This window comes from Flammeovirga aprica JL-4, from assembly GCF_012844305.1.
GTDB lineage: Bacteria > Bacteroidota > Bacteroidia > Cytophagales > Flammeovirgaceae > Flammeovirga > Flammeovirga aprica.
Genome location: NZ_JABANE010000034.1, coordinates 1 through 57,671, shown reverse-complemented (window position 1 = coordinate 57,671; position 57,671 = coordinate 1). Strand labels below are relative to the sequence as shown.

Genomic DNA, 57,671 nt, shown 5'->3' with positions numbered 1-57,671 from the left:
TGTCGTTTGTAATTTGCAGATAGTAAGTGGTTGTACTTTGCGGTGATGCATTTGGTGTGGCAATACTCGCATCAGACAATCCTTCAGAAGGGAACCAATTGTAAGTCCAATCTGCATTGGATTCGTTTTCTCCAATTTGAACAATATCGGAAGTACAAATCACTTTATCCTCTCCGGCTTTGGCAATTGGTAATTCTAATACTTCAATTTCCGTTGTATCATAACTTACACATCCTTGCCAAGAAGTTACTCTTGCCACAATAGTATGGCTTTCATCAGCAGTAAAAGTATAAGAAGTTCCATCCTCTGCAAATGTATTGTGATTGATATCCAACCATTCCACTTTACTCCAATCTCCTTCTACTTTGATAGTACCCTCTTGGTCAAAACAGATTTCATAAGTTTCTGGAATTTGGAAATCTGGCAACTCAAGCATTTCTACTGTTACTGTATCTTTCCAAACACAACCCACTTCGTTAGTACGTTCTACGTAGATTGTATCTGTTTCATATACACTGTGAGTGTACTCATTACCTTCTTTAATTTCACCTAATAAATGAGATGACCATTTGACGATGTCTGATGAAATTCCAACTTCAAAAGTTGTAGATTCTAAGTAACAAATCTGCTGGGTCTCTCCTAGCTCAAATGTCGGCAATTCTAGTACTTTTACTTCCACTGTATCTCTGTAAATACAGCCATTTGTATTTCCTATTTCTACCCAAATTGTCTCATCATTAAAAACTTCTTGAGTAAAAGAAGTATTATCATCGTTGTCTAGTTTTCCTTCAAACGTTGAATACCAATGGATATAATCTACTGACTCAATTTCTTTGTCAACTTCTATAACTACTTCAGTATTGTAGCAAATGGCCTGATCTACTCCTAAAGAAAACTCAGGAAGCGCTAGCTGTTTTACTTCAACTGTGTCATACCACACACATCTTTCAACATTGAAAGCCTCTACTACATACGTAATCGTTTCTGTCATTTGAGTAGTGATAAACCTTTGATTTTCTACAAATGGACTATTTTCTCCTAACACATACCAATTCACAGAATCTAAAGATGAATCAACCGTTAATTGGTAATTCGATAAATGACAAATCTCTTTTGTTCCTTGTGTTTCGAACACTGGAAGGTCATAAACACCCATCACTAAGGTATCATAAGCGATACAACCATTTTCATTTGTCACTTCCGTAAAAATCGAGTCTTTTACTGTGGCTGTATAAGTGATTGAATTTACGTTAGTGGCAATTTCTCCTCTTTCTTTTGAGAACCATTTTACATTGGACCAAGAGTCATTACCAATAGATAATTCAGCACTTGTGTTGTAACAAATTACTTGATCTTCTCCCATTGTAAAATCAGGTAAAGCAAATGGATTGATGATCAATGAGTCGTAGTCAGTACAGTTATTCTCATTCGTTACTGTCAGCCAAATTGTATCTTGGACTGCAAAAGTATACGCAATAGTTTTATCTGTACCAAGATCTCCATATTGTCCTGAAGTCCATTGGTAAGTTTTCCAATCTCCTCCATCAATTGTTTCCACATCTCCAATACATGCTCTTAATTCTTCGCCAATATTTGGAGTTGGAAGTGGCGCCATTTCAACATAAATAGAATCAACGTTCTGACATCCTTCAGTATTTGTTGCAATTGCCCAAACTGAATCCGTCTCCGTTACTGTCCAATTCAACAAACGAGAAGTTTCCGTTAATTTTCCTTGATTTTTGGAATACCACTCCACTTGTGTATACCCTCCTCCAACATCTAAATCAATAGAAGAACTGTAACATATCAATGTATCATTTCCTAAATCGAACTCAGGGCGCGGATATACTTTTACAACTACCGTATCAATTCCAACACAGCCATTACCATCTGATACGGTGTGTACCACAGTGTCTTGCTCTGTAATTAAAATACTATAGGTATTCTCAGTGCTTACTACTGTTTCATCTGATAACCTTTTCCATTCAACATTCGCCCATGATTGAGTAGCTTCTAATGTTAATGTCTCATATTCACAAATAAATACTTCTTCTGAAAGACCTGGATCAGGCTCATCCCAAATGGTGACTTTAAGAGTATCTGTGTTCACACATCCATTATTGTCAATCACTTTTACCCAAACCGTATCATCAACCGCAAAATCCCATTCAACTTGAGTTACATCTATTGCAGTATGACCAGTGGTTTGCAAAGCACCCCATTCAATCGAAGCCCAATCATTTGTTGTTAGATTGATAGTCAAGAAACCATCTATACACGTGTTCAAGTCATCTCCAATAGATACGGTTGGCAATTCTCTAACTCTAGATTGAATTGTTTTTGAAAGTTCACAACCGTCAGCATTTGTTGCTGTGAATTTGATTTCAATATCTTCCATAGCTGTATAAGCCAATACTTTTTCTTCACCCATTAAGGTATCCGCATTGACATCCCACCATTTGTATGTGGTATGTTCGCCAGCTTCAATGGCAGTTACTTCTTGGAAACATGTGAAATACTCGTCTTCTAATGTAATGACAGGAAGTTCAAGCATTTCAATTTCTAAGGTATCATAAGACCAGCAACCATTTTCATTTTCAACTGCAAGGTATAAATCATCTGTTTGTGCTACCGTCCATTCCAGTGTCATTTCCGAACCGATGATTGTACCATCACTTTTTCTTTTCCATTGAATAGTTTTCCAATCATCAGTAGTAAAAGTAATGGTCTCATCTTTACAAACTTGTAAGTCTTCTCCTAAATCAATCGTAGGCAGGTCCCATGCTTTTAATGTAATAATATCTGTTCCAACACAGCCATTCGCATCCGTTACTGTTACTTGCACTCTTTCTTCAACACTAGAAATGTAGGTATAAGTATCACTCTCCACAGGATCTGAACCATCATCTAAATTTTGCCAAACAACCTTTGCCCATGAATCAGAAAGTGAAATTGTATTTTCTTCTCCTTTACAGATAAAAACTTCCGTTGGTGCTTGAGGATCAACTTCTGCATAAGGTGTTATTGTAATGTCTTGAGTAGATGTACAGCCGTCTTCGTTTTCAACAGTTAATGTGACTACTTCCTCTTTTTCAAGTAAAAGAGTGAAAGAAGTATCTGTTGTTTCCAATGGAATGCCATCTTTAGAAGTCCAAATTACCTTTGCGTAAGGTTGATCTAATGTATAAGTATATTTTTCATTGATACAACTATTGGCTGTTTCAGGCATTGTAATTTCTGGAAGTGCAAGTGTATTGATTTGAACAGTATCTTTCATCACACAACCGTATGTTAGTTTTGATACTTCTACCACTATTGAAAGTGCTTCCTCTACTTTATAATTTAAAGTAAACCCAGACCCTAACACCTCTCCAGTACTCATATTTTTCCAAGTGACCACTTCATTTCCTGTCCCTGCAGAAAATGTCACCGTTTCCTCTAAACAAATCTCAAGATCTTCACCCAAATCAGGTTTATCACAAATGGTAAATGAACCTTCAGTAGAGAAACCACTACCCTTGTAATCTGATCCAATAGATTGAATTGAATAATAATATTTCCCTTCCGCTAAGGAATCAATCGTCAACTGTTCAAAGAATGTTTTGCCGTAAGAAAATAGCTTTCTAGTTCCATCTGGTTCAGCATCTGCACTTACTACATCTCCCGCACCTGATGAAGTTCCAATCTTAAGGTCATACGCAATAGCATCGGCAACATCATTCCAAAAAATCTTCACTGTATTGACTTGTACAACTGGCGTCAGTGGTGTCGGTACTTGGGGAGCAGTAACAGCACTTGTGAAATCATTTTGATATAAAAATATTTCAGTACCAAAAGCAGTTGTACCTGACAGTAAAATATCTAGCTTTTCATTGTTGTTCCAATCAAGAACGGTAAGGTCACCTGAAGTAATTTCTTTAAATGAAATAGTAGAATTGGTAAAAGAGGTTCCGGCATTATTATAATACAACTGCGTAATACGGCTGTAAGATCGATCATAACCGTTTAAGAAAACATCAATGTAGCCGTCTCTGTTAAAATCACCTACTTCTAATCCTCCTGTTGCAATATTATCTAAGCCCCAGTTTACTTGTTGCCAAATACCAGAGTTGTTAATGTAAGTATAAGTGGATGGTTGATTTGATGCATTCAAACCTGTCATCACTAAATCAGAATAGCCATCATTATTAAAATCAGCAACTTTTAATTTTGTCTGGTTTAATGCAGGGAAAGATATTGCTTGTGCTTCGTATTCCCCTTTACCTAAGTTATGGTAAAGCTTTGTTTCTCTATTTCCATAAGGGTTATCGCCAGAAAACAAGATATCTACTCTACCATCATTATTGGCATCAAAAGCGATAGTTTCTGCGTTTTGATACCCTAGAATATCCACATCAAGTTCAACAAAGCTACTGCTTCTATAAACGAAATATCTTGTCTGGATTTCTCCACTACTATTCTTCCCCGAAATCAATAAACCATTTTCTCCTTCAGCTCTAAAATCACCTGAAATAATAGAGGCATTTTCTAACTGAGGAATACCTGAATTTATATTAGTCCATGAACCATTACCATTATTGATATAAACATCAATTCGTGCAGAATTCGTATTAATGTCTTTACCTGCAACAAACAAGTCCATTCTACCATCTTTGTTAAGATCTCCGATAGAGATTTTTGGAGATGAAACAGGTTCTAACCCATTACTCCAGTCCAACCATTCACCCCCGCTAATGTACTTGGCTCCAATAACCCAAGTTGATGAGGAATTGATACCAGCGTAAATGACATCATTTTTCTCTTGGTTCCCATTTAAATCAGCACTGATATAAGTACTGTTATTTAAAGCCTCTAACCCCTCTACCGTTACTTCTGAAAAGTTCTGGGCATTTACTTGAAATGTAATAAGCAACAGCAGAAGATTGCTGATTAAAAGTTTGCTATTCATGTTAATTCTATTCTAGTTTCCGATCATTACTTTTAAAACTTTCACCCCTTTCAGAGTGTGCAATTTCAACAAGTACATACCGGTTGGAAGTTTTTCGTTTGAATATTTAATTTCATAATGATCACTGTTTTTCAAAGACTGATCCCAAAGTTTCAATCCGTTCATTTGATGCAGTGATACATAGGCATTCATTTGTTCTGACAAACCAATATAAATGCTGAAGGTTCCTTTAGAAGGGTTTGGAGTAACTTCAAATATTCTAATTTCCTCTTTTTCATTAGAAACATTATCACCAATAATTCCAAAACGACCTCCTGCAAAAACGCCTACATTTACAGTCTGTACTTTTTCCGCCACACAACCTGCTAGTACAGAACGTTGACGGATTGTATATTCACCAGCTTGGGTAAACCTGATTTCATAGGTATAATCTGTTGAGTCTACCACTTCAATTTGTGGTTCAATAGTCCATGAAATATCATCAGGAACAGGCTGAGTAAGATCTACGATAACATAAGTATCAAATTTCTCTTGAGCTGAGTGATCAATCAAGAATTGAGGAATTAAAAGGTCATCACGGTGTACAACCTCAAAATCATATGTAGTTTCACAGCCCTCTGTTGTTGTAAGATGTAATGTATAATTACCCGCTTCAGTGATAATTAAAGTTCTATTGAAATCATCTAAACCTCTATCTGAAGTCCATCTTACATCTTTCCATTGACTACCCGCATCGATAGTGTAGAATGCTCCTTCGCAAATTTCAATAAAGTCAGTAAGATTATGGATGTCGACAACAATTGGATCTGGATCCACGATTTCCTGTGAAAGTGTGATAGAACAGCCATTTTTATCTGTAACTACTACTGTATAACTACCGCTTGCCAAGTTTTCAATACTTTCAGTTGTCATTCCATTGTTCCACTCATATGTGTATGGTGCAGTTCCACCTGAAATACTTAATGCAATCGAAGCATCACCGCCTTCAACACAAGTTGGGTTTATAACTTGAGCTATTTCGCCTTCTAAAGCTGAAGGTGTTGTTACGGTATATGTTTTCGATTCCTCACATCCTTTATCAATATCACTGATGTACACAGTATATTTTCCGGCACTCAATCCATCTACAAAATTACCGATTCGTCCATTATCCCAGACATAAGATAAGTTGTTGGTACCACCTGAAGCATGAACAGTAATTGAGCCATCTTCACTTCCGAAACAAGAAGTTTCTACAATTTTCACACTATCTACTTGTATAGAAGCTGGATCATTTAATCTGAAAGAAATAAAGTTAGATCTACATGCATTTTTATCTGTCAATTGAAGGTCATATAAACCTTGACCATAACCTTCCACTTTGAAAGTTGAATCAGTAAGTGACTCAATAAATACGGCATTCGTTGAACTTAGAATGTAATCTTTTGTACCGCCTGTTGCTTTCAAGACTACACTTCCATCAAATGCACCAACACAAGATGGATCTGTCAGTTCGATAATCTCTCCAACAATTGGATCAGGTGCATTAATTTGTACTTCTACTCTTTCGAATGTACATCCGTTTCGGTCAGTAACATCTACAAAGTATGTTCCTTTTGATACATTCTGAAGTGATGTTCCTCTTTGATTATTGTTCCACTTGATGGTATAAGGAAGTGTACCTCCTTGCACAAAAATTTCAGCACTACCATCAGATAACTCATCACAAGAAGCATCTGTTTTTGAAATCACAGTAACTTGAAGTGGATCCGGTTGTTCTACCAAAGAAATAACTGTATCCTTAACGCAAGCATTTCTATCAGTGATGATCACTCTATAATCTCCTACAGTTATATTATTCAACTTATTCGTGAAATTATTGAAACCTTCCCATTCAATTTGATATGGAGCTTCACCCCCTTGAATTCTGATTTCAATACTACCATCTGCGTTTCCATTACACTTTGGAGATACTAAATCAATCTTAGCAATACTCAACGTATCTAATTCTTCAATTGTGAATGTTCCATCTGCACTACAATTCAAACTTGAGTTATTATCAGTCACCTTCAGTGAATAAGTACCCACTCCTACATTTTCAAGTAGAGAAGCATTTCCGACTGTTTGCCCTGCTTGATTTGTCCACAGATAAGTGAAATCTCCGCTACCACCTATTGTGTTCACTGAAATTCTACCATCTGTTCCATCTAAACATTTCGGTTGATTTGTATAATCTAATTCAAGTTTCAAAGGATCTGGATCTTCTAACTTAATGGATGTGTTTACCGTACAACCTGTATTAGAAATCACTTCTAAAATATATTCTCCAGAACTCAACCCTTCAAACAAAATTTTGTAACCTGAAGTACTCACCACATTGTCTAAGCTGTCTTTTAGAATTAATGTGTTGATAAATGATGCATCTTTATTGATTCCAGCAATTTCAAATGTACCATCACTAGCTCCAAAACATGTAGGGTTTGATTTCTCAAGGATCAACTTGATTGGATCATCAGCTTCCAATGTGACAATATTTGTTTCAAATGTACATCCTCTTTGATCCTTCACAATCACAACATGATTACCAGAAGCAAGTGCTGTATTTGTATCCTTGCCTTCTACGAAACCAGTGTTATCCCAGTTAAACTCATAAGGCGCTAATCCTCCACTTACAATTACTTGCATCTCACCATCATTCACTTCTTTACAAGTTGAATTTTGGATTGGTAATAATACTGCCTTAAGTGTTTCTCTATCTTGAATATTTATTCTTAGGGTGTTACTAGAACATCCGTATTGATCATAAGCGGTTACATGATACACACCACTAAAGAGATCTGAAATTGATTCGCTCTTCTCATCAAACTCAAAATTCCCTTTTTTCCATTCATAAGAATAACTATTTCCTCCACCAGAAGCGATGACTTCAATACTACCTGTTCCTAAACCACAGTTGGATGAATCTGTTGCAACTAATGCCAAAATAACTGCACTTCTTTCTCCAATAGAGATTTGAATAGTAGTATCACATTGAGTATCGTTATGTGTAATTAAGGCTTCATAATCACCTGCTAATACATTTTCAAGAAGTTTTCCTTTTTGAGAAGTACCTAACCACTCAATCAAATAATCGTCTTCAGCATAACTTGTCAGTTCATAACTTCCTATCTCTTTGCCACATGATGCTGGTGTTACATTACCCGCTACTTTTCCAAATACATGCCCCACTTTCTCATCTTCAATCTTAATGGTGATGTATGACTCACAGCTTGCATCTCTTAGTTCAAAATTGTATTCTTCATCTACTTTCAAACCTCCTAAACGGAAAGTTCCTGTAGTTGTATTTTGATCTAAAACAGTAATTCCTTCATAAGGCACAAAACTAAACGGACTTTTCCCTGAAGTCGCTTTTATTACCACCTCACCAGTAGGTTGATTACAATAAGGTAATTCTCTCAATGCAATATCTTCTTCAAAAGCGGCCGCATTAATGGCATTCAATTGAACAGTCAGTTCCTCTTGACATCCTCTTTGATCCGTAAAAATCACTTTATGAACACCTTTACCTAAATCACTTCTTGTTGCTGATGTTAGGTTATCCTCAACCCATAAAATGGTGAAATCATTAATATTAAGAGGATTATCAGCTAAATCTTTGACCAAAAGATTTACCTCTCCATCTTCAGCATCACAGTTTGGAGATGCTACAACCTCATAATCTGCATAATAATCTTTTGTCTCTTGATCAATGTTAAACTCAATGACTTCAGATTCACAACTCGTAGTAAGGTCTGTCACTTTAATAGAATGCTGACCAGCTTCTAAATTAGAAATTGTAAATGTCAAAGTATTCACATTCTGATAGAATTCACCATCCAAAATTACTTCTACATTATTTGAGATATTTTGAAGTTCAATGTCAACAGATCCTGTATTTAATGAGCAATAATCCTTATCTGCAGGTGTTGCATTTAATACAATATCATTTGCATCAAAAGTTAAGTTTCCTGTTACTTCATCACTACAATCACCATCTACTAAAATAAATGAATAATCTCCTCCCCACGATAAGTTCTCAATATTAAACGTTCCTTCCGCATCAAATTCTATCTCTCTTTCATCTGAAAAACCATCACTAACACTAAGTGTATAAGGTGCTACTCCTCCAGTAATATTTACAATTGCTTTTGCTGTATTACTTCCAGAACAACGAACTGCCAAAGTATTATCTGCTTGAACATTTAACAGTAATTCATCAGGAATATTGATAGAGAAATAAGTAAACTCACTTGTTTGAAGACAAGATACATCAGCACCTTTTGTGGCCTTAACATAATAATCTCCAGCTTCAAGACTTTCAAATGCACCCAATGTATTAGAAGTCGACTCTACGTAGTTGCCTCCCTCTAACTTGTATAAAATATAGTTTATATCTCCCTGTACCAGGTTACCATCTAATCGTGCACTAACAGCTATACTTCCTAAATCATTCCAGCAAGTAATTTGATTTTCTAAATCAATCGTCTTCAGCACAAAATTACCCAATGTATAACTGTCAGAATAGTAAGTATCACAATCGTTATGATAACGCAAGCCAATCCTATAAGTACCAGCACCTAAATTTGAAAATGTTTCAACGGCATTGTTTGATCCATCGACCTTATCTTCGTCATTCCAGCTTCCTCCAACTTCTTTTTGTAATATAAAAGTCATTGGTACTGTTGTAGAGGCTATTCCTGATTTAAGTGAATATAATCCACATCCTTGCTCAGAAGGAATGATATTCTCAATAAATGAGGCTGTAATTTCAGGTAATGAAGTGATTGGAATTGTTGGTCCAAAATCTTTCCAGCCACAACTGCCTCCCTCATTATATTGGAAGCTATAACTACCATTTTCAAGACCATTAAAGGCCAGAAGGTTATCCATACCTGCTGATACAGTTTTAACATCAGTAGCATCAAATTCAGTTCTATTTCTTACCCATCTTACCTGGAAAGTATTGGCCAAAACATTTTTCACATTCAATAAAATTTCCCCATCAGCACTTGCTTCACAAGATGTCTTTTTTGAACTAAGGGATAATGAAGAGTAAAGATGCTTTTGCTGTAAGAATTGAGTACCATATAAATCATCCGAATTACTATTAGGCTCATCTATTCCTAATTCTGAATATTTCTCATTTTCAAAATTGATATATCTCTCAACATGAGTACAACCCAATGCATCTTCAATATATATTTTGTAGTACTTACCACCTAATAGGTTATTGATTGAGAAATCGACAGAAGATGTATTCTCTAACCCAGTGCTTGTTCCTACAGAAATGGCATCAAGGTATTCTTCATCATGATAAACAACCCCTTCAGATCCATCATCTTGTTGCCAAATTCTCAAGGTATATGGTGCATAACCTCCTTCAACAGACAAATCAAATGATCCATTATTGATCCCTTTACAAGAAGGTATATTCACATCAGAAAGCGTTAATTCAACTGGTACTGGCTCTTTCACTTCAACAACTGCATCGGTAATTGTACCTGTACTCGTAGTCTGACTATTTTTATTTATATAGGTCAAACTTATAGTATCAATTGGACGATAAAATTGGCATTTGTCAAAAATCACCTTCACTTCATAGTTGCCTTGGGGTAAATTATTAAAGACAAACTCATCAGAAGCATTTTTAGTAGTTTCTTGTAAAGGTGTATCACTTCCTTGAACAAATAATCCTACCTGATAACTTTCGCCAGTTCCACCAATTAAATGTGAAACCACGAGACTTCCGTCTTCTCCTTCTTTACATGAAGTCCAATTGGAAACAATATCGGCCTCTATTGGAGGATAATCCGATAAGAAATAAGGGAAAGTTGTAGGTTTATCAACTGTATTATCATTTTCTACAGCAGTTACAATATTTTGAATTTCTGTTTGATTATTATTTCGAATAGTTGCATCATAGATTGAGTTACTATACTCAGGAGTCAAAGTGATGTCACTACAAGGACAATTATATCTATCTTCAACTTTTATTTGTAAAGTTGAACTTATATGATTCCCATCATCAGCCAATCTAAATTGACTTACTGTATCTGAATAGATAGGGTAAGTAGTATGCTGAGTGAAAACATTATAATATCTTTTGTCAGCATTCTGAAGGAAAATTCCACCATTTACGGACAGGTTTAGAATACCATTCGTTGTTTCATCTCCCGTCACAGGAGTACCAGTAATACAAGTTGGTAACTCTGGGGCATTGAACTTAATTGCTAATGCTTCAGGTGCTTGTAAATCATAGGCTACAGACTTATCATCATGTTCCACATCCGATGCATCGACATCCTTTGAGAAGGCCTCATAAGTAATTGTTATTTCACCAGCTGGAAGAGCATTATGAATCTTTGTTTCTGAAATGTATTTTCCTTCAGTGGCATTGTATGAAGCAGAATAAGTAGTAGAAATCGAGTTTCCTTTACCATCTTCATAGGATAATTTATAAAAGATATTATTATCTACTGGAACATAATAAGGAATACCTCCACTAATCTCTACTTGAACTTCACCGGTATATGCTTTTGCACCAAAGTTACATTGAACATGCAATTGTTCTGTATTCTCAGAATCATCTATAGTAACAAACGAAGTGTTATCTGATGCATTAAAATCAAGTGCTTTTACAGTAATTGCTAAAGGTGGTGGTTCATTTAGAGTCACAACTTCAGAGACAACGACATCACCTGTTGTATTGTCAGTATCAGGAAAAGAAGTACTAAAATCTGTCACCGTTGCTATACTACTTCCAAATGTGTAGTATTTGTCCTTCACAACAATTTTATAATCACCTGCACTTAAGTCTGTAAAAGAGTGGCTTCCTCTAAAATCATCGACATTTTTGGACGCAATTAATTGATAGGAATTACCAGAATAATCATACTTATAGATTAATGCAGAATAATCTGGTATACCGTCACTGACATTGATTGTGATAACACCATCCGATTGATTATTACCAGAAACTTGATATTCAGTAAGTCCCCCTTTATTTTCAGCAGAAGTTGTAATAGTTAATGCATCAGGTGCTTCAACTGTATATTGGGTATTGGTATTACTAGGGATTACAGTACAAATACTTTGATCACTAAATGTTCCAACTTTATAAGTCCCTGCCTCTAATGTCTCAAACTGATAAGCATTCCCTGAAATTGTTGTAGAGGATTTCACTTCATTATCTGAATCATTTATCAAGTTAAAAGAATAATTACCTACACCTCCTGCAATATTAACATAGAACGTACCGTCTGTACCTCCATTTCTTGAGACGTGATAATATTGATCCGCATCCGCATCATCCTTATACCAGAAAAGATCAGAAGCGCTCTGATTTGTGGTAGATGGCTCTTTTTCGAAGGTGATGCTGATTGATTCTGGTTCAGTAACACTTATCTCAGATGCATTAACTTTATAACCTTTGTAAACAGAATTATCATATAATATAGGATCTTCAAGAACCCATAAATTATAGTCATCAGCACCAATACCATCTATGGATAAAAGTAACTCATCACTATCCAGTGGATTAGAAGAAATCGTAAAAGGGTATTCTATTGATGCGTCTACTACAATAGTACCGCCATTATCTTTAAGTCCATAATTACTTAATGAAGGTGAAGCTGTGGTACTTGGAAGTAGAGCAAATCTCATCTCATCGATATCAACTCCAGTTTCATCTCTTCTGCCCTTATTATCAATAGTAAAGCTTAGTTTAATATCTTCATCATTATTACATCTCAAATGAAATGCTTCCGAGTTTCTAGAAACATCAGAAGAACCATTCCAAATGGAATAATCAGTAGCTTTTAACGCAATTGCTTCTTGATTTTGTATAGCAGGTTGTACCCTTATTTCTAAATATCCAACACCTGAAGGTGGTGAATTTAATATGGAGTTATTTATGTTGTTACCTGTTGCGTTATACCAAAATGCTTTAGCGTTATCCGCATTATCTAAAATGTATACACTGTAACTCTTTTCAAGCTTTAGATTCGTTAATGAATAATTGCCACTATTATGAGTAAAACCAAACTGTTCAAATGTACTTCCTCCTGTGTTATATACCCCGATAACCTCATAAGACCCACTTCCACCTGCTGGTGTTATGGACAATGTACTTTTATGAGCAATAGCACCTTCAGTACCTTCAGGATAATGGTACAATCTGTCATTGGGGTTTGTTAAAGATAAAGTACCAGATAAAGGAAATTGAATAGGTATAATAGAAATTCCGGCCTGGCTTCCCACTCTTTTTAACGCACTATTATTAGTTTCTACTTCAAGTGTATAATCACCAGGTGCTACATTAGTGATTAAACCATTACTGTTAAATGTTGTCCAATCAGAAGTTGAGTTCAATCTGTAATTAAAGTTACCTGTGAAACCCGTTCTAATAGTTCCGTCATTTGCATTATAGAAAGTTTCATCTGTTTTACCTAAATATAAAACTCTCATCTGATCAGGAGTAATTACAACAGTATTTACATCTTCTTCTGTTTGCGTGTCATCATCTATCTCATCCCCATTCAAGTCATCTTCAGACCCTCCAGGTAAAGTAAATAAAGCATTATCTCTTGAAGTAAATACAAGTGCATCATCTGATGCATCATAAACATTGAGGATATAATTATAATTTCCTAAAGTCTCAATTGTATGTTCTCCTTGAATATTTGCTTCTCCACCTGTTGTGATTTGACTTGAAGATACTTCTTCATTCGGATCAGGATTTTCTAATGAAATGATGTACTTATATTCTTTATTGGTTTTAAAGAAACTGGCTTTTGTAGTTACATCATAACTATTGTATAGGTTCAATAGATCTTCCTCACTTGTTATGGAAGCTTCTACTGAAGGAGGTGAAACCACAATAGATGGAGGATCAGGATTGATCAAAATAAAAGTAAAAGGAGATGAATATAAAGGAGCTCCACTTGCATTTAATCCTTCACTTTCGATTGTTTCTGTTTTCTCAACATATTCATCGAAACCATCAGGTAGAGTATAAGTAAACGTCTTTGGTACAGAAGTAATATCTTCATTAACTTCAGAAAAATAACCACCTACTACATTAAAGACTATATCTTTTGAGCCTCCAAATTGAGACGCTTGAAAAACTTTATTTCCTCCCTGATCCTCTATAGTGGTAGTGGTTGAATACTCAACACTAAATGGTTGAAATTCAAAAGCTGGGAAAGTTACACTTTGGGGAGTAGAACAACTATTTCCTCTGATGTACTTGCCCATTGTAGTAAACTGACTACCTTCAAAAATTTGAAGATAAACAGTATTACCATCTGTAGTTTGATTAGAATAATAGATGTTTATATAGTGGTGAGTTGCGTCGTCAGAATGGGTAAAACTATAATTAGTTCCATCAATGGTTGATGAACTAGGGTTGGATTGAATAAAGTTCAGGTTAAAAGCAACATCTCCTGCATTTTCTTCATCTTCAGTAAACGTTAAGTTTTTGGGCAAATCAGTATAAGCTACAATATTTATTGAGTCTTCAAATTTTCCTTTTTGAATCTTTAAACTGACCATAGAACCCTTTGTTCTTGATACAATACCTGCTCCATCAATAAATTCATCAGTAATAAAAGAAGGGTACATTTTAAAAACAGCGGAAGGTTGACTTATAAAATTTCCCTTTTGAACTGTAAGTTGTAGTTCTTTACCAAAATAACCATCTAATAAGTCTTTTGTAAATACATATGTTTCACTTCCAGAACCAAGACTAATTCCCGTTGAATGAAATTGATTATCTGTTCCCTTATACTTTAAAGTCCAAACATAATTATTTGTTCCAGAGACAATTTGACCTAATATTTGAGGTGCAGCGAACTTAACATTATCACTTTCACAATAGTCAGTAGATCCTGTTGTGTTATTTACAGCAGTAATCGACATTGGTATTTCAACAGCTACTTTATCTAAGCTATAACCACTGTTTATTACTAATAATAGAAAAATACTATTTAATAAAAATTTTTTCATTTTTGGTCAGTCTTAGGTGTTAGTATTTAATTGATTTCGATTCACTAAATTTGGAAGAAGAACCATCCTCATAATTTACTTTTATCCTATATTGATATTTTTTATCATCATCAACAGCTATATCTTCCCAACCTTCACTACCTTTTGGTACTCTGGCATAAAAACGAATAGTTTCTTCATCTACGGCTCTGTAAATATCAATATTATAGTCACCTGAAATAGGGTCTGTCCAAGCCAATTCAATCCCTTTTGCTCCTCTGTTTAATGAGAATTTCCCAACTCCTTTTCTGACTTTAGTATCAAATTTTCTAATGGCAACTGGCTTTGTAGGGATAGACTCTAAATTAGCATCATCAATTGCTATCATCAGATAGTGATATGTTTCCAAATCAACTACCGTTGAATCTGTAAAAAACTGTTTACCTTCTACAATTCCATATTCTTTTATGAGTTCCCATCTTTCAACAGCACTACTTCCCTTTCTGTAGATCAAATAATTTACTACATCAGTACTACCACTTGGGTACCATTCTAAATACGGTCCTCTCTCAGTACTTTTTGTGTAAGCAATTACTGGAGGAGACGGAGGTATTATATCAGGTCTCTTCAACTGCAGTGGAGCTGATAGTTCAGAAGGGTTTCCTCTTTTATCTACAGAAAGTACTTTATAATATACATCCTTCGCTAAAGTTTTGATACTTATAGAATCTTTAAAAGTAGTAGAAGGAATTTCTCTTGTTGTGACCTGAATATAGGTTCCATTTTTTTTATTAGCTCTATAAACTCTGTAACCAAACAAATCTCTCTCAGGACTTGGCGTCCAAGCGATTGTTACTCTACCCAATGAATCTACTTCTCCTAGAAGATTTTCAGGAATTGAAGGTGGGATACTGTCTGTAAGTTGTATGAATTCTTTGTACGACCAATTGATTTTCCCCACTTTATCCTTTGCTCCAAGTTTATAGTAGTTTGAAATTTCAGGTCCTATATCAAGATATTCTCCTGTCTGAACAGGAATACCTTCCTTAATGATTTTAAAGCCTTTATCATCTTCTGTTTCTGATCTTGCTATTAGAAGTGATTTAGCTCCTAAAGCTTTCCCCTCTTCGATTTCCCATTTCAACATCACACTACCCGATTTAAGGTCTTCATAAACCTTAAATTCAGGAACAAATTCCATAACAGGATAAGCTTCTACTCTAATTGGATTTACATAAGGCCCCCACTCTCCAAAAGCATCTTTACCTTTAATTCTATAATAATATGTACCTTCTTGGTCACCAATGCTATCCATGTATACCATATTTGGAGATGGTTCATTTAAGGATGGCTGAATAAATGGTGTTTTAGTTATGTCATAATAATTAACACCATCCTGAGACTTTTGTACCCAATAACTATTATAGGTATTACTCAAAGTTAACCAATCCCAAGTAAGTGTTACTTTACCCTCTTTATACTGAGCTGCAAATCTCTCTGGTTGAGGTAATGGAAAAGCTTCTTTTACTTGTACTAATACCTTTCCTGATTGGATTTGCTCCACACTATCAGGAACTAATGAATGTATTCTATAAAGATACCTTTCTCCTTTTTTAACGGTATTATCTTCGAAATACACACCTGACAAATAAGCTGCATTTCGAGATTGATCAGCAGAAAATAGTGCATAGGAATACCTCGCTTCTCTTTCCTTTACTACATGAATTAGTTGTGCTAATCCATCCTTAGAGTAAGCATCTGCATCAAGCTTAAATTGATTTCCAAATAATGCTTGAGCGGCTATTGCTATATACTGATCTGTGGTATCTGTATTAAAAACCCTTGTCCATTCATCATTGGGCTGGGGTAAGATTTTATCTTCTAGAATTACTCTTTCAACTTCATTTAAATGTGCACCATTTCTATAAGTGGTAATTCTTTCTAATTTATAACCGTACTTATTTAAGAGCTGCCAAGAAATTGAATTATCCGGGGCCCACCTTAAAAGCACTTTATCACTTGAAGTTTTTTCAATTAATTTAATTGAAGGTATTGATTCACTTGATTGTGAATATCCATACACATGAATATGTAGCAATAAAACTATATATATTAATTTTCTCATTATTTAATAATATTTGAAAGTGTATGTATGTATTCTGAATTACTTTTAGTCTTACCTGGTAATTTATATCTGAAGATTACATGATAATTACCTGAGTATATATATGGAGCACCTACGTCTTCACGAATTGCTTTAACCTTTTCATTATCATATGAAAGCACTCCATCTACTAAGAGATTTTCTATATTCGTTCTGATATCTATGAAGTCTTTATTTATACTTAGGTCAACATGGTAAATGAGTTCATGTGAATCATAGATTCCAAGTTGTCCAGAAGCAATTTCATCTTCATTTAACAATGGAGCAGAATTACTCCAAAGTACATTTTCATTCGACTGAGCATGTCTGATAAAAATACTCTTACTTGGTTTTAACCAGCCATATTTATCAGATGGTGTTCTCCATTCTATTTCAGCTCCACTTGCAAGTGGATAATCATCATAGATTAATGGATTAATTGCTCTTACATAGAAATCATCATTAAAATCAGCTTCTGTAGTTATTAGTCTTTCTATTTGATCTTTACCCATCATTTCGTATTGATCAAATGTCTCACCATTGTGATTTGGAATTGGCACGTAAATATATCGTCTATTACTTGGATAGTATAAACCAGTAAGTCCTGAACCAATATTTATACTTCCCATTTTTTCCACAAAAGTCTTAAAGTGGCTTGTTCTAAAATTAGAAGCATAAACTACTTTCTCCTCATTATTCTCTATAGTACCTGAGGCCGACCTTGTTTTAATATTAATGGTAGAACCTCCTTTTTGATCCCCTTGTAAATTTTGAGATGCTGTTGATTCAGTTACATTAGAATCGACATTTAACGCTGATTTAGGTAGATGAACGATTTCAAATGTATACACATTATTCAAAGTCATATCCGATGGGATATCTAATGATACTGTTGTATTATTATCATTATAAGATACATCTCCATAAACTGGATGACCTTGATAATTCGTAAATCTTGCCTTAACATCCCACTTATCAGGATTTTCCACCTCAAATAAGTAATCCCATCCTTTAATATTCAGTTTAATATAACCTTGATTCGATTCCTGAGGGAAGAAGTTCATTTGTCGATCAATAGGATAACTGTATACTACTTTATCCAAGTCTATAAACTTAGGTCGATCTCCTGAAATGAATGCTACAGATCTACTTAAATCTTCAGAATACCTCACTTTTACCCAACCAGCACTAGATCTTTCTTGGAATGTGAGCTTAATTCCCAATTCATATTTCGCTCTTTGTTCCAGCATAGCATGAGGTCTTAATACTAATGTCGTATTATCGTCATTCCATTCTTCGTCAAAAGTTACCTGACTATTACCGCCTTTCAAGAATACATTATCTACTCGAATTCTATATCTTTTCTTCTCGTTTGTATTCGGGTCCATTAATACCATTTCCTCATTAACAGGCACATTGAATACAAACTGAGGAGCGGCGAATACATCTACATCTTCTGATTTATTTTGAGGTGTAATAGAGGCTACCACTTCAACTCCAGCTAGTGGGCTTGCTCCTTGTATCTTACATTCTTCACCTATACTAAATTCAAATCGACATTCTCCACTTGCAGCACCACCTAAAATACTGTAGTAACCACCTACGGCACCATAACAATACATTGGGTTAGGTCCTTTGAACTGAAGTAATGCGGCTACGCCTAAATCTAGAATGGCAAATTTACCTTTCACAAACCATAAATCAACTTTAACGCCAATAGCCGCCTTTACATAAGCATATACTTGACCTTGAGCATACCATCCTTTGATACCTATTTGTCTACCTGTATTAGCACAAACTGCGTTGGCACCATAATTTGCTAGCATAAGGTCAAATCCAAAACCGGCTGCGATGTCTGCATAGAAAATCAAGAATGTCTTTTCTCCAGTATCAATTTTTAATGAAGCACCAAAAGCTACGCCTCTACCACCTGATAATGCACTTTCGTTTCTTCCTCCTGACTCAGGTTCTGGTGTTAAACCTAATATTTTTTTCACTTCATCTGGTGCTTCAAATCCAGAAGGAAGATTATCTCCTAACATGAAATAAGAAGTTGCCTCAACTGCTCCTAAAAGTTTTAAGTAAATCGGATTTTTATTTGTACCAATGTGAATATACCAGCTATCAGGTTCAAAGTGAGCAATTGCTCTACCTCCACCTTCTAGCACACCTGCTTGAATACTTACGTTTAGCTCACCATGATATACTTGGTTCTGGAAATCCAGACTCACTACAATACCCGCAAAAATTGGGGCATCACTTGCATTAATGTAAGCACATTGTGAATCGACTTCTCCATGATCTGGAGGTTCTGGTGTGGCTGTTGCATCTCCCTCTTTACCTCCTGTAGCGGAATTAGCTTCATCCATTACTTCAGCCATTTTCTGGAGTTGAGCCATGTCCAATCCTCCAATTTTTGGTGGTGTCATTAAATTGGCACAACCGATGAACATTGCTTTTTGAACGCCACCAGTTTTATAGAAGTTCATCTCAAACTGCGCCTCAACAAAAGCGGTTTCTTTCCTTACAATTGCCATTATAATGATGGCTTTAAAACCAAAGCCGGCATTTTTATCGGGTACATACACTCCACCTGTTGCGGAAGGAGTTGCATTTCTTAGCGAGGCATCTGCTTTAGAATAACCTACTTTTGTCATACCATAGTAAATACCCCCACCGAAACCGTGGAAGGTCAATGGTCCTACAGGAATTCCTGCATCAAGAACTGCCAATGCATCAACATACCAATATCCTTTACCTTCTTTCTTACCGAAAATCACTGAAGCTTCAACGGCTACTCCACCACCACTCATTGGACCTAATTTCGCCTCTAAAATTCCTTTAAAAACATCTCCGTAAATTGGATCGTCTTTTAGAATCTCAATTGTACCTTTTATATCGTAGACATTTTCTTTTCTTGCCTCAATAGTTACTTTCGTGATGTCAGTTCTGACGTATTTCCAAGAACCATTACCATTATCACCTATAATTTTCAGTCCTGCTTCTCCACCAAATCCTTCAGACCCTTCATGAAGTGACAGTCCGACAGCTAAATCAAGCCGGAGTTCTGTCCCCTTCGTATTCATCCCTATTTCATCAATACTTATTTCCCGTCCAAACACTTTCTGAGTGAGTAAATCTGAACTTAGCCCAAAGGCCGTGGCGGAAACATAAGGGGTTTCGGTTTGTATCATTAAGCCCTGAAAATCAATATCCACCAATTCCAGCTTGGCGTCTTTGGTGGCGACATTCATTGCCCCATCAAGATCTACACCTGCATAAAATTCTCCGTCTTCAATCTGTATTGTGATATCCGTCCTTGTCAGCAACAAAGTACTATTTTCTCCAAAAGGCTTAAACTTCAATGAATCTGTTGTAGCGGCTGAAAATAAAAAATCACCGCTCATTTGAACTTGAGCTTGATAACTTAGTACTCCAACGGTATCAGAAGTTGGTATCTGGAACTGCCCCACTAAATCAGCTTTCTGGAACTGCCCCATCAAAATATCTACTTCAATTTTTTCTAATGACAATGCCCAACCCGCACCAAGCTGTCCTTTTTCGAGGGATAGTAAATAATGAGCCTGGAAATTTCCGGTTAAGCCATTCTTATCTATAATTAAACCATTGACCCTAAACGAGGTTCGGTTTTTATTAGCCCCCGCAAGTGCCTTATCATCTGCCTTTTGTTGTTCTTCTGTCTTTTCGGTTGTGCTATTTTTATCGTTTTCAGCTTGCTCTTTTCTTACTTTATCAAAGTCACTCGGCATCATAACGACAGCCGATTTAATATAAAATCCTTTCCATAGATTCTGATTCCCTTCAATAAAATCTGTAGATTCATAACCTTCAGGAAATACCACACTACCATTGGTTATTTCTGATTGATCGTAAACTACATTCTCTGCTTTAAATACAAATCCTCTATCATTCTTTTCCCCCATTCTAAACATAGGGAGATTGACTTCTAAATATAAATCATCCCAGGATTCTATTTGAGTGGCTACTTTAGCACGGATTTGTCCATTTGGTATGACATCTCCCTCTTCTGTCGCTGGTCTGATTAATTCTCTGTTGAATACAACATCAAACTCAACGCCCATACCTTGATATCCATCGCAACCAAAATTCACATAAGTCTGTCCTCCATTATTAACTCCTTTAAAATCAAGGGTTATATCTTTTGATAGTTTTACTGGGTAATCTTTTAATAATGCTAATTTACCTTGACCTCCAATTCCTCGTTCTTGACTAAATGGGATATCAAAAGCACCAAACATCAATGTGTCTGAAGAGTTAGGAAAAGCAACGCCCATTCCTACATCTATTTTGGTTCCTTCAGGTGTTAATTTCACCTTGTAAATAACAATTTCGAAAGAAGTACCTCCCACATTCTTACTTATACCTACAGGCAATGAGATAAGGTCTTCCTCGGACAATAGAGATACAAAAAGCTTGTTTTCTCTGATTTTGTTCAAGGCTCCTCTAATTTCACCAATTTTTTCACTTACGGGTACACCATCTACCATTTCAGGTGCATCCTCTAATCTCTTCACATCTATTTTTTCCTTTTTGATAGGCACAGATGGAATTTCTACATCAAAATCTCTAAAACGTTGAAATTTCGATGCTCTATGAACTGATTCACTCTTCGCTGGAGGTGCCTCATTACGATCTACCGACCAGCAATCGATATGAATAAAAAACAGTAAGACAAGAAGTATATTTAGTATTTTGCTCATCATCATTTAGTCCGTTTTATTTAGCTAGTCAATTTTGTTTATCTCTTTTTTTAAAACCTTTAAACCTATAACTGTAACCGAGAGTAACAGTCAATTCCGTAATCGGAGGTTTATCATTCCGGACATCCTCCCGGTTCAGTAAAACAGAACTAAGGTTTAATGAATGTACTTCATTGAAGGTTGTGGAAGCGCCAAGCCTCCAGCTATACACCATACTTTGTACTTCATCGTTTGCTCTGCTTTGGTTGAATGAGATACTGCTTCTTAATTTTAATTTCTTCTCAAAAAGTCCCTTAGAGCAACTAATTGTTGGCCCTATGGTTGATGTGTTTCCTGCTTCTGAATTGGTTTGATTTAAACTTGCATTGGCACTTAATCCTATTCTAAAATTAGAAGGTCTATTGGACCAGTTCCATGAAAGAGCACCATTCCAAAATGTGCTATTAGGACTTACAGAAGTAGTATCAGATTGTTCGTTAGAAGTTTGCTGATAATTAAGATTTAGCGATATATTTTGACCTACAGTTTTCGATTGAGAGACAACCCAATTTAAACCAAGGTTACCTGCATCTGTTAACTGAGTATAATTTAAAGTATCTAAAGGCATCAATGGGTCTGAGTCATTGATAATTTCAAACTGATTTCGAATCACAGTAAATGATCTAAAGTTAGAGTAACTTGCATTAGCATTAACTCTTTTACTGATAACCCAAGCGATATTCGTAGCCAAATTAAAGTTAGACATATCACTAGCATTATCTCCGTTCAAATTATCTCTTTGCATACCTACATTTGCAGAAACTGAAACTTTCGATTGAAACAATTGTCCTGAAATATTCACACTTCCCGTTTCTAAATCATTGTTAGCATAATAACTACCCAAGGTTCGATACTCAGGGCCAATTCTCTCATAAGATGCTCCAAGATTCCATCCTAAAAGGTTGTAGGTAAATCCACCATTAAAGGCCCAATATGCTGAGGTTGAAGTTCTTTCTGTAAACAACCAATCCATACCATTCACTCTATCCCCTTTAGCTTCAGAAAATGTATTTGAAGAAAGGAAGGACATCCCTACTTCTGCTTGCACAGTTAAGTTTTCTAATAGAGTTTGACCTGCATATATACTTGTCGCAATATTTTCTTGAGGAAGTAAGCCTTCTGGAATTGAATCAGCACTATAACTTGATGGATCATCTTTGGCTCTAAATAAAGTAAAACCAATATTACCTCCTTTATGTCTATATTCTGATTTCAAAGCAAAACCCATTCTCCTAAATGAGGCTTCTGAATGTGGAGCATCAGGATCATAAATTGAGGCTTTCTTTAAACGCCCATACATCACTCCGAAATCCCATCGATCTGAAGGGCTTCCTGAAAGTTCAACTCCAAAAAACGTATGACCGCCAAGGGTATATGGAGAATAACTCACATTACCGTAACCAATCTGTGAATTCAACCATTTATAAGATGGCGTTAAAGAGAATTGGTTAAAAGGTTGTGTATAATTGAAGTTTTGATTTGAATAGGATAATGACAAAGGTATTGACATTCCATAGACATCAAAATTCAGATTACCTGAAAGAACATAGCGATACGGATCTCTTCTATCTTCCATACCCCATGCTGAATAAGCTGTTTGATTTAGCGATAGTCCTCCAGTTACTTTAATTGGTGCATCTTTTCCTATTTGATCTAGTTTTTGACCTATTGAATAGTTTGTCGATAGAATTAAAGTCAGAAAGATTGTACAGCTTGCTTTTAAAATTTGATAAGTTTCTCTAAGCAATTTTTACAACATTTAAGTGTTAGTCGTCAGACAAAGTTAATATTTTCTCAAAAAAAAACACTATTTCTTAAAAATAGTTGCGCAAAAAAAAGCCAGTTCTTTTCTGAACTGGCCTTAACACTATGCAATATGCTAGTTTTTACTCTTCCTCTACATAGTTATATGTAGGTATTGAAGGAGTAGTTGATTCCTCTTTCTTAAGTAGCTCCGCTTTCTTTTTCTCTTCTTCAAGCTGATAACGAATATTACTTTTTTGTTCTGCTAATTCAGCATCAAGTTTTTTCTTCTCTTCACAAGTTCCTGCAAACCAGTGCCCCACTCCTGCTTTATAAGCATTGTATGGGTTTTTGTAATCTTTACCATCACAGCCACAAACTGGATCCTCTGAGAAATTATAAGTTACTTTTCTGTCATCTCCTTCAGGAATTGTACAAGTAAACTTCCTTAATGTCTTAATGTCATTTTGAGCAAGGGGAAGTGATGTTTTCATAGTACGTGTACATTTTGTAGGATAATACACCGTTTTGTCAAACTGATATGGGTGAGCGTACACTAAGTACTCGTCTCCTTCAAAATACACAAAATCACATGAAGAATATTCTGCTCTCAAATAAACCTTTCTTGAAGGATATAACGAACCTTTCCAATACTCTGAAACAATCATTCCGACTCTATCATACCCCTCTTCCATCGATTGTATTTCGAATACTTTTCCTATAAATACAGCTTCAGATTCCTTATAAGCCTGCTCAATTGAAATACTTTCTCGCATACAGTCACAAGGGATAAACTTATCATCCACCCACATTCCCTGTTCAGTATCGCCATTAATGTAAAGCATAATTCCTTTACCATTTCTTTTGCCCTTCGACCAGCTTCCTATGTATTGAGAACCGTTGGCATAATAATGAATGCCTTCGCCGTGGACTTCATTCTGAATCCATGTCCCTTCATGTCTTTCGCCTCCTTTGGTCACCAACACGCCTCTTCCGTGCATTTTACCATCTAGAAAACCACCTTGATATACATCACCGTTGGCCCATTGGTAAATACCCATTCCATAAGGCACCCCTTTTTCAAAGTTCCCCTCATAGCTATTACCATTAGCAAAAATCAACTTTCCGCTACCTTCCATCAAATCATTTCTCCACTTTCCTTGGTAAACTGTCCCGTCTTCCCAAGTATACGTGCCGTGTCCGTGTCGCTTGCCATCACCATTAAACTGCCCCACGTAATTATCTTTATCCGGGTTTTCGCTGATTTGAGCTTCAACATAGGAAAAGTGCAACGTAAACAATATTGATAATAGTAAAGGGAAAATCGACTTTCTATTTGTATAAGTTAAATCTAAAGAGGTTCTTTGTTTATTAAAGATTGTCATAATTTAGTATTGATCGATATTTAATGACGATTGAAATAATAAATTTCATTCTGCTAAAATGCTAAAAAAATAATATGTTCAGATATTTCTTCTCCTTTATTATTACATTATTTATCACTTTTTCACTTCAAGCTCAAATTGTATGCTCAAATGCCAGCAAATTAGCATTGAGTAAAAAGATTGAAGAACTCAACAAATCAAAAGTGGATACTTTCAGTGTAGCACTTAGAGAAGGAAATATTGCCCGTACTTTTTTAGACACTCCTTATTTAGAGAAGACACTTGAAGTAGGAGAAAAGGAGGAATTAGTAGTTAATTTTGTTGGTTTTGACTGCACTACATTCGTGGAGAGTGTTACAGCAATGAATTTACTTTTTAATAATGACGCTTCGCTCCGAAACTTAAACCACTATGCTTCTATTCTGGAACGTTTGAGGTATAGAGGAGGTCAGCTATCAGGATACGGTAGTCGTTTACATTACTTCACGGAGTGGGTTATTGACAATGAAGAAAAAGGTATTTTGAAAGATATTACTGAAGAAATTGGCGGTGAAACTTATGAAAAGGAAATCAATTTTATGAGTACTCATATTTCTTCTTATAAAAGACTAATCAATAATGATAAAGCTGTCGACACTATAAAAACGGCAGAATCCAAGATAAATCAACAACAATTATCTCAAGTTTATATTAAAAATATTGCATCAGTTGAAAGCAAAATTAAAGAGGGTGATATCATTGCGTTAGTAACCAAAATTGGCGGTTTAGATGTCTCTCATGTGGGCATTGCAGTTAAAAAACTGAATAGAATTCACTTGCTTCACGCCTCTCAATCTTCTGGTAAAGTGGTTATTACAAACAAACCTTTAGCAGAGTGGTTAAGAAACAGCAAAATTAACACTGGTATTACTGTAGCAAGACTAAATTAACGGTTCTTGGCATCCATTAATCTATTTTTATTAATAATTATTGATCAAAATCACTTCAATTAATAATCCTTGCCGATAGGAAACTAAAAAACTATCGCTCATATTTGCATTCGTAAACAAAGGGAATTTGGTGAAAATCCAAGACAGTCCCCGCTACTGTAATTCTTGCCTATTGATTTAGGTTGATGTCGGGCCACTTTCATTTTTTTGATGGGAAGGCACATTGTAAAAGAAGAGTCAGGATACCTTTTTTACATTATATCTTCGGGTGCAAAGTAAATTTACAATGAGTCAGTTATCCAACATAATAGTTGTTTTTATCGTTTTCTTGTTCGCATTAGGTTGTAATTCTACCAGCCAAGAAAACACTAATTCAAGCCAGGAAAAACAACAAACAGCTTCAGCAGTAAGCAGTACTGTACATTACGCCAAAACTTTCAAATTAGAATATAAAGAAGGTTATAAACTCCTTCACCTTATTGATCCTTTCTCAGGGTATCAAAATACAACCACATTTGCCTTACTTCCTCACGGAGCAAAGAAACCTGAAGGTTTCAAAAAAAATCAAATTATAAGAATTCCCGTCAAAAAAGTAATCACCACTACTACTGCTCAAACCTCAATGATGGAAGAGCTTGGGAGTATTGATTGCATCAAAGGTTATGTTGCTAAAGACTATATGTACAGCCAACCTATCCTTGACAAAATGGACAATGGTGAAATCATTGCTGTGGGTTATGATATTGCAAGTAACACCGAGAAAATCATTGCATCTACGGCTGACCTAGTAGTTGTTAGTGGAAGCAGTACCACAAATTCATCCTCCTTCCCTATTTTAAATAAGGTAAATATACCGGTTATTGCTAATACAGACTGGCAAGAAAATCATTTACTAGGAAGAGCGGAGTGGATTAAAGTTTTCGGAGCACTGTTGGATAAAGAGAAAGAAGCAAACACTATCTTCGAAGAAGTAGAAAGAAAATATAAAGAATACATTGAACTTGCTAAAAAGGCAGATTCAAAGCCTTCAGTCATTTCAGGCTTACCTTATAAAGGAATGTGGTCAGTTCCAGGTGGAAAGTCTTATTTAGCCATCGCTTTTGATCAGGCTACTGCTGATTACCCATGGAGTGAAACTACTCAAACCGGAAGTATCCAACTTGATTTAGAAGCGGTCTATGCCAAAGGCGGTCATGCTGATTACTGGTTCAATGTAGGTCAATTGACCACATTGGAAGCTTTGAAAAACAATGATTCGAGGTATACAAAATTCAATGCATTCAAGGAAGGCAATGTTTACAACAGCAACAAAAGATTAAGGAACGGCATGGCGAATGATTACTGGGCAACAGGTATGGTGCACCCTGAATTAATCCTTGCTGACCTTATCAAGATTCTCCACCCCGACTTGCTTCCAGATCACCAGCTTTTCTTCTATCATAAATTAAAATAGAAATGAAATCCTATATTTTCGCGTTACTCCTATTACTATGCTTCCAGAAAGCTTATAGTCAGGATCTTGCTTTGCCAGATAGAGAGTTAAAAGAAGTTGAAATTGTTTCTAAGTCTCTAAAATATTATAGTCAAGGATCTCATATACAGACCATTGACAGTACTGAATTGAAATATCATAATGAAGGTACTCTTGCCTCTCTATTGAGAGATAAAGCTTCAGTATTTATTAGAGAATATGGAGCACCAGGGCAGTTATCCAGTATCTCAATTCGTGGTACTTCTCCTGTCAATACCGCTATTATGTGGAATGGTATTAACCTTAATTCTATGACCTTAGGTCAAACAGATATGTCTACTGTCAACACGTTTTACTTTGACAATATAGACATACAGTATGGAGCAAGTTCAGCTCAATATGGTACGGGTGCTGTTGGTGGTACAATTATGCTAAAAGATAATATTCATTGGGATGCTCCAAAAAACCGTTTTGAAGTTCAAACTGCTTTTGGAAGTTTCAATCAACAATTCTATGGGTTTAAAGGTGAATATGGCAATCAAAAATGGAGACACAAGACGGTAGCCTTATATCAGAAGTCAGATAATGATTACACTTTTTATAATGAGGCTGACAAAGAGTATCAGTCCTTAAGAAATTCAGGATTCTGGCATGCAGGTATATTGCATGAAACGCATTTCAAACCTAATGAAAATGAAGAATGGTCTGTAAATCTTTGGTATACTGAAGACAAGAGAGGAGTTCAACCTATATTTGGGAATAATATGAACCCTACCTATAATGACTCTACTCACAACACTGCTTTCAGAGGAGTTGTCAATTATAAATTGAATACTGATAAATGGACACATGTGAGCAGTGTTGCTTATATACAAGATGAGCTTTTTAATGGTGGAGATATCATTGCTACTCAACGTCTTCAAGCTGACTACAGAGGAGAAACTTCTTTAAGCAATTCTATTTCATTGCAGACAGGTTTCTACGCAATGAATATTTGGCCAAATGTCCATGCATATGAATCTAACCCTGAAGAATTTAGAGCATCTGTTTTTGCTGCTTTGCGCTTTGACATTACAAATAGATTCAATGTTTCTACAGTATTTAGACAGACATTTGTTACTGGAATATCAGCTCCTTTTACCCCTTCTATGAACCTCTCCTATGCCATTATGCAAGACCCTAAAAAGTCTTTAAAACTGAAAAGTTCAATAGGCAGAAGTTATAGAGTTCCAACAATGAACGAAAGGTATTGGGGAGAAAAGTCAAACCCTAACATTAAACCAGAAGATGGATACAACGTGGATTTAGGCTTTGATTATTCTCAGACATTTAATTCACTCTCTCTCAATGCAAGTTTAACAGGGTTTTATTTAAGAACCTACAATAAAATATTGTGGATTCCAGGTAATCCAACCTATGCATCCAATATCAAAAATGCCAGATCACTAGGTTTTGAATCTAATGTAGATCTTGGAAATCAGAATTCTTCACAATTGATAAAATGGAAAGTTGGCCTTGCTTATACATTAACTGACGCTCAAGACATGGACAGAGATAAACAGCTTATCTATGTACCGAAAAATTTATTCAAATCCTTTGTTAATGTAGGATATAAAACATGGTCTATGAACCTTGATCACAATTTTGTAGGAAAGAGAACAACACCGAATGATTATAATAATCTAAAGGAATACCATTTAATCAACCTTGGAGTAAACAAATCATTCAAGATAAATACCAGTGATTTATTACTAACATTTAAAGTAAATAATATTACTGATGAACAATACCAGAATTACCAAGGATATGGAATGCCTGGTATTAATTATATGTTGAAAGCAAATATCATTTTTTAAATAACAAGAACATGAAAAACAATTACAAGTTTCAACTCATCTTTGCATTTATCGCAATTCTTTTCACTTCATGTATTGAAGATAAAGAAACAACTCCATATGTACCCGGTTCAGAAGGTGTACATGTTGGAAACAATGGTTCATTAAACAAACCTGAAGATTCTTCGATTACAGCTTACACAATTAGCGGTAACGACACTACAGAATCACAATTAGCTTATCAAAGCATAAACGGCGAGCACTACAATGGTGCAATGGAAGGTTTTAATTCTAATGGTCAAGTGACAGTAATTACTACAGCAAATAAGAACCAAGTTATCGCTTGTGACACTAAGACACTTCAAAGAAAGTTTGTTGTAACTGATAGTGTGGAAAACCCAAGATACACTGCTTTTGATGGCAACCTAGCTTATGTAACAGTTTGGGGTGAAATTCAACCTGATTACAGCTACATCAGATCAAAAGTATTAGTGATTAATCTTACTACTGGGGAATTAGAAAACTGGTTCTCTGTTGGTAACAAACCAGAAGGTATTGTAGTAAAAAATGGCAAAATCTATGTTGCAGCTTCAAATACTACTAATGTTGAGGTTTACAATGCTTCAGATCTTACTGCTGCTCCAGAATTAATCAACATTGATGCTGCTCCTCAGCACTTTGCATTGGATAAGGATAATAACTTATGGGTTTCAGCTACAGGAAGTTATTCTTTCAATGTTGAGGATAAAAACAAAGGTATTGTAAAATTAAATACTTCTAACAATACAACTTCTGACTTTATCAATTATACAGGAATGGGCATGGAAGGTCATATCAATGCTTCTGCTGATGGTGCTAAAGTTTATGCAATTGGTGGTGAAGCTTGGCAAGACACTTCTGAAGCCGTTGAAATTAATTTATCATCGAAAAATATTGAGGTTATTGCTCAAGAAAAAGGTTTCAAGGCTGCTGCTCAAAATCCGTCAACTAAAGACATTTTTGTTTCAGTTACACCTTCTTACACTGAACCTGGATATGTAAATGTATATTCAGAAACTGGTGAATTTAAATCAAAATTAGAAGCAGGTGTGAATCCTACACACTTCATCTTCTACTAAAAGATATTTTGTCAAATATTATTAAGTTTATAAGAGCCTGAGAGTATTATTCTCAGGCTCTTTTTATTACCCTCACCTTTCAAACTCCCACCACTTATAGAAATGATGAGAGTAAAAGATGAAACTTATTGATTTGTATTGTAAATATTCTGTTTAACCTTTTGGTTTGAGGAAACTACACTACTTATAACACAAAACGCACGTTTCACTTCTGATTAATAACTTACTATCAATCGTTTTGTGATGGTTTTACCTTCCTTATTGGTAAATGTCATAATGTAAATTCCTGAAGGAAGTACTTCTTTTTCTCCAATCACAAATGTACGTTTCTCATTGATTTCGAAAGAAGAAATTAGTGTTCCTAATGGAGAGTAAAGCTTCACATTACCACTCAAATTAGAAATCGACTCTACATTGAATTTACCAAAGCGGTTGGGATTTGGATAAACACTTATATCAAGTTCATTTAATTCTTCAGCCAGATTTTTTGAAACTGATCTTCCAGAGGAAGATGTGCAAGCTAAATCAGCTTCGGCTTGTGTTTCAAAACATTGGTCACAGCCTTGTATTGGTCTACAAGGAGGACATTTTACTGTAATTGAAGCAACATCTTGGGCGAATACTGTACCCATTGTGCTCATCATCAAAATAGAAAAATATATTATTAATTTCATTATCGTATTATCAATTAAAGGGATTCAACAAATTTCACAACAGCCTGTTTTTCTTCGGTGCTCAATGCTTCATATGCTGCTCTCGCACCTGCAGCTTCTCCTCCATGTTGCATAATTGCTTGATCTGTCGTCGTTGCTGAACCGTTATGCATGTAAAGTAAGTCTCTTCCATTACGATCTAGCAATTGTAAGTTGTAATACAAGCCCCAAAGTGCTGGAGTTCTGTATGAACCTCCTGTTCCGATGTCATGCAATTTCATATCAGTGTAAGGACGGATCACAAGGTCTCTGAATTCAACCGGTGCATCATTTCTTGTTTTCTGAGTTTCAGTATGACAACCAGCACAACCAGCTTCCAAGAATTTGATATGACCTAATCCTACTGCAGGATCATCATAAACACCTTTTGATCGTGTAGGCACTGTTAAGAACTTGGTGTAAGCGACAATTAAGTCAACATCTTCTTGAGAGATTTGTGTTGGATCTGTTGCATCAACACCATGGTCATTCAATAAAGCGGCAATGGTCTGACTTTCCACAGTAGGCTGTGAACCATCCCATGTCAACCCTACTTCAGCACCAGCAATCCATTGTAATAAACCAACACCATACACTGGAGGTGGTAATAACATTCCTTTTGGAGTACTGACTAATTCAGAACCTCTACCATCTCTAAAGTGACACGTTCCACAAGTAGTTGAACCTATTTTCACTTCACCTAATACTCTGTTGTCTTGCTGACCGTCACCCTGACCTCTATGTCTCACTCCATGGAATAAATGATGTCCTTCAAGAAAATCATCTACATCATCATCATCTTCCAAAGTGATCAAGTGTTGCGTAAATACAGCGTCTTGTTCTTCTTTTGTAAATTGTCCTGAACCAGATAAAATCATATTACTTGATGCTTTGCCGGCCATTGATAAACGTGGATCACCAAAAGTGTTGAAACCCTGCCCTACTACATAGTTTTGGAATGTATTATAGTGCTGCGCTCCTTTACTCCAAGGTACTCCGTCAACTAAAGCGGTTACGGCTGTAATTTCATAAGAGATAATATTACCATAGTTAACAGTGTTGATATCTGACCACGGATATAGATCTCCTCCTTCATCAAGAGTTGGTCCTCCTGGAGCGATATAAGCTGAGTAGGAAGGTGTTGAAGCTCCACCCTTTGCAAGGAATTCCATTCTACGAACAGGAATTCTGTTACCTCCTTCCCATATTAATTTATCTTTATCAGGTAAATTATCTTGATCCTTATGTCTGATGGTATTGTCTTTTGTTGAATACAAGAACTGCTCAAAGCGTACATTGTCAGAACCATCAGTAACTACTGTTTCATATCTATCTAATGTTCTTAATAGAGATCCATTATGTGATGCATCAAAAATAGCCTCTGTAATACCATCTTGAGGGTGTGGGTGTCTGAAACGCATCCAGCTTGCTCCTTTTGATGTGATTGTTGGTCTGTTATCAGGATCTATTCTTTCTCCTTTTGTGGTAAACAAACCTGAGTAATGCCAGATATCAGCAGGATCATACGTATTCATCTGTGTATTACGCTTATATCTGAAGAAATAGTAATAATCTCCTGCTCCTACACATTCTGCTGGCACTTTTGCTTGGAAATCATCTCCTAACTCAGCCGTATAGAATGTTACTTGATTACATGAACAATGCATTTCGAATGAACCTGCATTAGTTTGCATTTGATCCAATACACCAGGTCCTACATTCACAGAAACTTCCGTTAAATCTTCACTTAAATCAAACGACCATCCATGTTCTTTTGCAGGGCTTCCAATTGTTGGTGTTGGTAAAGCCGGAGCTGGATAAACGACTAATGGAATATCACCACAAGGATCTTCTTGACAAGCTTCACAAGGTCCGCCACAATCTACTCTTGTTTCACCTTGATTTCTTATGCCATCAAAACAAGTTGGAAGAGGACCGCCTGCTGTCACTGTTACTTCTCCTAAACTAATTGGGCAGTCACCTCCTTCACCCCAACGTACTACAATATCATAAGTACCTGGCGCCATATCAGCCAAAGTAAACCACTGTGAGTCATCTTGTTTCACATAAGGATAAGTTACACCACCATCAATTGAGAATTCCAATACACTTCTACCTTCTACATCATCGTAAGCGAAAGTAATAGTACCGTCATTTTCATTTTCAAAAGATTCATTTGTGCTTGAAATTGTTGCATTAGGATTAGGAGTTCCATTACATACTACATCACATGATACACATTCACTGCCACCACAGTCAACTCCTGTTTCATCACCGTTTTGAATACCATCATCACAAGTAGGACATGCTGTACAGCTTGAACCACCACAGTCAACACCGGTTTCATCTCCATTTTGAATTCCATCATTACAAGTTGGCACAAAATAACACTGTGCAACTTGAGCTACTTTTTCTTGCTCATTACTGCCCTGTACTTTAATAGTATAATCTACTCCTGCACTAACAGTTACATTTCTCTTATAATAACCGTCTTCTTGTGTTTCTGGAGGGTAACAAGCACCATTTAAACATAAATATAATGCAGTTCCAAGATCTTCACTGTAATATAAAACACCTTGGCCATCAACAATTGTAAGCCCGAAATCACCACAAGTCCCTTCACCTGTACCTCCTGACTGACAAGGGGCACAAGAACCACCACAGTCAACACCTGTTTCATCACCATTTTGGATACCATCTGAACATGTATTCACTACTTCTTCATCCACAATCCACCAAACGCCACCGGCTCCTTCACCGTTAATATCACCTTCATTAATATCACTCACATAATAATACAGTGGCTGTCCGTTTAATGTGAGCTGTAACTGACCGTCACAAGTTCCACTCAATCCAAACTCACCAGTTACACCATTTGGTAAACGGGAAGGTAAAACTAGGTTTAACTTTGCATCTGTCACTACATAAGGCCAACTTTGAGCACAGCCTCCTGTACAACTTGTAAATTCACTGTTATCATTTGACCAAGTGTAAATCGTTCTAGCTGGTTGATCACCATATTTTGCAATCAAGTACTCTCCGTATTGAGGTGAGTTCGCAATAGAAATTACTAAATCTTTAGACACAGGTTCTGGGTCAGTACATTCAGTACAAACTCCTCCACAATCAATACCCGTTTCATTTCCATCTTTAATTCCATTTTCACAAGATCCCACAGTAACAGTTCCTAAATAAGTAGAACAATCTCCATTCCCCCATTTTACACCTGCTGTATAACTGCCTGCCATCTTATTATTAAATGTCACTGATCCTTCATTGATTCCTGCGAGTATAGAATCTCCATCAAAGAAGAAAAGAATGGAATCATAATCGTTGCTTACATTATTAAAATTAAAAGTAACGGACCCATCCAAAGCACCTTCAGCGGTTTCATTTACAGTAGTGACATTTGTAAATACAGTTGCAGGGTTATTCAAACCCGTACATGGCTGTGGTTCTCCGCCTATAAATTTAACTTGATCAATATTTAAAGCATTATCTCCCGTTTGATACACTATCGAGAAATCATCACCTTCATTTAATGTTTCCTGTATAGTGATGCTTTGATAGTTATTTACCCATGCGCCTGTAGCACTGAAAGTTGCATTACCTTTATCAACACCATTAATAAAGTATGAAATAGCACCACTCTGTTCAGAAGCATAAACGATTTCTATTGCTATTGAATTAGGAGCTTTTGCAATTTCAAAACCAGCTCCCTGTGATGAGATATAAGCAACACCTTGCCCTCCAGAGGCTGATAAATCACTATAAAGACTTGCACCTCCTAAAATTGTAGCACTTTCAGCTTCTACCACCACTTCGGTATCAGGCTCCTCAACTTGACATGGGGCACATGATCCGCCACAATCTACTCCGGTTTCATCACCATTTTGGATACCATCATCACACGTTGGTAATGGTTCCGTTTGGCATGGTGCACACGATCCACCACAATCTACTCCGGTTTCATCGCCATTTTGAATACCATCATCGCAAGTTGGTAATGGTTCCGTTTGGCATGGTGCACATGATCCTCCACAATCCACGCCTGTTTCATCGCCATTTTGTATTCCATCTTCACAAGTTGGAACCGGAGCATCTCCCGCTTGTGTAGCTACAACACTGTGCACAGGAGAAATAAATTGCCCATTAGTTGCCGCAATTTTGATTTGTATGTCATAAGTGTCTCCTACAGTAACATTAGAAACAGGACGCTCCCATCTGTCACCTACTTTTTCACCGTTTCTACAATCTGCACCCAAGCAGATATAGTTCCATCCTCCAGTCCATTCTGCCTGATCTGTAAAATAGATCACAGCATCTCCTGAAGCATCGACCTCTATTCCATAATCTTGAGCAAATGAAGAAATGTTAAAAGAGAGTAACAATAAGACAGTACAAAAGATAGACTGTTGTAATTGTTTTAAGAAGGAATATCGCCCAAAATGGGAACAATAAACCTTTAAGTTTTTCATCAACATAACTGATTATTAATTCATTAAAAAAATTTCATACCACTTTAATAATTTGAGTGTGACCTTAAATTAATAGCTGAATGAATTAACAATGATGTATTGGTGTACTACAAATCTACGGATCGGAATACGTTATTACTACACTCCACCAAAAGCGTAGTAATTCAATAACGTCACCCTTTTTTATAAAATACTTCAAGGTAAAATGCATGATCGTTATTGTTTTTTGAGGGTAAAAAAGACCATAATTAGGTGTTAATAATACATTTCATAAGAAATAATGTAGCGTTGACGTAGTTTTAAAAAAGATAAAACCATCAAAAACAAAGCATTTTATCAGTAAAAAATTACTTCTTTGATGACGCTTGTTCCCAAATTTTATAATTGATTTTAATTACATTCACAACAAAAGAAATTGAAGAACATGTAGTAAAACATGTATCACTAAAATCTAAACATCAAATGAAAAATAGAATTTGTGAACTTTTTGATATTCAATATCCTATTATTTCTGGAGGAATGGTCTGGTGCAGTGGCTGGAAGTTGGCTTCAGCGGTAAGTAATGCAGGTGGACTTGGATTGATTGGTGCTGGATCTATGCATCCGGAAACTTTCTTGGAACATGTACAGCAATGCAAGCAAGCCACTGATAAGCCTTTCGGTGTGAACATTCCATTGTTCTACCCTGAAGTTGATAAATTGATGGAGATTATTGTGGATGAAAAAGTTCCTATAGTTTTCACATCTGCTGGTAGCCCTAAGAAATATACTTCGTTTTTAAAATCACACAGCATCAAAGTAGTACAAGTTGTATCTTCTTTGAAATTTGCTTTAAAATCTCAAGATGCTGGAGTAGACGCTATTGTTGCTGAAGGTTTTGAAGCTGGCGGTCACAATGGTAAAGAAGAAACAACTACTTTATGCCTGATTCCTCCTATTGCAGAACAATTAGAGATTCCAGTAATTGCTGCAGGTGGTATTGGATCTGGTAAAGCAATGTTAGCTTGTTTTGCTTTAGGTGCTGAAGGCGTTCAAGTAGGTTCTCGTTTTGCCATTACCAAAGAATCATCTGCTCATGATAACTTTAAAAATAAAGTGGTTGAAGCTGGTGAAGGTGATACTGTCTTAACTTTGAAAGATTTGACAGCTGTTAGATTAATCAAAAATAAATTCTACGAAAGAGTTGCTGAAGCGGAAGCTAGAGGTGCCTCAAAAGAAGAATTAGCTGAGATTTTAGGGAAGAGAAGATCGAAGAGAGGTATTTTTGAAGGTGATTTAGACGAAGGAGAAATCGAAATCGGACAGGTATCATCTCAAATCGACTCTATTAAATCAGCAGAAGAAGTAGTCAATGAAATGATGGATGAATTTAATACTGCTAAAAATCAGGTGATAAATGGGTAATTAATTCATTTATATTGTAAATTAATAGTAAAAGCATGTTTTAAGGATTTACTTAAGACATGCTTTTAATTAAAAATACAACAACTGTTACTCTCAAATATTACACATGAAACTTTTTACAGCCGAACAAATAAGAGCTTGGGATAAGTACACTATTGAAAATGAGCCCATTTCCAGTATTGATTTAATGGAAAGAGCCGCCACTAAACTCACAGATTGGTATTTAGAAAATTGCAGTAATTTTAAAGAAGTTACAATTTTTTGTGGCGTTGGCAATAATGGTGGTGATGGCTTAGTGATGGGGAGGCTATTAAGTAATGAAGGATTTAATGTCACTTGCTATATTGTTCATTTTTCTGAAAATCAATCCAAAGACTTTCAAGAGAATTTAGAAAGGTTACCCAAAAGAGTTGCTCTACATCACATAAAAACGGAGGTGGACATTCCTTCATTAGATCAAGATACTGTAATTATTGATTGTATTTTTGGTTCTGGGTTGTCAAGAGCTCCTAAGGGGATTACACAGCAAACCATCGTAAGAATCAATCAATCTAACTCTCCTGTTATTTCGGTTGATATTGCCTCAGGGCTTTACGCTGATCATTATGCCAGTCATTTTCAAACAATTATTGAAGCTGATATTACTTTGACATTAGAAACGCCAAAGCTTTCAATGCTCTTTGTAGAAAATGCTAAGAATGTTGGTGAAATGATTGTACTTCCTATTCAGCTTAGTGAACAATATCTATCTGAAACGGTATCAAATCACTTCTTTTCTACTGATGATGTGATTAAACAACTCTACAAGCCTAGAAGCAAGTTTGATCACAAAGGAAAATTTGGTAATACACTTTTGGTTGGTGGTTCAAAAGGAATGATGGGAGCAATTCAGCTTGCCACAAAAGCAGCTTTAAGATCTGGTACTGGGAAAACGACAGCCTTAGTTCCATCATGTGGTTATGAAATAATGCAGGCTACTCTCCCAGAAGCAATGTGTATTGCTGATCCTTCCAGAAATCATATTGTAGCTTCTACCCTCTTAAAAAATTTTACAGCTATAGGAATTGGTCCGGGCCTTGGTCAACACGACCAAACTAGAAAAGCAGTCCGTTCAATTATTGAGGACTTCGAAAAACCAATTGTATTAGATGCTGATGCCTTGAACCTGCTTTCTGAAAATGAAGAATGGTGGAACTTTATTCCTGAAAATTCTATACTCACCCCTCATGTAGGTGAGTTTGAAAGACTCACAGGCGTACATTATGTTCAATCTTTTGACAGAGTGGAAGCGGCAAGAAAAATGGCTATTCACCGTCATATTATTATAGTATTGAAAGGAGCTAACACTGCTATTTGTCTACCAAATGGTGAAGTTCATTTTAATTCCACAGGAAATCCAGGACTTGCTAAAGGAGGAAGTGGTGATGCTCTATTAGGAATAATTACAGGTTTACTTTCTCAAAAATATACTCCTAAGGATGCGGCATTGCTTGGTGTTTATTTACATGGGAAGGCTGCAGATATTGCAGTGCAAGACAGAGGTTATGAAAGTTTGATCACAACTGATGTTATTGATTGTCTAGGAAAAGCATTTATCAGTCTTTTAGAATAAGAAACTAAAGCTTTAAGCAAAAAAAATCCACATCTTCTACTTTCAGAAAATGTGGATTTTTTGTGTCAAATTAATTGAATTAACGAATATCTAGTAAACCGTTAATTTCGTCTTGACTCATATCAGCTTTGCTTGCTAACTCTTTTCTTAAATCATCTTTCACAATTCTTTCAGCCTCAGAAATTGGGTACTTGATAGACATTGTGATATATGTTAAACCATCCACTTTTTTCAACATAACGATTGGAGTAGTTCTACCTAAACGAGCTGAAACGTTGTTTTGGTAAGCACCGATTACTTCAGTTACTGAAGCAGCATCAGACATACCTTCTGAGTTAGCTACATTTGATTTGATTCTACCTACAATTTCAGAACCTATTTGTGAAGCAATATCTGTCAAACATAATTGCATTGCTGCTTGTTTTGCAGCTGCAAATGTTTCTGCTTTTGACTCCTGAGTAGTTACGAAGAACTTAGGATTACCCATATCATCAGTAGACAAACGTGCTAAATAAGAATTTTCTATTTGCATATCCATTGGTAAATCACCAGGGATTTCAGAATATCCTTGCTTTTTAAGACCCTTTGCTGCTTTTCTAGCATCCTTAACGGCCTTGCCTTTCAATTCTTTAAGAGTAGCTTTTTTTTCTTTTTTGGTTTGGGCATGATTCTCAGTGGCAATAAAGAACATTGCAACAAATACGAATAAAAAACTTAACGTGAATTTATTTCTCATAGTTTAATAAATTAAAAAGTAATTGTCAGTTACAATCTTAAATATATAAATAATATACTTTAAATTGACAGATCAAATTAAAAAGAACATTCAATTCTAGTAATTTTTTATGAAAAAAATCTTATTTGCAACCTTTTTTATCAGCCTAACAATAAACATTTTCGCCCAAAAGGTTAAAAAACTCAAAGGCAAAGTCACAGAACAATTAGAAGACACCCATACTGTTGGTGAATTTAAAGAAACTTTATTGAGAAAAGCCCAAATTATGGCTTTGGCAGATGCTTTTGGAACAAACTTATCTTCCGCTTCTGATTTAACGTTGAATAATGCGGCCATGGAACTTCAATCCCTTAATACCTCTACAGTAAAAGGAGAATGGATTAAAACAGAATACGTAGAGTACACATGGCATCTTGCTGTTGAGAATGAAAAGCAAGTCATCTATTTAGAATGCAATGTTGAAGGTAAAGGCAGAGCTATCGATACTCCAGAATTGAATTTCAAAGCTTCTACTTTAAACTGTTCTACTCCAAAATGCGAAACCACAATGTTTAAAGAAATGTCGCATTTTTATACTTATTTCCAATCTCCTAAAAATGGATTTATTAGTATTTATATGAGGGAAAACGATAAGGTATACCGACTGTTCCCTTACTCTACCATGCATTCTGATGCGTCAAAACCTTATGCTGTAAATGCAGATCAAGAATATATTTTCTTTGATCCAAAAAAGGCTGAAAACTTTGAAGGAATAAGCAGCAGACAGGTTGACGAATTAGTACTTTCAACCATGGGACCTAAAAGAATTTTTAACCGCTTGTATGTGATTTATTGTCCCACTGAATATGATAAGCCTATTTTAAAAACGGAAGAAGGGGGTATTAAAACCATTTCTCCTGAAGATTTCCAAGAATGGTTAGCACTTCAGAAAACAAATAAAAAAGGGTTTCAGGAAAAAGTTATTTACTTTTCTATAGAGAAGTAACAAATAAGTACAAATTCAAAATTAACTATGATTTATTTTTGACTTAAGTACTAAGCCAAAAATAGATGATAACTAATTCTGAATTATTTTTTGTGAGGACGACGCTGAAAAACGTATCAATGGTGGTTCTATTTAAAGTTTTTTGAAGGAAGTAATCGCAAAACAATAAACAGAATTAGTATTAAATATTTTTGTCTTAGTACTTAGTACATAAAGGGTGATGTATTGTTTATCATATCATACATCACCCTTTTTTTTCAAAATTAACTTGATAAAGAAACTCTTCTTGCTCGTAAGTATTGCATTAGTCCAATGTTACTTCCTTGCCATTAATTTCAATAATATCCATTTCTCCCAAGTAAAATTCTGCTTTATACAAATCTTTCGCAGCTTCAGCTGAAATAAAAGCAGACAACTCTTCATTTGCATGAAAAAACTCATCCCAATCAGGAGAGCCAGTTACATCAAAACTCCACTCATTATCATCATTATCCACTAATGGACTATACACATAATATACGCCGGTAAAAGTTCCATCTGTATTGAATAATTTAAAACGGAGTTTGATTGTATTAATTTCATTTTCTCCGTTGTTATCTGACCAAAGAAAAATACCTGCTCTTGTTGGCTCACCAAAAAATGAACTTAACTGATATTTAAACTTTAAAGCCCCAAATGAATAAAGTTTTTCATCTGCTTTTACATTTACATCAGACACACTTACTAAACCTGTGAAGAAGTAAGTAGAATTCTCACTTGTATAGGTAATATCAGTTGTGTTTAGGTAGTTATAGCCTAGTTGGACTTCGGGTTCTCCATCTCCATTTTGGTTATCAGTGCCTTCAGTCTCCCCACCTACATTGTCCATATCTTGATCGGGATCAATTGAAGTTTCTTCGCCACACGAAAATAAAAAAGCGACCATTAACAGTTGAATTAAATATTTCAGTCTCATGTTAAAAAAGTTTAGGTAAGTAAAATACACACACGATATTAGAACATTTTAACACTTAAGCACAAATAATAATGCAATAATTTCACCTTTTAATGCTAAAAATACCCACAAATGGTTACTAGGAATTAAGTAAAACCTAAAAAGTATTTAATAAAAAAACAGACAACCAAAAATTCATTTGATTGTCTGATTATACCTATAATTTGATTATTACTTCTTATTGAGCTTTCACTATCTTTCTTCCAAAACCCCATCTGCATGTAACGCAAAACGACCTCTTTCCTTATCATGCACCATCTCTTTTTTATCCCATGGCCAACCTCCAAATTCTGTTCTTTGGTAGTCAGCAAAAGCTTGTTGTAATTCTTCTTTTGAGTTCATAACAAATGGACCATGTTGTGCTACAGGTTCGTTGATTGGTACACCCTGTAAGAGCAGTACAAACGTATCAGTATCTCCTGCTCTTACAGTAATCTCTTCCGTTGGATTGATATGAAACAAACTATTTTTATCCACATGTTTGTCTTCTACTGTAATCTCATTACCTCTATAGAAATAAAGGACTCTATTGACCTCAGAAGAATCTTTAGGTAATTTCCATATTGCACTCGGCGAAAGTTTCACCCTCCATATCGCTACTTTATTTGAAGTATCAGACGCCCATGAATCAGGCGTTGGTGATAATGGTTTTTGAACTCCATACGCACCTGCAATTACTTTTATATTGATATCATTCCCATTATTATCCTTTTTATTCACTATTGGAATATCTTCATGCCATAGCATTTTATAACTTGGTGAAGCCATTTTATCCTTTTTAGGCAAATTCAACCAAATTTGGAATAACTCTAATGGGTTTTCTTTTTCTGTATTTAATAGTGGAAACATTTCAGAGTGTTGCACTCCTGCACCAGCAGTCATCCATTGTACATCTCCTTCTCCAAATCTACCCGCTGAACCTAGTGAATCTGAATGATCAGCTAAACCCTCTTCCACAATAGTTACAGTCTCAAAACCTCTATGTGGGTGATAAGGAAAACCAGGAATTTTTCTTCCATGATACATACTAAAACCATCTTTTCCAGAAAAATCAGAACCTATGTTTCTCCCCTCTAAAGGAACTGATATACTCATATCTTCATTTCCTTTAGGATATACTTCTTTATGGTGTGCCGTAAATAAAAATGGGTCTAATGTAGGCCATTGATTTCCTATTGATTGTACTGAATATATTTTTTGATTTTCCATATTTCTTATTTTTAATGTTTATACATTATTTGTTTAAACAAATTAAATAAAAATAAATGCTAAATGCAAACTGAGACATCAAAAAAGAACAACCTATAACAAGACAAAAGTCGTATTAAAATACAATTTGAAGGATAACTTATTGTAGCAAATAAAAACCTGTTTGAAACAAACTCAATTGAAGTTTCAAACAGGTCAATATAAAAGGATAAAATTTTATGCTCTATCCCACCATTACATGGGCTTCAGGATATTGGAACTTGTTAGTCTGAACTGTAGAACTTAATGCCAAAGCCAACGTTAATGTTCCTACCCTGCCAATATACATGGATAAGATAATAACTACTTTACCAAAAGAAGAAAGTTCACCCGTAATGCCCATACTTAAACCTGCCGTACCAAATGCTGATATTTGCTCAAATACTAAAGGTAGAATGTCTATATTTGGATTGTCGAGTTCAGTAATTGTCAAGACAAAAATGGCCATTAAATTATAAATGGCGGCAAACATAAAAATGGAGTAAGATCTCTTTATATTATCATCACTGATCGTTCTTTTACGCACTACAATTCTTTCCTGACCTCTAATAATACCAATTGATGAAAGCAGTAATACATAAAAAGTACTACTCTTAATACCACCACCTGTTGAACCTGGTGCTGCACCAATAAACATTAAAAAGATCATCACTATAATCGTAGACGGTTTCATACTTCCAAAATCCATGGAGTTAAAACCGGCTGTCCTTGTGGTTACAGATTGGAAAAAGGAAGCCACAAGCGATTCGAATAAAGTTCTATCTTCTCTTAATTCATCAATCTCCAAAAAGAATACGGCTATCATTCCTACCAAAATAAGAATCACAGTGGAGTACAATGAGATCGATGTCCCAATGGAATATTTCTTCCAAGGGTTTCTAAAACGATCTGCAATTTTTTGGGGTGAAAATATCTCCTCAATAGTCGTAAAACCAAAACTTCCAAAAATGATGATAAAGCCAATTACTAAATGTAACCCATACATATGCCTTAAATCTACGACCATCCCCGGTGTACTAAATTCAGTTGTTTCATCAGATACTATATAAGTATTTAAACTATCGGGAAACAAACTGAAGCCTGCATTACAAAAAGCAGAAATAGAGTGGAATATTGAATAAAATATTTTCTGGAAAAGGTTATTAAAAACAAGGTTGCTATCCCATGAAAAGAAAATTAGAATAGATCCTAATGCTTCTATCAATAATGTCAAGAAGATAACTTTACGTAAAAGTCCAGTTGCTGACGAAAGATCTTCACTACTCAATACATCTTGTATAATAGTCTTATGCTTTAAACTTACCCCTTTAGAAAGGAATGTTGCAAAGAATGTAGCAAAGGAAACAATACCAATCCCTCCTAATTGAGCTAAAAACAGAATTACTAATTTACCTTTAAAAGTAAAAAATTGACCGGTGTCTACCACTGCCAAACCTGTCACACAAGATGCACTCACAGAAGTGAAAAGAGCATCTAAAAAAGACATACTTTCATCTATACCTATGGAACAAGCAGGAAGCATTAATGCAAAAGTCCCCAACAAAATCAATAGTATAAAACTGAAGATAAAGGTGGTGGAAGGTTTTATTTTATATTCTGATATAGAGGATGAGCTTTTCGTAATCTCAATAGATATCAGAATAAAAAGACAGAAAAACAGATAGTTTACATATTGTATAAACGGATTGTCAAGCCAAAAGCTTTTAAACAACTCTTCTATGAGTCTTACTCCAAAAAAGTAATGAAAAAGGCCATTAAAAGCGATATATAATAGAAAAGTCCCCTCTACAAAGGTGGATTTAAAAAATTTAAATCGATGGCTGGAAAATATTATCCTTAATAAATAAGAAATACAGTATACAAAAAAGATTACATCAAGAATTGATAATAAAACCTTCAATTCCTCTTCTGCGATATAAAACCCATAATTGTAAATCAGTATAACAACAGCAACAAAAGTATTTATAACGGATGCTATTCTCTCGTATTTAAAAACCGATAGCTGGTACTTAAGCAACCATTGATTTATGAAGTCATTCGTGTTTGAACCCATACTAGATTAATAGTTATAGAGGTCAAATATAATAACATTCGTTTAATGTTATTCTTTAACTGATAAAAAAAATAAATTGCAGAATTAGTGTGTGATTTATTTTCTGTTTTTATGAAACCCAATAAAACTCTATATTTGTAATATTCAGAGCTTTAAGATTCATAAACATCTAGACAAATAAAAATGAAAGTATTAATTGATATCGAAGACAGTAAAGTTGAGTTTGTACTTGAGCTACTCAATAATTTAAAGTTTGTAAAGACTGAACCACTTACTCCTCACAAAGCAGAAGTTTTACAAAGCTTAAGTGAAGCTGTTACTGAAATGAGATTAATTAAAAAAGGCAAATTAAAAGCAACTCCTGCAAAAGACCTTCTTGATGAATTATAATATTGCTGTTATTCCTAACTTTAAAAAGGAGCTCAAAAAACTAGCAAAAAAATACCCTTCTTTAAAAAGCGATTTCTCGAAATTAATCCAGACTTTAGAAAAAGATCCAAAATTAGGAATTCCTTTAGGGAATAATTGTTATAAAATAAGATTAGCAATTACCTCAAAAGGGAAAGGGAAATCTGCTGGAGCAAGAGTTATCAGCTATATTCAAATAACTGAAAGCACTGTATACCTTCTTTCAATTTTTGATAAATCAGAAAAAGAAAGCATTTCAGACAAAGCTATAAGTGAACTTTTAAAATATATCCCTTAAGGAATATCAATATACTTATGTGTCTGCAATGATAATTGCCACTCTGGATTGCTCTTTACAAACTCTACTAATAAAGGGGTAATTTTAGCTCTTTTAGACCATTCTGGTTGAATATAAAGTTTACAATTCTCTGATAATTTTTCAGATAATTCTATAGCCCATTTCAAATCGGCTTTATTGTAAACTACAACTTTAAATTCACTGGCTTGAGCGTAAACTTCGTCCACAGGCTGTTTGAATTTTTTAGGAGATAAAGTGATATAATCCAATTCTCCACTTAATGGATGTGCCCCTGAAGTTTCAATATTGATATGGAAGCCTTCTTCCTTTAGTTTTTGAGTTAATGGTCCAAGATCATGCATCAAAGGCTCACCACCTGTAATAATGGCTAATCGACCTGGATATTTTTTTGCATTCTGAACAATTTCTTCAACGGCTAAAACGGGATGTTTGTCCTGTTCCCATGACTCTTTTACATCACACCATACACATCCTACATCACAACCTGCTAATCGTATAAAATAGGCGGCTTGCCCTGTGTATGCTCCTTCTCCTTGAATCGTATAAAATGCCTCCATCACTGGAAGTGAGAGGCCCAACTGCACGCGTTCCTTCGTTGTATATTCTAAATGCTTAACCATTAAAAGTCCTTTTTAATATTTTGAGTTTAAAAAGTCCTTCAAGGGGTGAGGGAACCCTTGAAGGACTCAGACCGCAAATTTCGTAAAAAAATGCGACTATTTATAACTTATATTGTTTCCTTAACAGATTTTCTTTTTACTGATTCCAATGTGTTCATCAATAAAGAAACTACTGTCATTGGTCCTACTCCACCTGGTACTGGAGTAATCCAACCTGCTTTTTCGCTTACTTCATCAAATTTCACATCTCCTTTCAATGAGAAACCAGATTTTTTTGAAGGATCTTCAATTCTTGTGATTCCTACATCTATTACTGTAGCACCTTCTTTTACCATATCAGCAGTTACAAACTCTGCCTTACCCAATGCTACGATCAAGATATCAGCTGAAAGACACTCCTCTTTCAAGTTCTGTGTTCTACTGTGTGTCAAAGTAACTGTACAGTTTCCTACTTTACTGTTACGTGACATCAATAAACTCATTGGTGTACCCACAATATGAGAACGACCAACAATCACACATTTCTTTCCTGAAGTTTCAATGTTATATCTATCTAACAACTGAACAATACCGTAAGGTGTTGCGGGAAGGAAAGTTGGTAAACCTAGCATCATTTTCCCTAAGTTTGCCGGATGAAAACCATCCACATCTTTTTTAGGATCAATAGCCTCTGTTACCTTCGTTTCGTCGATGTGTTTTGGTAATGGAAGTTGAACAATAAATCCGTCAATATCATCATTATTGTTAAGTTCCTCGATAGCTTGAAGTAATTTCTCTTCTGTTATATCAGCGTCAAACTTACATAATGTTGAATCAAATCCTACTTGCTCGCAAGACTTTACTTTGTGATTCACATACGTTCTGCTTGCACCGTCTTCACCAACTAAAATAGCGGCTAAATGTGGTTTCTTGCCTCCTGCGGCAGTCAGTTTTCTTACTTCTTCAGCAATTTCTTGCTTGATTGCATTTGAAGTCGCTTTTCCGTCAATTAGTTGCATGGAATATCTGTGGTTATCCTAAAATTTTATATTAGAGGCACAAAAGTAATGACTTTCGTCTCTTTTTTCTAAAAAAAGTGTTCTTTTTTATTTGTAAACTTCAATTTCAGAATAACCACAGCTTTGCACTCATGGAGAATTATTAACTCTATAGATTGACATATAGGTAGTTTCTTTCTCTCCTTTCTCCAATAATGTTGTTTTTACAGAGTTGATTTTTCTCTTCAACATTGGCTGAGGCACTTCTTTGTTTGTATTTTCATTAGTTTTCTTTTCTCCTTTGAAAAGGAAAAAGGGCATTAACACAAAAAATGTTGTACCTCCTAAGTATAAAGCTGTTTTAGCTAATGCAACAAACAATTCGAGGTTTATTGCACATGTCGAACCGATCACGACCATAGTGATCAATCCAAAAAATAGTGTATTCTTTTTCATTGTTTTAATTTTTGATGTCTTTGTTTTTGAAACTTTTTCTTAATTAAAAATTGTGACCATTCTTTCCCTTCTTCAAGGAAACTTTGTTTTGGAATTGAAATCATATCAACCCGGGTTTAAAAAGTGAAACATAAAAAAAGGTCCATATACCGAAGCATAAGGACCTTTCTCATAAATATATAGATATTCCTACATCGCTTCATACAGCATATCCCTCACTCTGCTTTCGCAAAGAGAAAATCCTTGAGGGGCGTCTATATGTAAAGTGATGTATTTCATAATTTCTTTTATTTTACGATACAAAAGTATTTAACTTATTTTTAAGAATGAATTTAAATAAGTGCAAATTCAAAATTATCTAATGATTTATTTTTGACTTTGTACTTAACATTTTATTTGTACTTATCATTCAAGCCAATACCTTCTTTGATCATTGGAGTGATTTTTTCGAGTCTAGACATTTTAGTCGCTTCTCTTTTGGCTGAAGCGATGTACTCACCATATTCCCTCCTTTTTGAAAGGGTTAAACCTTTAAAAGCCGCTTCCAGTTCCTTGTCTTTTGTAAAAGCATCAACCAATTCATTGGGTAAAATTAATGGTTTTGGAGCACGATCCATTTCTACCACTTTACCCGCTTTTTGATTTTCAATGGCCTCAGCGATATATGATTTTAATGTGTCGGTTTGTTCTTTTAGTTCCTCAAAATTATTAAAACGCCATTGCCTTAGTGCTTTTGTTTTATTCTCTTGAGCATTGATCAGGTGTTTTCCTTTATCCTTTAAAAGAGCTCCTTGATGGAACCACAAACCTACATAGTTTTTAAAAGAAGCGATACCCACCACATTTTTACCATCGATCATATAAATAGGTGCTCCCCATTTCACACCTTCTTCCAATTCTGTTTCTGTCAGGATAGATCTAAGATAAATCAATTCTTGACTCCAATTTTCTGAAGATGTTACATAATCTTCTACTGTTGCATACCTTTTCATGATAGTTAGTGTTTTTGTCTAATTCAAAACCGGATTATTTACCTTACCGATAAATAATGGCTCCTTAGTCATTTTATTCCTTATGATAAAATAGAAAGGTTGATCAAAAATATACTCTTCGTAATCCTTCATATCCAAACTTCTGGAGACTTTTGCTACAGATGCCGCTACTGCCACCGTTCCTATTTCATCTATCTTTAAAAACGATTTCTGATACATCTTGCTTACAAATAAGTCCTTTTCTGATTTCTTAAATAGCATTGTAAAATCTGCCCCACTCTGAAAAGGAATTGTTACGTTCATATTCCTCATCAACTCAATACAGTCCAATGAAGAATTCATAACAAATTTTGGAAATTCAATATGTACCTTCTTCTCTTTTAACTTCATATCCATAGCAGTTATTGCATCAAAAGAGAAAGTTGGTGTGCTGATCATCAACATTTCATAATTTCCTTTATAAGGTAAAATGATTGCTTTTGTTGAACCGGAGGCATAACATTTCACAGTTTCTGTTTTAGAAAGAAAATCCGCTTTAACTGTTTTCTGATTATTCAGGTGAAAGTCTTTATTATAAGTTTGTTTTGTATCAAAAGGATGTTCCCATTCTGCTTTGAAATAGAGCGCATTCATCAAGATTAATTTATCCATTGGTGAAATGGACTCAATCATATCTTTTATTTTATAATCGGTATTTTCATAAAACCAGTTATTGATTTCATCCTTAACCTTCTCTCCCTTTCTTATAAAATCTCCTGATGCAATTTCCGCTTCATAATTCTCTTCCAATATTTTCTTTAAAGAGCTGTTCAAAGCATAACCTTTTGAATACCTTAAAGCACTTTTCAAAACGCACTCCTCTCCTAATCTTTTTTGAAGGTCTATCAAGTAAGAATTCAGTAATACAATTTCGTCTTTAGTATAACCTAGGTGACCGATCAATTCTTTTTTTGTCTCACCTACAGACATATTAGCCAACATACTATTTAAAGTATAAAGACTCAAAGGAGAGAATAATACATTCTTTTGTTTTTCTTGACTTAGTTTGCTTGCTTCATTTATCCCAACTTCCAGCAGTGGATATTTCTTTTGAGCATATAATGATGATACCCCAACAAAGATAAATGTGAATAGTAATAATAATCTATGCATAAAAAAGTGTTTCCAACACTAGAGCAAGATTGCTACCATTTCTTTATAATTTTATAAAAAAGTAAACCTTGATATTTACTTTTTTATAAAGCATCTTTACAAAAAAGATTCGGCATGGCACATTCTAAATATATTAATCCTTTTACTGATTTTGGCTTTAAAAAAATATTTGGCGAGGAAGCTAATAAAGATATTCTTATTGATTTCCTAAATGCTATTTTACCTGAAGAAGATCAGATTAAAACTTTAGAATACAAGCAACAAGAACACCTTGCTAGACGAGATATAGATCGAAAAGCAATCTACGACCTTTATTGTGAAAATGATTTGGGCGAGAAGTTCATCGTTGAATTGCAAAGGGCAAAACAGGAGTTTTTTAAAGACAGAACATTGTATTATGCCACCTTCCCAATCCAAGAACAAGCAGAAAAAGGGACCGATTGGAAATATGAACTAAAAGGTGTTTATGTCATTGGGCTAATGAATTTCACTTTTGACAACTCAGAAGATTTTCATCACAACATAAAATTAAGAGATGAAAAAGGAAATACTTTCTATGATAAACTCTCTTTTGTATACCTTGAACTCCCAAAATTTTCTAAACCTTTAACGGTACAAAGCACTATCTTTGAAAAATGGATTTACGCTATTAAAAACATGCCTAATCTAGATGAGATTCCGCCTCTTTTACAAGAAAGAACCTTTAAAAAGTTATTTAAAATTTCTGAATATTCTGCTATGAATGAAACTGACAAAGTTAATTACGAAGAATCACTAAAAACCTTTAGAGATTACGTCAATACATTGGGTCAAGCAAAAGAGGAAGGTATTGAAATTGGAGAAAAAAGAGGAGAAAAAAGAAAAGCTATAGAAGCTGCAAAATCAATGCTTATAGACGGACTGAGTATAGACAAAGTAGTTCTTTATTCAGGGTTGACAATTGAGGAGGTGAAGAATATAAAACTATAATGTCCTACAAAACAGTTCACATAAAAACTTCTCAACAAATAATTTGATCATTTAAACCATAGATATAGAAGCAACATTAACAAAAACTGATTATATAACATAATGTTTTATTTAAAACACTTATTGTTATTTTTGTAAATAAAAGAGATTTGTATGGACTATCTTTTTTTTTAAATTACTTTTGTCTCATAGTAAAATTATCAATTATAATCTTCTTCCGAGAATGGAATTAAAAAATTCAGAATATCAGATCCAAGGTGTGCCGGTAACGGAAATTGCAAATGAGTTTCAAACTCCTTTATATGTATATGATGCTGATAAGATCATTAATCAGATCTCAACATTAAGAAATGCATTTAATGGCGTTAACTTAAGAATAAAATATGCAATGAAATCTTTATCTAACTTGAGTATTTTGAAGTTAGTGAAGGAACACGGTGTGGATTTAGATTGCGTTTCTATTCAAGAAGTGCTTTTAGGTATTCAAGCTGGATTTCCTAAGGAAAGAATTTTATTTACTCCTAACTCTGTTTCTTTTGAAGAAATTCAAGAGGCAGTTGAATTAGGCGTTGTAATCAACATTGATAACATTGCTATCCTTGAGCAGTTTGGTGATGTTTACCAAGATACAGTTCCTTGTGCTATTAGAATCAACCCGCATATTACTGCAGGTGGAAATGCTAAAATTCAAGTAGGTCACATCGGTTCTAAGTTTGGTATTTCTATCTTCCAAATGTCACATGTAAAGAAGGTAGTAGAAAGCCATAACATTAATGTTGTAGGTCTGCACATGCATTCAGGTTCTGATATTTTAGATTCTGAAGTATTCTTAATGGCCGCTAATGTAATGTTTGACTGTGCAAAAGACTTCCCTAACCTTCAGTTTATTGACTTGGGTTCTGGATTTAAAGTAGCTTACAAGGAAGAGGATATTGTTACTAATATTCCTGAATTGGGCAAAAAGATGTCTAAAGCATTCCAAGAGTTCTGTGCTTCTTATGGAAGAGACTTAGAGCTTTGGTTTGAGCCAGGTAAATATTTAGTTTCTGAATCAGGACATTTATTAACGAAGGTCAATGTATTAAAGCATAGCCCTGCCGCTGTATTTGTAGGTGTGGATTCTGGTTTAAACCACCTTATCCGTCCTATGATGTACGATGCATACCACCACATCAAAAACGTTTCTAATCCTGAGGGACCAAAAAGAGTGTACGATGTAGTAGGTTACATCTGTGAAACTGATACATTTGGTTATGATAGAAAACTGAATGAGGTGCGAGTGGGCGATTTATTATCTATCGAAAATGCTGGAGCCTATTCTTATTCTATGAGTTCAAACTACAACTCAAGATTACGTCCGGCAGAGGTATTGGTATTCAACGGAGTGCCTCACTTAATCAGACAAAGAGAAACATTAGAAGATCTTACTAGAGGGCAGGTGGATATTTTCTCATCTATTCCTGTTAAAACAGAAGAAGCTTCATTAGACTAAAAATATAGACAACTCACATTGTTTTAACGCCTTTCTTACTTTTGTAGAAAGGCGTTTATTTTTTCTAATGAAAAGTGTTGTTTCTGATGGATCTTATATAAGCGTATTTTCCATCATACACTTTCGAAGAAGAGATATAGTAGTAGATGATGGCGTCAAGAATGGCATTTTTCTGATTAGAAGTCATCACCAATTGATTGTCCAACTTGAAGAAAATGTCTTCAGAAAGTTTCCCAAGCCAAAGTTTCTTTACACTTTGATCTTTAGTGACTCTCAGAATATCTTCTAAATAGGCCACAAGCACATCTTCAACATTATTATCCACCAATATATGCATGGTGTCAATAAGGAAATTAATATCATCTGAATCTTCAATACCAGACTTCAACTGAAGGATTGCTTGAAAAACCCGGTCTTGTAAAACGGTCAGGCGTTCGTATTCATTGTCCAGCTTTCTGTCATTGATTTCTTCAATATAACACAGCGACAAAATATACAATGCCGACTCAAAATCTCCTTGGTTTTCATAGCATCTTGACCATAATAAAAATTCATCTAGAGAGAGGCTTTCGAAACTATCAATTCTATGGTTAAAAATGCTGATAATTTCGTTGTATTTTTTTTCCTCAAATAGTTCTCCCAGGTCTTTTATTGACATATTTAAAGATCAATTTTAATAATAGAGTAATGTAACAATGTGCTCAAGCAGCACCATAAGCATCTACTACAATATACTAATTTTTGAAGTGTTATTTTGTCACTATTTAAATAATTCTTATCTCTTTACGAAGCCTATAAATACTCATTCAATCATGTATTATCTTTATCTCAAACTACTATATAATCGAATATGATACGAGGATTTATGTTAATTCTAGCGATGCTGTCGCTGGGAACACTTATTAATGAAATTTCAGGCTTGCCCATCCCAGGAAATGTGATTGGGATGATTATTTTATTCTTATGTCTTTATTTAAAAATTATTCCTTATGAGTGGGTAAAAGATGCCGCTCAATCTTTAACAAGAAGAATGTCATTATTCTTTATTCCTGCTGGTGTCGGGATGATGGAATATTTAGACATGATACAGAATAACTGGCTTATGATCAGTGTAACTATTGTAGGGTCAATGTTTGCAGTGATGTTGTCTGCAGGCTTTGCCGGAGAATTTTTAGGTAAAAAGGAAGATAAATAATGGAAACTATCAATCATCTTTTCGAAAGCGAAACGTTTGCATTAGCCGCTACGCTTGGTCTTTTTTTAATTTTTGAAGCAATCTATCAAAAAGCTAAAACACCGTTATTGAATCCTGTTTTAATGACCATTATTTGTTTGATTGTCATTTTAAAACTATCCGGTGTACAATATGGAACCTATCAGGCCAACACCCGCATGATTCACTTTATGCTTGGGCCATCTGTTGTTGCCTTGGGTGTATTATTATATGAACAGTTACAAACTATAGGTAAAAATGCCGTTGCCATTTTATCCGCTACTTTTTTGGGTAGTGTGATGGGTGTAGTTTCCGTAATCTTAATTGGAAAGTTATTTGGAGCTGAAGAGGATTTGATCATTTCGATGGTTCCAAAATCAGTCACCACTCCTATCGCCATGGCTGTTTCTGCTCAAAATGGTGGTATTCCATCAATGACGGCTGTGTTTGTAATTATTGTAGGTGTTCTGGGTGCTTCAGTCGGACCTCTTGTGGTTCCTAAAGTGTTCAAAACCGCTATTGCTAAAGGTTTAGCGATGGGTAGCTGTGCTCACGGTATCGGTACGGCACAGGCCATTCAAATGGGAATGGTAGAAGGTGCTATCAGTGGTTTGTCCATTGGTTTAATGGGTGTGTTTACCACATTAGTAACTCCGGGTATCTTGGCTTTATTCTACTAAATTTATTGGCTACCAATATATAGACCTATCCCACTGTAATACATTCATATTGCAGTGGGATTTTGTTTTTAATCAACATCTGACTTCATTTGTATTACAATTTGAACTATATTGATCATTCTATAAACAGTTCGTTATAAATCTATTAAACATAACTATTCATCGAACTTACTACAAAGCTGGTAACTAATCTTTAAATGAAAATGAAAACAAAACTGACTTTAATAGTACTGCTCGTACTAAATGCTTCACTATTGTCTGCTCAAAACTTTATCAAGGGGTATTTGAGAAATGCAGAAACACAGGAAGCTATACCTTATGCAAACATTGTTGTCAAAGGAAAAACAATTGGTGGTACAACCAATTCAAATGGGTACTTCAATATTCCCATCAAATCTTCATTCCATTCTGACACACTGAGCGTCTCCTCCATTGGATTCACAAAACTTGAAGTTCCTATTCGAAAACTTTCCAAGTACCTCGAAAATGAATTGGTTCTGCTTCCTGCTACTGAAGAACTTGATATGCTTACCATCAAAGCAAAAATGCCTACGGTCAAAGAGATTATCAAATACAGTAGTCAATCTTTCAAAAAGAGTATCCGAAAGAAACAGTATCTAGGTGAGTTTTATTATGCCGAAACGAAATACACCAACGATGATTTTCAGGGTGGTATGGAATCTACTGGAGAAATTTATTTCGAAAATTACAATCAGATAAAATCAGATAATGCACACAAATGGAGCTATCATATTTTGATGTTTGATCAGATTAAAAGAAATAAAGACTATAATTGGAACTATAACAATTGGGAGCACGAAGAGTCAAAAGAAGAAATAAGACTTAATAATAAATACCACGAAGGTCACAATATTGTAGAGAGAAACCTTCGTAACCTTAATTTTAATGGCAATCAAAATATTTTCCATTATCAGCAAGCATTTATAAAAAATGGTCCTTTGGTCAATCCTACGAATTATAAGTTTGAATTGGAAGAGATGCTTGTCAATGATGATCAACTCGTTTATGTATTAAGTTTCTTCGATCAAAATAATAACGGTGGTAAAGGACTGCTTTATGTTACAGAGGAATATGATCTTTTAAAGGTTACTTCCGAAGATTTAAGACCTATTCAAAAATATGGAGAGTACACGCATGATAATATACCTATATTCAAAAACCGTATTTCTTCAAAAGGTGAAATCACTTTTACTAAAGTGGGAGAAACACTTTACACGGATCATATTGATTTTGAAATGACCTATAAAGATACTATTGATGTCATCAAATATGTTGGAAAACTAAATATCCCAAACTTCAGTACTATTGCCTGCTACGATCTTAGAAAAGCAAACATGTTTAGATTCTCCGACAGGGCTTTTTTGGTACAAGCTGAAAGTTTCCCTTATGTCGGATACAACTGTTCTTTCTGGGGATTTACAACAAGCAGTTCTTCTGAATTGTCAAATAGCATTGATTCAAAAGATATTCTGATGGATTCCACACTCTATCAAAAAGAACAGACAATCAGGAAGGGTTATATACTATATGGTTATGATAAAAAAAGGCAGAAACAATTGACGCCTGAAATGGAGAAACAAATTGAAGATCAAAAATTGTTTCATTACTATACTTCCAGAAATCTATTGCATAGAAGTGCTTATGATGATCTTATAATTACCGAAAACAAAGAGAATAAGGGTATTTTGAAAGATGAATTTAACAAAATGACCAAATTATCCCAGTATGATCAAAATCAGATCACAAAAGAAGTAATGGATAGTTTGAGGTATACAATTTCATTTCACTCTCAGCTTAACAGTATGTCTGACGACTTTCATCGTCGAAAAGATGGCTTAGCTCTCAAAGATTTTCAAGAGTTAAGCACCAGCTACATGACACAATTTATGGATACCTTGATGGTTTATAAACCTCTTTTATCTGATCAATATGCCAAAACCATGAAAGGTAATATTTTGGGTTTATGGCTCAATATAAATGCACTTTATGCTGAGGCAAATCCGGTAATAGTAAAAACACAGGCTCCTAACCTTTTATTAAATGCTTTAAATTACTTTGACTTAGATGATCCTGAAATGAATCAAAGTGATTTAGATAATCTTGTAGCAGAACATATAGACATCCACCTTAATTTTATCGAGGATGAAAACCGATTGTTTGCTGATGATGCTCCTTTTCATGATAATAAAAATACAGTGGAACGTTTTCAAGAAATCAACAATCGATATGTCAAAAATAAAGAACTTAATGAAAAGGTTTTAAGTACTTATCTAAAGGAGTATTATTTCTACAATGATACAGTACAAAATACCACATTTTCAGATGCTGTGGCTTATTTTGAAGCTAGCTATCCTCAATCTGAACATCAAGCTGACCTAAATCAATTAATTACACAAAGAGGTGGTTTTAACAAACACGAAAAAGTGAAATCTTTGGAAGTATTGGATCATGACTTTAACAATACATCAATTGATTTTTCTAAAGGCATTCATATTGTAGATATTTGGGCTTCATGGTGTGGGCCATGTATAAAATCTATCAAAGAGCATTACCCTGACATGATTGAGAAATACTCAAAAGAAGGAGTGAAATTCCATTTTATTTCCATTGATCATGGAAATAACAAGTGGAAAAATGCTGTCACAAGATTTGCTCCTGACGATAATGAATACCATTTTAAAATAGCAGATGAAAACATTAGCCGTTTTAAAAAGAAATTTAGTGTAAATGGTATTCCCCTAGTGCTGATTATCAAAGATGGAAAACTAATTAAAAGAATGAGTGGTTTCCAAGAGCAGGTTTTGATAAAAGAATTGGATGATCTAAAACAATAATAATAATCCTCACTTTGAAATATCAGTTTTGAAGTGAGGATTTTTTAATCTATGAAGCAAGCAAATTAAAAGTCAAATTAACAAGAGCGTGGAAAAGAAAACAGTAAACAAGGTTTCGTTCTTTTTCATAGATCAACGCCAATATTAACCCTATCACAAAAAACTGTATATCAACGATACTCCTAAATGGAAAGTGGATCAAACCAAAACACACCGTTGTAAAAATTACCCTATACTGTACTTTTATTCCTTTCCTTTCTAAATATTCTGTAGCTATCCCTCGAAAAACGACCTCTTCCAAAAGAGGAGCAAATACTAATCCTCCTATGATTCGTGACAGGTTAACATTTTCGATATTAACATCGAAATTATAGCCATAAAAATAACAGAATATCGATGTGACACTGATTGCGATACATCCATAAATTATCAATTTATGTTTCTCTACTTGTCCAACTTTGATGTATTGAAGCCAATTCAATTTATAGATGACTGCAAAGACAAAACATATATTTAAAAATTCAGCAATCGTGAAAGCTAGATTATAGTCTTTCAGAAAGTAATCAATCGGAAGGCGAAATAGTTGTAGAAGAATCACTACCATTAATAAAAACAGTAGGTACAATAGTATGTTTTTCATAAATAGTTTAGTTTTTTTTGAAGTACTAGGACAAAAGTAATCGAATGTTTCGTAGACCCATAATTGAAATTATGGGCTTTTGGGAAGATAACTCACTGATCAACTTTTGACTTTAATATTTGATTCATCGCATTAAATGGATAAAAACCTATAAATCTTTGAAACATATCAAGTTTATAGTGAAAGTTGAAAAATGGGATAGTTTCCCATAAGCCCATGACCTCTAGTCATGGTGCGTGATATTTTGTCCTCTTTCCATGTACTTAAATGATCAAGTAGGGTAAATATGGAATAAGTCTACGTCTATCCCATATTTATCCCTCTCACAGAACCGTGCGTAC

General features: G+C 35.0%; 34 protein-coding genes and 1 riboswitch (1 of these 35 running past the window's edge). Of the genes, 15 read left to right on the top strand and 19 right to left on the bottom strand.

Annotated features, from left to right (window positions below; genetic code table 11):
* The 6 genes from HHU12_RS14015 to HHU12_RS13990 form a co-directional block, all read right to left on the bottom strand.
* Window positions 1–4,948: the 5' portion of an Ig-like domain-containing protein gene (locus HHU12_RS14015; protein ID WP_169657373.1), read on the bottom strand. 818 nt of this gene lie to the left of the window's left edge; 4,948 of the gene's 5,766 nt are visible here — the first part of the coding sequence; its start codon is at window positions 4,946–4,948; its stop codon lies beyond the left edge, outside the window.
* A gap of 12 nt (window positions 4,949–4,960) precedes the next feature.
* Window positions 4,961–14,971: a T9SS type A sorting domain-containing protein gene (locus HHU12_RS14010; RefSeq protein WP_169657372.1), complete on the bottom strand. Its 10,011-nt coding sequence runs from the start codon at window positions 14,969–14,971 to the stop codon at window positions 4,961–4,963.
* A 19-nt stretch (window positions 14,972–14,990) separates the two neighbouring features.
* Window positions 14,991–17,075 carry a fibronectin type III domain-containing protein gene (locus tag HHU12_RS14005; RefSeq protein WP_169657371.1) on the bottom strand — a complete coding sequence of 695 codons (2,085 nt, stop codon included), beginning with the start codon at window positions 17,073–17,075 and terminating at the stop codon, window positions 14,991–14,993.
* Window positions 17,075–21,835, bottom strand: a complete 4,761-nt coding sequence (locus HHU12_RS14000) for a hypothetical protein (protein WP_169657370.1) — start codon at window positions 21,833–21,835, stop codon at window positions 17,075–17,077. The genes HHU12_RS14005 and HHU12_RS14000 overlap by 1 nt, the downstream gene beginning before the upstream one ends.
* Before the next feature lie 28 nt (window positions 21,836–21,863).
* The gene (locus HHU12_RS13995) at window positions 21,864–23,621 is read right to left on the bottom strand and encodes a TonB-dependent receptor (protein WP_169657369.1); all 1,758 of its coding nucleotides are present in this window, start codon (window positions 23,619–23,621) and stop codon (window positions 21,864–21,866) included.
* 139 nt (window positions 23,622–23,760) lie between these two features.
* Window positions 23,761–25,002 (bottom strand): hypothetical protein, encoded by a 1,242-nt coding sequence (locus HHU12_RS13990; protein ID WP_169657368.1) that lies wholly within the window; start codon window positions 25,000–25,002, stop codon window positions 23,761–23,763.
* Window positions 25,003–25,076: 74 nt separating this feature from the next.
* Between HHU12_RS13990 and HHU12_RS13985 the strand changes: the two genes are divergently transcribed.
* From HHU12_RS13985 to HHU12_RS13970, 4 genes are all read left to right on the top strand, one after another.
* The gene (locus HHU12_RS13985) at window positions 25,077–25,931 is read left to right on the top strand and encodes an N-acetylmuramoyl-L-alanine amidase-like domain-containing protein (RefSeq protein WP_169657367.1); all 855 of its coding nucleotides are present in this window, start codon (window positions 25,077–25,079) and stop codon (window positions 25,929–25,931) included.
* 73 nt (window positions 25,932–26,004) lie between these two features.
* A riboswitch (cobalamin riboswitch) is annotated at window positions 26,005–26,196 on the top strand.
* Window positions 26,197–26,217: 21 nt separating this feature from the next.
* Complete coding sequence (locus tag HHU12_RS13980) at window positions 26,218–27,384, top strand: ABC transporter substrate-binding protein (RefSeq protein WP_169657366.1); 1,167 nt, start codon at window positions 26,218–26,220, stop codon at window positions 27,382–27,384.
* 2 nt (window positions 27,385–27,386) lie between these two features.
* Complete coding sequence (locus tag HHU12_RS13975; protein WP_169657365.1) at window positions 27,387–29,258, top strand: TonB-dependent receptor plug domain-containing protein; 1,872 nt, start codon at window positions 27,387–27,389, stop codon at window positions 29,256–29,258.
* Window positions 29,259–29,269: 11 nt separating this feature from the next.
* Entirely contained in the window at window positions 29,270–30,355 is a 1,086-nt protein-coding gene (locus HHU12_RS13970) for a YncE family protein (protein WP_169657364.1), read from the top strand.
* 215 nt (window positions 30,356–30,570) lie between these two features.
* Here the strand turns inward: HHU12_RS13970 and HHU12_RS13965 are convergent, their stop codons facing one another.
* A complete protein-coding gene (locus tag HHU12_RS13965; RefSeq protein ID WP_169657363.1) occupies window positions 30,571–31,029 on the bottom strand; it encodes a T9SS type A sorting domain-containing protein in 459 nt (152 codons plus the stop codon).
* 14 nt (window positions 31,030–31,043) lie between these two features.
* Window positions 31,044–35,525 (bottom strand): di-heme oxidoredictase family protein, encoded by a 4,482-nt coding sequence (locus HHU12_RS13960; protein WP_169657362.1) that lies wholly within the window; start codon window positions 35,523–35,525, stop codon window positions 31,044–31,046.
* Window positions 35,526–35,987: 462 nt separating this feature from the next.
* Here HHU12_RS13960 and HHU12_RS13955 point away from each other — a divergent pair, with 462 nt between their 5' ends.
* A complete protein-coding gene (locus HHU12_RS13955; protein WP_169657361.1) occupies window positions 35,988–36,929 on the top strand; it encodes an NAD(P)H-dependent flavin oxidoreductase in 942 nt (313 codons plus the stop codon).
* 106 nt (window positions 36,930–37,035) lie between these two features.
* Window positions 37,036–38,541 carry an NAD(P)H-hydrate dehydratase gene (locus HHU12_RS13950; RefSeq protein WP_169657360.1) on the top strand — a complete coding sequence of 502 codons (1,506 nt, stop codon included), beginning with the start codon at window positions 37,036–37,038 and terminating at the stop codon, window positions 38,539–38,541.
* A 79-nt stretch (window positions 38,542–38,620) separates the two neighbouring features.
* Here HHU12_RS13950 and HHU12_RS13945 read toward each other — a convergent pair whose 3' ends face one another.
* Window positions 38,621–39,277: a hypothetical protein gene (locus HHU12_RS13945; RefSeq protein ID WP_169657359.1), complete on the bottom strand. Its 657-nt coding sequence runs from the start codon at window positions 39,275–39,277 to the stop codon at window positions 38,621–38,623.
* Between the two features lie 109 nt (window positions 39,278–39,386).
* Here HHU12_RS13945 and HHU12_RS13940 point away from each other — a divergent pair, with 109 nt between their 5' ends.
* Entirely contained in the window at window positions 39,387–40,262 is an 876-nt protein-coding gene (locus tag HHU12_RS13940) for a hypothetical protein (RefSeq protein WP_169657358.1), read from the top strand.
* Between the two features lie 304 nt (window positions 40,263–40,566).
* Here the strand turns inward: HHU12_RS13940 and HHU12_RS13935 are convergent, their stop codons facing one another.
* From HHU12_RS13935 to HHU12_RS13925, 3 genes are all read right to left on the bottom strand, one after another.
* Complete coding sequence (locus HHU12_RS13935) at window positions 40,567–41,217, bottom strand: hypothetical protein (RefSeq protein ID WP_169657357.1); 651 nt, start codon at window positions 41,215–41,217, stop codon at window positions 40,567–40,569.
* A 231-nt stretch (window positions 41,218–41,448) separates the two neighbouring features.
* A complete protein-coding gene (locus HHU12_RS13930) occupies window positions 41,449–42,465 on the bottom strand; it encodes a pirin family protein (RefSeq protein ID WP_169657356.1) in 1,017 nt (338 codons plus the stop codon).
* A gap of 223 nt (window positions 42,466–42,688) precedes the next feature.
* Window positions 42,689–44,059: a TrkH family potassium uptake protein gene (locus tag HHU12_RS13925; protein ID WP_394353200.1), complete on the bottom strand. Its 1,371-nt coding sequence runs from the start codon at window positions 44,057–44,059 to the stop codon at window positions 42,689–42,691.
* On the opposite strand from HHU12_RS13925, the gene HHU12_RS35345 reads away from it, so the two are divergent.
* The 3 genes from HHU12_RS35345 (at window position 44,007) to HHU12_RS13915 (ending at window position 45,263) form a co-directional block, all read left to right on the top strand.
* Window positions 44,007–44,168 carry a hypothetical protein gene (locus HHU12_RS35345; protein WP_240970962.1) on the top strand — a complete coding sequence of 54 codons (162 nt, stop codon included), beginning with the start codon at window positions 44,007–44,009 and terminating at the stop codon, window positions 44,166–44,168. The two genes, HHU12_RS13925 and HHU12_RS35345, sit on opposite strands and share 53 nt — an antisense overlap.
* A 572-nt stretch (window positions 44,169–44,740) precedes the next feature.
* Window positions 44,741–44,947, top strand: a complete 207-nt coding sequence (locus tag HHU12_RS13920) for a hypothetical protein (protein WP_169657354.1) — start codon at window positions 44,741–44,743, stop codon at window positions 44,945–44,947.
* Complete coding sequence (locus HHU12_RS13915; protein WP_169657353.1) at window positions 44,937–45,263, top strand: type II toxin-antitoxin system RelE/ParE family toxin; 327 nt, start codon at window positions 44,937–44,939, stop codon at window positions 45,261–45,263. The genes HHU12_RS13920 and HHU12_RS13915 overlap by 11 nt, the downstream gene beginning before the upstream one ends.
* Here the strand turns inward: HHU12_RS13915 and HHU12_RS13910 are convergent.
* The 5 genes from HHU12_RS13910 to HHU12_RS13890 form a co-directional block, all read right to left on the bottom strand.
* A complete protein-coding gene (locus tag HHU12_RS13910; RefSeq protein WP_169657352.1) occupies window positions 45,260–45,904 on the bottom strand; it encodes a 7-carboxy-7-deazaguanine synthase QueE in 645 nt (214 codons plus the stop codon). The genes HHU12_RS13915 and HHU12_RS13910 overlap by 4 nt on opposite strands.
* Before the next feature lie 107 nt (window positions 45,905–46,011).
* Entirely contained in the window at window positions 46,012–46,902 is an 891-nt protein-coding gene (locus tag HHU12_RS13905) for a bifunctional 5,10-methylenetetrahydrofolate dehydrogenase/5,10-methenyltetrahydrofolate cyclohydrolase (RefSeq protein ID WP_062621158.1), read from the bottom strand.
* Window positions 46,903–47,031: 129 nt separating this feature from the next.
* On the bottom strand, window positions 47,032–47,337 hold the full coding sequence (locus tag HHU12_RS13900; protein ID WP_169657351.1) for a hypothetical protein: 306 nt from the start codon (window positions 47,335–47,337) through the stop codon (window positions 47,032–47,034).
* A gap of 392 nt (window positions 47,338–47,729) precedes the next feature.
* Window positions 47,730–48,329, bottom strand: coding sequence for a YdeI/OmpD-associated family protein (locus tag HHU12_RS13895; protein ID WP_169657350.1), 600 nt, complete (start codon window positions 48,327–48,329; stop codon window positions 47,730–47,732).
* Window positions 48,330–48,347: 18 nt separating this feature from the next.
* A complete protein-coding gene (locus HHU12_RS13890) occupies window positions 48,348–49,481 on the bottom strand; it encodes a serpin family protein (RefSeq protein ID WP_169657349.1) in 1,134 nt (377 codons plus the stop codon).
* Window positions 49,482–49,595: 114 nt separating this feature from the next.
* On the opposite strand from HHU12_RS13890, the gene HHU12_RS13885 reads away from it, so the two are divergent.
* Both HHU12_RS13885 and lysA read left to right on the top strand, forming a co-directional pair.
* Window positions 49,596–50,450 (top strand): Rpn family recombination-promoting nuclease/putative transposase, encoded by an 855-nt coding sequence (locus tag HHU12_RS13885; protein WP_169657348.1) that lies wholly within the window; start codon window positions 49,596–49,598, stop codon window positions 50,448–50,450.
* A gap of 223 nt (window positions 50,451–50,673) precedes the next feature.
* Window positions 50,674–51,942 carry a diaminopimelate decarboxylase gene (gene lysA / locus HHU12_RS13880; RefSeq protein ID WP_169657347.1) on the top strand — a complete coding sequence of 423 codons (1,269 nt, stop codon included), beginning with the start codon at window positions 50,674–50,676 and terminating at the stop codon, window positions 51,940–51,942.
* A 64-nt stretch (window positions 51,943–52,006) separates the two neighbouring features.
* Here the strand turns inward: lysA and HHU12_RS13875 are convergent, their stop codons facing one another.
* The gene (locus tag HHU12_RS13875) at window positions 52,007–52,600 is read right to left on the bottom strand and encodes a hypothetical protein (protein ID WP_169657346.1); all 594 of its coding nucleotides are present in this window, start codon (window positions 52,598–52,600) and stop codon (window positions 52,007–52,009) included.
* A 207-nt stretch (window positions 52,601–52,807) separates the two neighbouring features.
* On the opposite strand from HHU12_RS13875, the gene HHU12_RS13870 reads away from it, so the two are divergent.
* The 3 genes from HHU12_RS13870 (at window position 52,808) to HHU12_RS13860 (ending at window position 56,690) form a co-directional block, all read left to right on the top strand.
* Window positions 52,808–53,137 (top strand): CidA/LrgA family protein, encoded by a 330-nt coding sequence (locus HHU12_RS13870; protein ID WP_205959881.1) that lies wholly within the window; start codon window positions 52,808–52,810, stop codon window positions 53,135–53,137.
* On the top strand, window positions 53,137–53,835 hold the full coding sequence (locus HHU12_RS13865) for an LrgB family protein (protein ID WP_205959880.1): 699 nt from the start codon (window positions 53,137–53,139) through the stop codon (window positions 53,833–53,835). The genes HHU12_RS13870 and HHU12_RS13865 overlap by 1 nt, the downstream gene beginning before the upstream one ends.
* A gap of 203 nt (window positions 53,836–54,038) precedes the next feature.
* The gene (locus tag HHU12_RS13860; protein ID WP_169657344.1) at window positions 54,039–56,690 is read left to right on the top strand and encodes a carboxypeptidase-like regulatory domain-containing protein; all 2,652 of its coding nucleotides are present in this window, start codon (window positions 54,039–54,041) and stop codon (window positions 56,688–56,690) included.
* Window positions 56,691–56,739: 49 nt separating this feature from the next.
* On the opposite strand, the gene HHU12_RS13855 is transcribed toward HHU12_RS13860, so the two are convergent.
* Window positions 56,740–57,330 carry a CPBP family intramembrane glutamic endopeptidase gene (locus HHU12_RS13855; protein ID WP_169657343.1) on the bottom strand — a complete coding sequence of 197 codons (591 nt, stop codon included), beginning with the start codon at window positions 57,328–57,330 and terminating at the stop codon, window positions 56,740–56,742.
* Between the last annotated feature and the right edge of the window lie 341 nt (window positions 57,331–57,671).

Bases quoted from the DNA above. Each gene is read 5' to 3' on its own strand.
- HHU12_RS13950 (WP_169657360.1), top strand. From the start codon at position 37,036: ATGAAACTTTTTACAGCCGAACAAATAAGAGCTTGGGATAAGTACACT.
- HHU12_RS13905 (WP_062621158.1), bottom strand. From the start codon at position 46,902: ATGCAACTAATTGACGGAAAAGCGACTTCAAATGCAATCAAGCAAGAA.
- HHU12_RS13940 (WP_169657358.1), top strand. From the start codon at position 39,387: ATGAAAAAAATCTTATTTGCAACCTTTTTTATCAGCCTAACAATAAAC.
- HHU12_RS13975 (WP_169657365.1), top strand. From the start codon at position 27,387: ATGAAATCCTATATTTTCGCGTTACTCCTATTACTATGCTTCCAGAAA.
- HHU12_RS13965 (WP_169657363.1), bottom strand. From the start codon at position 31,029: ATGAAATTAATAATATATTTTTCTATTTTGATGATGAGCACAATGGGT.
- HHU12_RS13985 (WP_169657367.1), top strand. From the start codon at position 25,077: ATGTTCAGATATTTCTTCTCCTTTATTATTACATTATTTATCACTTTT.
- HHU12_RS13885 (WP_169657348.1), top strand. From the start codon at position 49,596: ATGGCACATTCTAAATATATTAATCCTTTTACTGATTTTGGCTTTAAA.
- HHU12_RS13875 (WP_169657346.1), bottom strand. From the start codon at position 52,600: ATGTCAATAAAAGACCTGGGAGAACTATTTGAGGAAAAAAAATACAAC.
- HHU12_RS14000 (WP_169657370.1), bottom strand. From the start codon at position 21,835: ATGAGCAAAATACTAAATATACTTCTTGTCTTACTGTTTTTTATTCAT.
- HHU12_RS14010 (WP_169657372.1), bottom strand. From the start codon at position 14,971: ATGAAAAAATTTTTATTAAATAGTATTTTTCTATTATTAGTAATAAAC.
- lysA (WP_169657347.1), top strand. From the start codon at position 50,674: ATGGAATTAAAAAATTCAGAATATCAGATCCAAGGTGTGCCGGTAACG.
- HHU12_RS13870 (WP_205959881.1), top strand. From the start codon at position 52,808: ATGTTAATTCTAGCGATGCTGTCGCTGGGAACACTTATTAATGAAATT.
- HHU12_RS13890 (WP_169657349.1), bottom strand. From the start codon at position 49,481: ATGCATAGATTATTATTACTATTCACATTTATCTTTGTTGGGGTATCA.
- HHU12_RS13930 (WP_169657356.1), bottom strand. From the start codon at position 42,465: ATGGAAAATCAAAAAATATATTCAGTACAATCAATAGGAAATCAATGG.
- HHU12_RS13935 (WP_169657357.1), bottom strand. From the start codon at position 41,217: ATGAGACTGAAATATTTAATTCAACTGTTAATGGTCGCTTTTTTATTT.
- HHU12_RS13945 (WP_169657359.1), bottom strand. From the start codon at position 39,277: ATGAGAAATAAATTCACGTTAAGTTTTTTATTCGTATTTGTTGCAATG.
- HHU12_RS13980 (WP_169657366.1), top strand. From the start codon at position 26,218: ATGAGTCAGTTATCCAACATAATAGTTGTTTTTATCGTTTTCTTGTTC.
- HHU12_RS13900 (WP_169657351.1), bottom strand. From the start codon at position 47,337: ATGAAAAAGAATACACTATTTTTTGGATTGATCACTATGGTCGTGATC.
- HHU12_RS13915 (WP_169657353.1), top strand. From the start codon at position 44,937: ATGAATTATAATATTGCTGTTATTCCTAACTTTAAAAAGGAGCTCAAA.
- HHU12_RS13970 (WP_169657364.1), top strand. From the start codon at position 29,270: ATGAAAAACAATTACAAGTTTCAACTCATCTTTGCATTTATCGCAATT.
- HHU12_RS14005 (WP_169657371.1), bottom strand. From the start codon at position 17,075: ATGAGAAAATTAATATATATAGTTTTATTGCTACATATTCATGTGTAT.
- HHU12_RS13960 (WP_169657362.1), bottom strand. From the start codon at position 35,525: ATGAAAAACTTAAAGGTTTATTGTTCCCATTTTGGGCGATATTCCTTC.
- HHU12_RS13910 (WP_169657352.1), bottom strand. From the start codon at position 45,904: ATGGTTAAGCATTTAGAATATACAACGAAGGAACGCGTGCAGTTGGGC.
- HHU12_RS13895 (WP_169657350.1), bottom strand. From the start codon at position 48,329: ATGAAAAGGTATGCAACAGTAGAAGATTATGTAACATCTTCAGAAAAT.
- HHU12_RS35345 (WP_240970962.1), top strand. From the start codon at position 44,007: ATGGAACAAGCAGGAAGCATTAATGCAAAAGTCCCCAACAAAATCAAT.
- HHU12_RS13955 (WP_169657361.1), top strand. From the start codon at position 35,988: ATGAAAAATAGAATTTGTGAACTTTTTGATATTCAATATCCTATTATT.
- HHU12_RS13990 (WP_169657368.1), bottom strand. From the start codon at position 25,002: ATGACAATCTTTAATAAACAAAGAACCTCTTTAGATTTAACTTATACA.
- HHU12_RS13860 (WP_169657344.1), top strand. From the start codon at position 54,039: ATGAAAACAAAACTGACTTTAATAGTACTGCTCGTACTAAATGCTTCA.
- HHU12_RS13920 (WP_169657354.1), top strand. From the start codon at position 44,741: ATGAAAGTATTAATTGATATCGAAGACAGTAAAGTTGAGTTTGTACTT.
- HHU12_RS13865 (WP_205959880.1), top strand. From the start codon at position 53,137: ATGGAAACTATCAATCATCTTTTCGAAAGCGAAACGTTTGCATTAGCC.
- HHU12_RS13855 (WP_169657343.1), bottom strand. From the start codon at position 57,330: ATGAAAAACATACTATTGTACCTACTGTTTTTATTAATGGTAGTGATT.